The sequence below is a fragment of the Roseovarius sp. M141 genome (genome assembly GCF_024355225.1).
In the GTDB taxonomy this organism is placed as follows: domain Bacteria; phylum Pseudomonadota; class Alphaproteobacteria; order Rhodobacterales; family Rhodobacteraceae; genus Roseovarius.
The window spans coordinates 1,426,373-1,482,816 of the sequence record NZ_VCNH01000008.1 but is presented as its reverse complement, the minus strand read 5'-3'; the positions used below and the strand labels follow the sequence as shown (position 1 = coordinate 1,482,816).

The following is a 56,444-nucleotide window of genomic DNA, read 5'->3' as shown; positions in this document are numbered from 1 at the left end:
ATCGAACATTTTGGCACCGTGCTGGCCGATAACGGCGGCAAACTCGTGGATCACGAGTATTGGGGCGTCAAGACGATGGCCTACAAGATCAACAAGAACCGCAAGGGCCACTACGCCTACCTGCGTTCGGACGCCCCGTCCGAAGCCGTGCAGGAAATGGAGCGCCTGATGCGCCTGCATGACGACGTCATGCGCACGCTGACCATCAAGGTCGACGAGCACAAAGAGCTGCCGTCGGTCCAGATGCAAAAGCGCGACGAGCGTGCCGAGCGCCGCGAGCGCCGTTGATCAACGCCTGAAGAAAAGGACATAAACCATGGCTACAAAACCATTTTTCCGTCGCCGCAAGGTCTGCCCCTTCTCGGGCGATAACGCACCTGCGATCGACTACAAGGACACACGCCTGCTGCAGCGCTACATCAGCGAACGCGGCAAGATCGTCCCCAGCCGTATCACCGCCGTTTCGGCCAAGAAGCAGCGTGAGCTGGCCCGTGCGATCAAGCGCGCCCGCTTCCTCGCCCTGCTGCCCTATGCCGTTAAGTAAGGAGCAATATAATGCAAGTCATCCTTCTTGAGCGCGTCGCAAAGCTGGGCCAGATGGGCGACGTCGTCGACGTCAAGGCCGGTTTCGCACGCAACTATCTGCTGCCCCAGCGCAAGGCGCTGTCGGCCTCGCAGAAAAACATCGACGACTTCAAGACCCGCAAGGCACATCTCGAAGCGCATAACCTGGAAACCCGCAAAGACGCCGAAAAGATGGCCGAAAAGCTGAACGGTCAGCAATTCGTCATCATTCGTCAGGCGGCTGATTCGGGCGCGCTCTACGGTTCGGTCACGACACGCGATGCATCCGACGCCGCCACCGAGAACGGTTTCGAGCTGGACCGCAAGCAGGTCAGCCTCGGCAAACCGATCAAAGAGCTGGGTCTGCACGATGTCTTTATTTCGCTGCACCCCGAGGTCGACGCGACTGTTACGCTGAACGTCGCACGCTCGCCCGAAGAGGCCGAGCTGCAAGCATCCGGCAAGTCGATCCAGGAACTGGCTGCCGAAGAAGAGGCCGCCGCTGATTTCGAGATCGCCGAGCTGTTCGACGATATCGGGTCCGCCGCATCGGACGACGACAACCTGGCCGATGCGGCCGCCGACGCGCGGTCCGAGGACGACGACGCGCAGTAAGTCGCCGGATCAAAGCCTCGCCCCTACATCAAAAAGCCGCGCAGATATCTGCGCGGCTTTGTCGTTTCGCACATCAATACGTTTCAGGCGCCGCGATCCGATACAGACGTCAGACCATGCCCGGCAATCCGCACGCAGAAATACATCCAGGCGGCGGCACCGACGAATTTGAACCCCTCTTCCAACGCTTGGGAGACACCATAGGGAATCGGCAGTATTTCCTGAACCGCATCCACCGCGATCGACCCTGCCAGAAGCCCGCCTGTCATCAGGAACGCAGGTTTGTCTATCGCCCGGATCAGGCTCCAATAGCGCCGCGCCACCACCAGAATGAAAATCGCGTATAGCGGCAGCAGGATGCCTTCGGTGATGTAACGATCATGGATCAGGAAAAAATCATCGACCGCCAGCACCAGCGAAAACCATCCCAGCAGGCGCAGCAGGGTCACATGTGCGCCGCCCCGCCCGGCCACATCAAGGCGTGCACTGAACAAGCATATCGCTGCCGCCGAAACCCACAGCCATGTGCCGATACTGGACAGGAACCCCAGAAAACTGGACTGCCCGGTTTGCTGCGCCAAATCGCGCAGCGCTTCGACAGCGCTAAACCCCGACCCGATCATCACCAAAAGGGATACGACATAGAACAATGCAGCAGGCAGGCAGCACCATATCAGGCAGCGCGCCAGCCGCCCCGTGGACGCCGCCACAAATAAACCGGCGTCAAAATAGTGTTTCTTCATTTGTAAATCCTCGCGGAAGAACCGCACACGCATGCGTACCCTCCGACACGGGGCAATAGAGGCCCCAATCACCCATATCGCGCCGCTTCGTCCAGCGCGCACTCTGCACATGGGCTATATACCCAAAGCCTATTTTATGGAAACATACATACTGACTTTGTCTAAGAATTCAAACATTAACATAGCCTTACGTCACGCTTCCGGGACTTCTTGATCATGCCTATAGCGTAGCGGGCGGCGCGCAGGATTTTTCGGCGAAATCGCTTGCCGACGGACATCGCGACACTCTCCACATTGGATAATCCAGTTAGTCAATTATCGGCAGCGTCTTTCCTACTGTCGTTGCGCAGGTCAAGTTGGCGCACGCTCCAACGCAACACAATCTGCAAAATACTGCATCTGGCCAGTGTCATCCGGCTCTTGAACGAGGCCATGGATATCGGTCTCAAACCCCGGACATTCCCGCGCAAACGCCCTGTTGAACTTGAGATACTCAACGATCTTCTTGTTGAACACCTCACCGGGGATCAGCAGGGGAATTCCCGGAGGATAAGGTGTCACAAGGCTGGTGGTTATCCGCCCCTCAAGATCATCAATCGGCACCCGCTGCGTGGTACGCGCGGCGATATGTGAAAACGCATCCGTGGGCGTCATCAGCGGGGTAAGATCGCTCAGATACATATCTGTCGACAGCACAGCCACACCGTATTTCGCATAGAGCGAATGAACATGCTGGCACAGATCGCGCAGCCCCATGTTTTCATAGCGCGGATGTTGGGCGCAGAATTTCGGCATAGTGCGCCACATCGGCAGGTTCTTGTCGTAATCGTCCTTGAACTGCTGCAATTCGGTCAGCAAAGAGTTCCAGCGGCCCTTGGTGATGCCAATCGTGAACAGGATGAAGAAGCTGTAAAGCCCGGTCTTTTCAACAACCACGCCATGCTCGGACAAATACTTGGTGACGATGGACGCGGGGATACCCGTGTCTTCGAACTGACCATCCAGATTAAGGCCGGGCGTGATCAGCGTGGCTTTGATCGGGTCCAGCATGTTGAATCCCGGCGCCATGTCGCCGAACGCATGCCAGCTGTCTTCGCCGTCTGCTGCCTGCACGCCTTCGGCGTCCGTGCGTTTGAGAACCCAGTTTTTTTGATCGTCCACGCCTTCGTCGTTCAGCGCCTCTGGCCCCCAGACCTGGAACCACCAATCATCGTCGCCGTATTCGTCGTCGACCTTGCGCATGGCGCGGCGGAAATCGAGGGATTCCAGAATGCTTTCCTCGACCAGCGCCCGACCGCCCGGAGGTTCCATCATGGCCGCCGCCACATCGCAACTGGCGATGATGCTGTATTGCGGGCTGGTAGATGTATGCATCAGATACGCTTCGTTGAACAAATGGCGGTCCAATTTGGTGTCATGGCTATCTTGCACCAACACGTGGCTGGCCTGCGAAATGCCTGCCAGCAGTTTATGAATCGACTGGGTTGCGTATGTCACCGAATGACGCGGGCGTTCGCGTTCGCGGCCCATGGAGTGAAAATTGCCGTAAAAGGGATGGAACGACGCGTGCGGCAACCAAGCCTCGTCAAAATGCAGGTTATCGATATAGCCGTCCAGCAGGTCCTTGATGGTTTCGGTGTTGTACAAAACCCCGTCATAGGTGGATTGTGTCAGCGTCATGATGCGCGGCTTGACGGTGTCGGCATCCAAGTGGGCCAACAACGGATTGGCGCGAATTTTCTCCCGGATCGCCTCGATCTCGAACTCGGATTTCTGGATCGGGCCGATGATGCCGTAATGGTTGCGCGTGGGTTTCAGGAACACCGGAATGGCGCCTGTCATGATGATGCTGTGCAGGATGGATTTATGGCAATTGCGGTCCACCACAACGACATCACCGGGGGCGACCGTGTGGTGCCAGACCATCTTGTTGGACGTGCTGGTGCCGTTGGTCACAAAGAAGCAGTGGTCGGCGTTGAAAATGCGCGCGGCGTTGCGCTCGGACGCACCGATTGCGCCGTTGTGATCCAGCAGTTGGCCCAGCTCCTCTACGGCATTGCACACATCCGCGCGCAGCATGTTTTCACCGTAGAACTGATGATACATCTGGCCGACCGGGCTTTTCAGAAATGCCACACCACCGGAATGCCCCGGACAGTGCCACGAATACGACCCGTCGGCCGCATATTCGAGAAGCGCCTTGAAGAACGGCGGCTTTGTTCCCTCAAGATACGCCTTGGCCTCGCGGATGATATGGCGCGCCACGAATTCAGGCGTGTCCTCGAACATGTGAATAAAGCCATGCAATTCGCGCAGGATATCATTTGGTAAATGGCGGCTGGTTTTGGTTTCGCCGTAAATGTAGATCGGCACGTCTTCGTTTTTCCTGCGCACTTCCTGGATGAAATTGCGCAGGTTAAGTACCGCAGGGTCCATATCGGGCCCGGGCGTGAATTCTTCGTCGTCGATGGACAAAACGAACGCAGATGCGCGCGATTGCTGCTGGGCGAACTGCGACAGGTCGCCATAAGTGGTGGTGCCCAGAACTTCGAACCCTTCGCTTTCGATGGCATCGGCGACGGCGCGAATGCCCAGACCGGACGAATTGTCTGAACGGAAATCTTCATCAATGATGACGATAGGAAAGCGGAATTTCATGGAGCACACCCCTAGAGGAAAGTAACAATTGGTCTCTATGGACAGTGCCCTTTGCTGGCAGAGCCTGTGCTGCCCCTGTCATGGTAAATAGACCGCTCTACCTTGTCTCGACTGGCGGCGGAGCCGTCAAGGCCCGACATCGATTCGCCCCGGCCGCGCTCGCCTGTTTCCAGCCCTGCGCCACCATCTGAAACAGCTAAAGCCGAAAAGGCCGCTTCTGTGGCTCCCAGAATGTCACGCGCGATGCGATCAGATATCGCGACGCCGACCGGGATCAGGTCGTCCGCAAAATCATAAGTCACTGAAAACATTGGAGGCGAGTAGGGGAATCGAACCCCTGTGCACGGATTTGCAATCCGCTACGTAACCACTCCGCCAACTCGCCGAAGCCACGGTTTTCTTAGGGTTTTCGGACGTGGGCCGCAAGGGGGTATTATGCGAGTTATCCCAATGGCCGCTACTTTCTTCTTGCATCCACTGTTTGCCGTACCTTCCCGGTAAGGGGGGGCGGTGATGCAGATATATAATTTCCATCAATATCTTAACGCTTTTCGACGATTGCCTTGCCCACGTCCGCTGGCCCGCCTTGCCGATATTCAGGCGGATCATTGCCATGGCCCCATGACAGCTGCATCCGGCGGTCTCATCACCTGGGTCACTGATAAAATCGGAGAGGAAGGCGCAGCTGGCAATATTCTCCAGCGCAAGGCGATCGACGCCGCGCATTCTGAATGCCAGCCGATCAGGTAAATATTCTAAACAATTGCAAAATCGTCCTTGCGAAACAGACAGCGGTCATCGACGATCCGAAAACCCTTGAAGAGCCTGTTTCGGCACCGCAGTCATGGACAAAGTTGAATATATCGTTGTCGGCGCCGGTGTCGTCGGGCTTGCAATTGCGAGGCGGTTGGCCGAATCCGGCAAGGAAGTTCTGATACTCGAGCAGGCGGGCGCGTTCGGCACCGAAACCAGTTCGCGCAATTCAGAGGTCATTCATGCGGGGATCTACTACACTGCGGGCAGCCTGAAGGCGCGTTTATGCGTCGAGGGGCGCGCGCTGCTCTACGATTACGCGCGCACGCGGGCCATTCCGCACAGCCAATGCGGCAAGCTGATCGTCGCCACCGAATCCGCTCAGGTCGCAAGGCTGGGGGAGATCCGTAAACAGGCCGCAGATTGCGGTGTATCCGATTTACACCTGATGGACGCCGCGCAGGTTGCCACGCTGGAACCTGACCTGCGCTGCAAGGCGGCGCTGATGTCGCCGTCGACGGGTATCATCGACAGTCACGCGCTGATGCTGGCATTGCTCGGCGATGCCGAGGCTAAGGGCGCCATGCTCAGCCTCAACACTCAGGTTCTGTCGATACGCGCGACTGGGAAGGGTTTTGAAATCGTCACCAAGGATCGGCAAAGTGGCGAGGTTTTCGAACTCAAGGCAGGCCAGCTTGTCAATGCTGCGGGCCTTTGGGCCAGCGAGGTTGCCAGTCGGATCGACGGGCTGGACCCGCGACATATCCCCGAGACGCATTTCGCCAGAGGCAGCTATTTCACCCTGTCCGGGCGACCGCGATTCTCTCATCTGGTCTATCCGGTCCCGGAACCGGGGGGACTGGGCGTTCACCTGACGCTCGATCTGGCTGGCAGCATGCGGTTTGGGCCGGATGTGGAGTGGATCGACAGACCGGTCTACGCCGTCAATGCCTCAAACCGGGCGGTTTTTGCGCAGAAGATCAAAGCCTATTGGCCCGGCCTTCCAGCGGATGACCTGCACCCCAGCTATTGCGGCATCCGCCCCAAGCTGTCCGGTCCGGGCGCCCCTGCCCGGGACTTCCGCATTGATACGGCAGCGCGCCACTGCATCCCGGGGCTGGTAAACCTATTTGGCATCGAAAGCCCGGGGCTGACATCGTCGCTGGCTATCGCCGATTGGGTGGCCGAAGGACTGTAGAGATCCGGCATCATGCCACAAGTAAGGTGATCAGACGCCGTAGGCGGCGTTCCAGCGCTCGATCAGGGCTTGTTGCAGTTTCTTGGCGCGGCGGTTCCATGCGGCCGCGCCGGGTGGGCGGTCGTCGTTCGAGGTCTCCAGACCGACGCGGCTGCCCGCATCATGGGTGAAGATGGCAAAGGCCAGCGGCCGTCCGGACGGGCCGGTCGCGTAGCCCGCCAGTGCGCTGACGAAATGCAGTGTGCCGGTCTTGGCCTCTACGTTTATGGGGTGGCGGGCGTCGGGCTGGCCATCTGCGTTGCGCATAACAAAGGGTTTCAGCATCGGGAGCAGCGCGGCGTGACGGCTGGACGCGACCAGCATCCGCGCCATCGCGCGCGCACTGACCCGCGAGGCTGATCCCAGCCCCGAATGATCGACCAGCGTCGCCCCCTCCATTCCCAGATCGGCGCGCACCCATGCCGTCATTTCACGCGCCGAGGCGGCCAGCGAATCGGCGCGCCCCACCCGCGCCACGGTCGCAGTCATGCCGACCAGCTCGGCGGTGAGGTTATTGGAGTATTTCAGCATCCCCTTCAGGATAACGGGCAGCGGATCGCTGTGGTGGCTGACGAGCGTCTCGCCCGAAGGCGCGGCGGCTTGCACCTTGGCGCGCTCCAGCGTGATCCCCTGCGCCCGCGCGAGACTGGCAAACACTTCCCCGGCATAGCTGTCGGGATAGCGCACCGGCAGCCACCGCGCGCCCGATTTGCCCAAGGCAGACCGCGCGACCGTCCATTGGTCGTGATCGCCGCCGTCGCTATAGGTATAGATCGGCCCGGAGCGGTCCTCGACCATCATCCGCGCGACCTGCACCGCCGGGCGGAACTTGGCCGAGCGGGCTTCCATCGTTACCGTATAGCCGCTCGACGCGCGCTCCCACCCGAAATGCACCCGGTTGAAATTCAGGTTCAGCCCCGACACTGCCGGGTTATAGCCAACCTGATTGGGTTGCGTTGCGTCGATGAACCGCTCGAACGGCAGCGCGCCGCCGAAAACGCGGAAATCGCCGGTCAGGCCGCGCACGCCTGCCGCCTTCAACTGCTGGGCCATACCGGCCAGCGCATCTGTGTCCAGCACCGGATCGCCGCCACCGACCAGCACCAGATCGCCCTGAATGAAGCCGTCATTGACCGGCCCCGTCGCCACCAACCGCGTGCTGAACCGGTAGGTGGGACCCAGCGCATCCAGCGCATAAAGGGCGGTAATCGCCTTGGTCACGCTGGCGGGCAGCATCCCCGTGGCGCCATTGCGCGCCTCCAGCGTTGCACCGCTGCGCATGTCGATAACCGCATAGCCGACCTTGCCGTCCAGCCGTGCGGCGTCGATCAGATCCTGCGCCTCTGGCGGACGCGGGCGGCCATCCGGCCCGACCAGCCCCTTGGGGCGCAGTTGCGGGCGCAATGATACGGCAGGCGCGCCGGCATGGCCCGCCGCCGCAAGGGCCGACAGCGCGCCGCCCAGGAACAGCCGTCTGGAAAAGGAATACGTCATGGGCGGGATTTAATCCAAGAGGCGCGGCGCCTGCAATCATCATCTGAACGCGCATTGCTCACGTTTTCGCGCCCTACCACGCGCCCGCCTCGCGCAGCCGGGTCGAGGACAGCGCCAGCATCGGCACATTGGCAAAGCACCACGCCGGTGCCTGCATGCGTCCCAACCCGCGCGCATGGCTCGTGGGAACGCGCGCACGCTCGTACATGCGCGCGGCAACCGATGCGCGCGCCTCCAGCCGCGCGCCGGGCCGTGCGAGGATGCCGATCGGGACCGTTTCCATGATCTGACGCCAATCCTGCCAAAGGTGGAACTGCGCCATGTTATCCGCCCCCATCAGCCAGACAAAATTCAGATCCCGCCGCGCCGCGCGCAGCGTCGCCAGTGTCCGGGCAGTGTAGCGCGCGCCAATCTGCGCCTCGAAATCGCTGATATGCACGCGGGGATGCTGCATGATGGCGCGCGATGCCTCCATCCGCCGCGCCAGCGGGGCCGGGCCGCGCTCTTTAAGCGGATTGCCGGGGCTGACCAGCCACCAGACGGCATCCAGCCCGAACCGTTTCAGCGCCTCGCGCGTGATGTGGACATGCCCCGCATGCGGCGGATCGAACGAGCCGCCCAAAAGGCCGATCACATGGCCGCGTCGGCAGGGCGGCAGCACGATGCGCGCATTGGGATGCGTGGCAGGGGCGGACATGGCCGACAAACTCCTAAAATTCGTTGATTTTCCTATCAGAAAGCGGCGCGAAAGCCACCCGATATATCAAGCGCGGTGTCATGGCCTGCCGACTCTGCGCACTGCTGCGGCTTCAGGTGGTTGCCGACGGCATCGCCCCCACGGGCAGCTGGATAGCCTGCGCCGATCGCCAAAGCGATAACTTCATTTGAATTCACCCGTCCGGACGGTTACATGAGCGCTGACCTTGGCCGTCCCGGACGGCCCTCTCAGAACGGAAAGCGCGATCATGGCAGCCAATCAGTACGTCTATCACATGCAAGACGTGTCCAAGGCCTATCCCGGCGGCAAGAAATGCTTTGAGAATATTCATCTCAGCTTTCTTCCCGGCGTGAAGATCGGTGTCGTCGGCGTCAACGGCTCGGGCAAATCGACCCTGCTGAAAATCATGGCCGGCATAGACAAGGATTTCACCGGCGAGGCATGGGCCGCCAAGGACGCGACCGTCGGCTATCTGCCGCAGGAGCCGCAGCTGGATGCATCCATGTCGGTACGCGAGAACGTGATGCTGGGCGTCGCCACCAAACTGGCCAAGCTGGAGCGATTTAACGAAATCGCAATGCAGATCGCCGAGGATTATTCCGACGAGTTGATGGAGGAGATGACGACCCTTCAGGACCAGATCGACGCCGAAAACCTGTGGGATCTGGACAGCCAGATCGACATCTCGATGGGCGCGCTGCGCTGCCCGGCGGATGACGCCGATATCGACAGCCTGTCGGGCGGTGAAAAACGCCGCGTCGCCCTGTGCAAGCTGCTGTTGCAGGCGCCCGACATGCTGCTGCTGGACGAACCGACCAACCACCTGGATGCCGAGACGATCGCCTGGCTGCAACAGCACCTGATGGCCTACAAGGGCACAATCCTGATCGTCACCCATGACCGCTATTTCCTGGACGACATCACCAGCTGGATCCTAGAGATCGACCGCGGTCGCGGCATCCCGTATGAGGGCAATTATTCAGCCTGGCTGGAGCAGAAGGCCAAGCGCCTGATGCAGGAATCGCGCGAAGACAAGTCCAAGCAAAAGACGCTGGAGCGCGAACTGGAATGGATGCGTCAGGGCGCCAAGGCGCGGCAGGCCAAATCCAAGGCGCGCATCAACGCCTACAACGAGATGGCAGGCCAGTCCGAGCGCGAAAAACTGGCCCGCGCCCAGATTGTCATCCCGAACGGTCAGCGCCTCGGGCAGAAGGTGATCGAGGTCGAGGGCCTGCGCAAGGCGATGGGCGACAGGCTGCTGATCGAAAACCTCAGCTTCTCGCTGCCGCCGGGTGGCATCGTCGGGGTGATCGGCCCGAACGGCGCCGGTAAATCGACGCTGTTCAAGATGCTGACCGGACAAGAAGAACCCGACGCCGGGACCATCGAATTCGGCACAACGGTTGATCTGAGCTATGTCGACCAGTCGCGTGACGATCTGAACCCCAACGATAACGTATGGGAGGCAATCGCCGACGGTCAGGATATCATCAAGCTGGGCGACGCCGAAGTGAACGCGCGCGCCTATTGCGGCGCCTTCAACTTCAAGGGCGGCGATCAGCAGAAAAAGGTATCGCTGCTTTCGGGCGGCGAGCGGAACCGCGTTCACATGGCGCGTCTCTTGCGCTCGGGCGGCAACGTGTTGCTGCTGGACGAACCGACCAACGATCTGGACGTCGAAACGCTGCGCGCGCTTGAGGATGCGCTGGTCGATTTCGCCGGCTGCGCCGTGGTGATTTCACACGACCGCTTCTTCCTCGACCGGATCTGCACACATATGCTGGCCTTCGAAGGCGACGCGCATGTCGAGTGGTTCGAGGGCAACTTCGAGGATTACGAGGAAGACAAGAAGCGTCGCCTCGGCGAGGATGCGTTGGAGCCCAAGCGCATGAAGCACAAGAAGTTCGCGCGGTAATTTGCGAGCGCATATCGCTCTGAGCTAGGCCCGCCAGCCTGACATCCGCACTTGACGCGCGCCCCGAAACGGGCGCGCGTTCACCTTGCAGCGGCGCCACTTGTGCCATAGCTGCCCGTGCTGAACCTCCCTTTCACGACGGGCCAAAATCGCCTAAAGCCATATCCATGCCCCGCGCGCCCCAATCCTTCGACGTTCTCATCATCGGCGCCGGTCCTTCAGGCGCTGCCGCCGCCATGACGGCGCGGCGCGCGGGCCTGAGTACCGCGCTGATCGACAAGGCGGCATTTCCGCGCGCCAAACTGTGCGGCGGGCTGGTGACGGGGCGGGCCCGCACGCAATACCGCGAGATCTTCGGCGGCGAACTGGACCCGGACCTTTTTCAACCCCATCGCGAGATTGCCTTCTACGCAGATGGCACGCAGCTCGGCGCGGTCGAGCGAACCCCAACGCTTTATCTGACGATGCGCTGGGACATGGACGCGCATCTATTGGACCTTGCGCTGGCTGAGGGTGTCGCGGATTTCACCGGACGACGCATCGATCAGATCGACACCGAAACGCCTTCGGTCACGCTGGAGGATGGCACCCTCCTGAGCGGTCAAATCCTGATTGGGGCAGACGGGGTGAACAGCGCCGTGGCGCGCGCGCTGTTCGGGCGGGCGTTCGATCCGGCGCGCATAGGCTTCGCACTGGAGATCGAGGCGCCGGCAGGCCCTGCCTCGGACATGATTCGCATCGATTTCGACGCCGCCAGCTGGGGCTACGGCTGGCGCTTTCCCAAGACGCGCAGCACCACCATCGGCGTCGGCGGGCTACAGACGCCGAACCCGGACATTAAGGCGCGGCTGTCCGCCTATCGTGCCGCGCTGGGGAATGATGGCCCCTGCCCGGTCAAGGGCCATTTCCTGCCCTTCGGGGATTTCAGGCGCATGCCGGGCCGGGACCGTGTCCTGCTGGCGGGGGATGCGGCGGGGCTGGTCGATCCGATCACCGGCGAGGGCATCGCGCATGCGCTGCAATCGGGCGCGGCGGCAGGTGCCGCAGCGGCAGCCGCCATTGCAAGCGGTCGTCCACATACCGCCCTGCCCCGTTACCGCCGCGCACTGCGGCCCTTGCACCGCGGCTTGCGCATGGCGGTCTGTCTGCGTCCGCTGATCTTTGCCCCCCGGCTGAATCCGCTATTCTGCCACGCCTTTGCCCGCTCGTCTGTCCTGAAGGGCGCGTATCTGCGTCTTTTGGCCGGCGAGGTTGAATATCCGGGCCTGTGCCTGTTGGTGCTGCGCCGCCTGCCCGGCACTGCGCTGCGCTACCTGAAACACCGGTAAATTGTCACCTCGGCGCGGCGGAATGCTTAGGTCTTGCAGAATCGCTGAATGTGCGCCATATTGCACTTTGCGACGTTACCACTATCGACCATCTGCTCCTTACGGCACAGGCACTCGATCTTGCACTGACTAGCCGGGCTGCCGCACCAACGCGGGCAGCAAATACCAAGGAGTTACGGATATGGCCAATGGCACCGTGAAATGGTTCAACTCAACTAAAGGCTTCGGCTTCATCGCACCCGATGGTGGCGGCAAGGACGTGTTCGTGCACATCTCCGCAGTCGAGCGTGCGGGCCTGACCGGCCTGGCAGACGACCAGAAAGTGACATTCGACATCGAAGCAGGCCGTGACGGTCGCGAATCGGCATCGAACATCGCTCTGGCATAAGCCTGAGTTCGACAAGTGGTAAATCGGGGCCCCGCGGGGCCCCTTTTTCGTGTCTGGACGCTGCGCCTGTCATTCTGCATTTTCAGCGCTGCGCGCGATCAGGTCCTGCACCTGCGGCCCGATATCCTCGACGATCAGGGAAACCCCCTTGGCGTTGGGATGCGTGCCGTCGTTCTGAACATTGGGCACCAGGTCGCCCGTCGCATCGGGCAGCGCGGCAAAGAAATCCAACATCAGCAGCGTGCCGTATTTCTGGGCCAGGTCGGGATAGATCGCGTTGAAGGCCGCGCGATAGTCGGGGCCGTAATTGTTCTTGGCGATCAGGCCGACCAGCAGCACCTCGATATCTTTTTCAGCGGCTTTTGACAGGATCTGTTCCAGATTCGCGCGCGTTTCAGCCGGATCGACACCGCGCAGCAGATCGTTGCCGCCCAACTCGACGATCATCGCATCGGGCGCATCACCCAGCGCCCAGTCTATACGCCGCACGCCGCCCGCCGTGGTGCTGCCAGACACGGACGCATTGATCAGACGCACCGGCACACCGCCCGGCGTGCCGTTCTCGCGTAGCCAGACGCCTAGCTGCGGGACGAACCCATCGTCACGCGCCAGACCATACCCCGCCGTCAGGCTGTCGCCAAAGGCCATGACGCGTATCTCGCCGGGCGCCTGTGCATCATCGGCAGCAGCACCGCCGCAGACCATTGCACCTATCACAAGACCCGCCAACGCCGCCTTGCCCCCGAGGCAAGCAACCCCATATGTGATCCATCCCCTTATCGACAGGCGCATTTCATGACCTCTTCCATCGTGTCGTTACATAATGTTGGACTGACACTTAGATCGGGCACGGGCCAGGTCGAGATCCTCAGGGATATTTCACTGGATATTACCCCCGGCGAGTCGCTGGCACTGGTTGGCCCGTCGGGATCTGGCAAATCGTCACTGCTGATGCTGATGGGCGGGCTGGAGAGGGCAAGCGCCGGGCGCGTCACCACGCTGGGGCAGGATCTGGACAGGCTGGACGAGGACGCGCTGGCACGGCTGCGCCGGGGCGCTATGGGGGTGGTGTTTCAGTCCTTCAACCTAATCCCGACCATGACCGCGCTGGAAAACGTCGCCGTTCCGCTGGAGTTGGCAGGCGTGCCGGATGCCGCAGCCAGCGCCGCCGCGCAGTTGGACGCCGTTGGTCTGTCTGCGCGTGCGGGGCACTACCCCTCGCAGATGTCAGGGGGCGAACAGCAGCGCGTCGCGCTGGCCCGTGCCACGGCGCCCCGGCCCCGGCTGATCTTGGCGGACGAGCCGACCGGGAACCTGGACAGCGCCACCGGCGCGACGATCATCGACCTGCTGTTCGACCTCAGCGCGCAACATGGTGCGACACTTATACTGGTGACGCATGACGCCGAACTGGCAACGCGTTGCAGCCGGATCGTCGCCCTGCGCGACGGACGTATCGAGGCCGCACGCATTGAGGCGGGGCAATCGGCATGAGCCTGCGCGCCGCCGCACGTCTGGCAGGACGTGAGTTGCGCGGGGGGCTTGCCGGGTTCCGCATCCTTCTGGCCTGCATCATTCTGGGCGTTGCGGCCATCGCCGCCGTCGGCACGATCCGCGCCAGTATCGAAGCGGGACTGACCAGCAAGGGCGCCGTTCTGCTGGGCGGCGATGCCGAAATCGGACTGACCTACCGGTTTGCAGACCCCGCAGAGCGGAACTGGATCGACGCGCAAGCCACCCGCGTCTCGGAAATCGTCGATTTCCGGTCCCTTGCGATAGCCCCGGACGGCGACCGCGCGCTAACGCAGGTCAAGGCGGTCGATGCGGCCTATCCGCTGGTTGGCACCACCGGGCTGGACCCGGCGATGCCGCTGGCGACGGCGCTGGATGGGCAAGCAGGCCTGCCCGGCGGCGTCATGGCGCCGCAACTGATGGCACGGCTGGAACTGAAACCGGGCGACATATTCCGCCTTGGCGGTCAGGATTTCGTGCTGATGGCCGCGCTGGTGGACGAGCCGGACGGCGCCGCCGCCGGCTTTGCCCTCGGGCCGCGCAGCATGGTGCGCACGTCGGCGCTGCACGCCTCGGGGCTGCTCACGGCGGGCACGCTGTTCAGCACGCGGTATCGGCTGGATCTGCCCGACGGCGCGGATCTGGCCGCGCTGGAGGCTGCGGCGCAGGCGGAACTGGGCACCAGCGGCATTAAATGGCGCGATGCCCGCAACGGTGCGCCCGGCATCAAGGCCTTTGTTGACCGGCTGGGCGCGTTTCTGGTGCTGGTTGGCCTCAGCGGTCTGGCGGTGGGCGGCGTCGGCATTTCGGCGGCCCTTCGCGCCTATCTGGCAACCAAGACCGCCACCATCGCCACCTTGCGCACGCTGGGCGCCGACCGCGCGACGATCCTTGCCACGTATTTCCTGCAAATCGGCGCGCTGGCGGTACTGGGGCTGATCTTCGGCGTGCTGCTGGGGGCCGGGCTGCCAGTGCTGCTGGCGCCGGTCATCAAGGCGCATCTGCCCGTGCCCGCCGACTTTGCGCTCTACCCGCAGCCCATGGTCGAGGCGTTGATCTATGGCGTTCTGGCGGTGCTGATCTTTACGCTGGCGCCTCTGTCGCGCGTGCAGGATATCCGCGCAGCCAGCCTGTTTCGCGACGGCGGCGCCGACGCGCGCACCCTGCCCCGCTGGCCGTTCCTCGTTGTGATTGCGCTGCTTCTGGCTGCGCTGCTGGGGGCGGCGGTCTGGTTTTCCGGCAATCTGGCGCTGACGCTATGGACGGCGGGCGGCATCATCGGCGCGCTGGCGATCCTTGGGCTGGCGGCAGCCCTTGTGCGGGCGCTGGCCCGGCTGGCGCGGCCATGGGCGCGGGGGCGCCCGGCGCTGCACTGGGCGCTGGCCGCCATCGGCGGGCCGGGCAGTACGGCGGCGCCTGCGATGCTGTCGCTGGGACTTGGGCTGACGGTGCTGGCGGCGGTCGGGCAAATCGACGGCACACTGCGCGGTTCGATCTCAAACGATCTGCCGGGACGCGCGCCGTCATTCTTTTTTATCGACCTGCAAGCGGATCAACTGCCGGGATTCCTGGAGATGACGCAGGGCGATCCGGCAGTTGCCCGCGTCGATAGCGCGCCGATGCTGCGCGGGATCATCACCACGATCAACGGACAGGACGCCGCCGAGATCGCGGGCGATCACTGGGTGCTGAACGGCGACCGGGGCGTAACCTATGCGGCGCAGGCGGCTGGCCCGCTCGAGGCCGGCGAATGGTGGCCCGAAAACTATGATGGCCCGCCGCAAATCAGCTTTGCTGCCGAAGAGGCGCACGAAATGGGGCTGGCCCTGGGCGACGAGATCACCGTCAACATCCTTGGCCGCGACATCACCGCGACCCTGACCAGCCTGCGCGAGGTCGATTTTTCCACCGCCGGTATCGGGTTCATCATGGTGATGAACCCCGCCGCACTGGAGGGGGCGCCGCACAGCGCCATCGCCACCGTCTATGCCGAGGAACAGGCCGAAGCGCGCATCCTGCGCAGCGTCTCGGACGCCTGGCCCAACGTCACCGGCATCTCCGTGCGCAGCGCCATCGACCGGGTCGCCGCCCTGCTGGCCGGACTGGCCGCCGCCACGTCATGGGGTGCATCAGTCACGCTGCTGACCGGATTTCTGGTGCTGATCGGCGCGGCGGCGGCAGATCAGCGGGCGCGGATTTACGAGGCGGCCGTGCTGAAAACGCTGGGCGCGTCGCGCGGCAGGATTATGGCCAGCCTCGCCATACGCGCGATACTGCTTGGCACGGCGGCGGGCATTGTCGCCATCGGGGCCGGCGCCTTGGGCGGTTGGGCGGTCAGCCACTACGTGCTGGAGGTGACATATGCCGTGCTGTGGCGGCCTGCATTGCTGATCGTGGCGGCGGGCGTGCTGGTCACCTTGGTCACGGCACTCATATTTGCTCTAAGGCCGCTCGCCGCGCGTCCTGCGCAGGTATTGCGGTCAAGGGAGTAGGCGACCGAGTCGTTCGCAGATACGAAAAAGCGAGCCGCAAGGCCCGCTTTTCCAGATCAGTTGAGTGCAGCGAAAATGCTACTCTGCCGCTTCGGCATAATCCTCCATCGGCGGGCAGGAACAGATCAGATACCGGTCGCCATAAACGTTATCGACACGGTTCACCGACGGCCAATACTTGTCCACCCGGAACGCACCGGGAGGGAAGCAACCCTGTTCGCGGGTGTAGGGCCGGTCCCAATCGCGGACCAGATCCTCCATCGTGTGCGGCGCGTTCTTCAGCGGGTTGTTTTCGGCGTCGATCTTGCCGTCCTCGATGTCCTGAATTTCAGCGCGGATCGCCAGCATCGCATCGCAGAAACGGTCCAACTCGGCCTTTGTCTCGCTTTCGGTCGGCTCGACCATCAGCGTACCCGAAACCGGGAAGCTCATCGTCGGCGCGTGGAACCCGCAATCGATCAGACGCTTGGCAATATCGTCGACCGTCACATGCGCGCTATCGGCAAAGGGGCGGGTATCGAGGATGCATTCATGCGCAACCATCCCGTTTTCACCCTTGTACAGAACGTCATACGCCCCCTCCAGCCGCTTGGCGATGTAGTTGGCATTCAGGATCGCCACACGCGTAGCCTGAGTCAGCCCCTCGCCGCCCATCAACAGAATATAGGCCCATGAGATCGGCAAGATCGACGGTGAACCATAGGGCGCGGCGGACACCGGCCCCTCGGTTCCGCCGGTATGCGGATGGCCCGGAAGATGCGGGACCAGATGCGATTTGACGCCGATCGGTCCCATGCCGGGGCCGCCCCCGCCATGCGGGATGCAGAAAGTCTTGTGCAGGTTCAGGTGGCTGACATCCCCGCCCAGATCGCCCGGTCGGCTCAGCCCGACCATCGCGTTCATGTTGGCCCCGTCGATATAGACCTGGCCACCATGCTCATGCGTGATCTTGCACACGTCGATCACCGTTTCCTCGAACACGCCATGCGTACTGGGATAGGTGATCATGCAGGCGGCCAGTGTCTCCGAATGTTTCTCGGCCTTGGCGCGGAAATCCTCCATGTCGATATCGCCGCGCGCGTTGCATTTGACCGGCACGACCTTCCAGCCAACCATGTTCGCGCTGGCGGGGTTCGTGCCGTGCGCGTTGGTCGGAATCAGACAGACATTGCGGTCCCCCTGCCCGTTCGCGCGGTGATACGCGGCAATGGATAGCAGCCCGGCATATTCGCCCTGCGCACCCGAGTTGGGCTGCATCGAAATCGCGTCATAGCCGGTGATCAAGCACAGCTTGTCGCTCAGATCGTTGATCAACTCGTGATATCCCTCGGCCTGATTGCGCGGCACAAATGGGTGCATCCGCGAGAATTCGCGCCAGGTAACTGGCATCATTTCCGCCGCCGAGTTCAGCTTCATCGTGCAACTGCCCAGCGGGATCATCGCGCGGTCCAGCGCCAGATCGCGGTCGGCCAGTCGGCGCATGTAGCGCATCATTTCCGTTTCAGCCCGGTTCATATGGAACACGGGGTGCGTCAGAAAATCGGACTTGCGGTGCATGTTTTCGGGCACGCGGTATTCAGGCTTGAAATCGTCATCCTCGTGCTCGATGCCAAAGGCACGCCAGACGCTTTCGATGTTCTTCGTCCGGGTACATTCGTCCAGCGCGATGCCGACACGCGTCTCGCCCACGCGGCGCAGGTTGATGCCCTCATCCAGCGCGGATTTCATCACGGCAGCCTGAAGCGGTCCGACATCGACGGTGATCGTGTCAAAGAACGCCTGCGGGTCCACCTGGAACCCGGCCGCCTCCAATCCCTTGGCCAAACGGACCGTCTTGCGGTGGATACGCTGGGCGATGGCCTTCAGGCCCTTGGGGCCATGGAACACGGCATACATCGACGCCATCACCGCCAGCAGGGCCTGCGCGGTGCACACGTTGCTGGTCGCCTTCTCGCGGCGGATATGCTGCTCGCGCGTCTGAAGCGCGAGGCGATAGGCGCGGTTGCCGTGACTGTCGATGGAAACGCCCACCAGCCGCCCCGGCATCGCGCGTTTATACTCATCCCGGCACGCCATATAGGCCGCGTGCGGGCCGCCATAGCCCAAGGGCACACCAAATCGCTGGGTCGAGCCGACGGCGATATCGGCATCCATCGCGCCCGGCTCCTTGAGCAGGGTCAGCGCCAGCGGATCAGCGGAAACAATGCCGATGGCACCGTGCTTGTGCAGGTCGGCGATGTGATCGGTAAAGTCGCGCACATGGCCGTAGGTGCCGGGGTACTGGAACAGCGCACCGAACACCTTGTCCGCCTCCATCTTGTCCGGATTGCCGACAATTACCTCGATCCCGAGCGGCGCCGCGCGGGTCTGCACCAGCGCGATGTTCTGCGGATGACAATCGCGGTCGACAAAGAACGCCTTGGCCTTGGATTTTGCCACACGCTGCGCGGTGGTCATCGCCTCGGCGCAGGCCGTTGATTCGTCCAGCAGGGATGCGTTGGCGATTTCCAGCCCGGTCAGGTCGCTGATCATCGTCTGGAAGTTCAGCAACGCCTCAAGGCGGCCCTGCGAAATCTCGGGCTGATAGGGCGTATAGGCAGTGTACCACGCAGGGTTTTCAAAGATGTTCCGCTGGATCGCCGGCGGCGTGACCGTGCCGTGATAACCTTGGCCGATCAGCGACACCAGAACCTTGTTCTTGCCCGCCACGCGCCGCATGTGATGCAACAGCTCGCGCTCGGATTTGGCCTTGCCAAACTCCAGCGGCGCCTTTTGCCGGATTGCCTTGGGCACCGTCCGGTCGATCAGTGCATCGAGGCTGTCGGCCCCCAGAACCTTGAGCATCTCGGCCATTTCCTCGGGCGAGGGGCCGATATGGCGCCGGTTAGCGAAATCATAGGGCAGATAGTCGGTGGGCTCGAACGTCATGTCACACTCCATCGGGTTCGGAAAACGGGGCAGGCCGCAAATGCGCCCCACCCAATTTCAATGTTCCAGAAAATACTCCCGCGCGGCGCGCGTCCGCCGGCAGGCCAAAGGCGCCTAGCCGATGAATTTCTTGTAGGCCGCCTCGTCCATCATCTCGTCCAGCTGGCTCATATCGTCGGTCTTGATCTTGAACATCCAGCCTTTGCCGATGGCATCCTCGTTGACGGTGCTGGGCGCGTCTGTCAGCGCATCGTTCACCTCGACGATTTCGCCCTCGATAGGGGCCAGAATGTCGCTGGCGGCCTTGACGCTTTCGATGACGACGACATCGTCATCCTTGACAACTTCGGTGCCGACCTCGGGCAGTTCGACAAAGACGATGTCGCCCAGCTGCTCGGCGGCGTGTTCGGTAATGCCGACGACGACCAGATCATCTTCGACGCGCAGCCATTCGTGTTCTTCGGTAAATTTCATGCCTGGGATCTCCCTTGGATATCAGCGTTTGAAGTTTGCAGGTTTAAAGGGCAGCGCCACCACTTTGGCAGGCAGGCGTTTGCCCCTGACCTCACCGTAAACCACTGTTCCCGGCGCGGCCAGATCGCTGGTGACGTATCCCATCGACATGGGGGCCTCGATGCTGGGGCCAAATGCGCCGGAGGTGACAGTGCCGATGGCGGTTTCCGCAGTCTCGTCCGCGAACAGCGCGGTGCCTGCGCGGATCGGCGCGCGGCCCTCGGGGGACAGCCCGACGCGGCGGCGATCCGCGCCCGAGACCAGCTGCGGCAGGATCACATCGGCGCCGGGGAATCCGCCTGCGCGGTCCCCACCCGACCGGCGCACTTTCTGAATGGCCCAGCCCAGATTCGCCTCGACCGGGGTGGTGCCTGCATCGATGTCGTTTCCATAAAGGCAAAGCCCCGATTCCAGCCGCAGACTGTCGCGGGCGCCCAGACCGATGGGCTCCACGGCGTCATGCGCCAGCAGCGCGCGCGCCAGCTCTTCGGCGCGGCCTTCCTTGACCGAAATCTCATAGCCATCCTCGCCGGTATAGCCCGAGCGGGACAGCCACACGTCGCCATAGTCGGACGGCAACACGGCAATATCCATGAACCGCATCGCAGCGACGCCGGGCACCAGCGCCTCCAGCACGCCTTCGGCGTCCGGACCTTGCAACGCCAGCAACGCGCGATCCGTCACTTCGATCACCTCGCAGTCGGTCATCGCCTCAGTCATGCGCGGGATGTCGGCATCCTTACGGCTTGCATTGACCACGACGAACATCTCGTCCCCGCGCCGCGCGATCATGAAATCGTCTTCGATCCCGCCAGCATCGTTGGTGAACATCGCATAGCGTTGCCGCCCATCGGCAAGGCCGGCCACGTCGACCGGCACCAGCGCCTCCATCGCTGCGGCAATCTCGGCATAGCCGCCGGGCGCGCGGATGATGACCTGACCCATGTGGCTGACATCGAACAGACCCGCATGCGCACGGCAGTGCAGATGTTCCTTCATCACGCCCATCGGGTACTGAACGGGCATGTCATAGCCCGCAAACGGAACCATCTTGGCCCCCATTTCGCGATGCAGCGCGTTCAGCACCGTCACCTTCAGATCGCTCATACCGGCCCTCCTGCCATGGCTGCCGGGTTGACGGTGATCAACGTCGGCATCGCAAAGACGCGAATGCCCGAAACAGGCCGCGCCACGATGCCCCCTCTGTCCTGCCTGCCTGAGATCGCTATCCCTTCGGCGGCCCCGCTGCCGGGACACTCTCCAGAGTCTGATGATTGCAAAGGTCCGTGCGCCTGAGAGTTTCCGGGGCGGTTGCTCCTTCGGCACCGGCAGCTGCCGGTTCTCCCTATCCAATCAATGTAGACGATAGTATGCCGCGCTGACAGCGGCAAGGGAAATTGCACGCCGCGCGGCACCCCTTGAAATCGGGCGCATTCTGCGCGACTCCTTGGGCTGGCCAACAGGAAGGTTTCAGCCCCATGAACGCCCCCGCACATGCCTATTTCTTTGGTTATGGCAGCCTGGTGAACCGCGACACCCACACCTTCAAGGAGGCGCATCCGGCGCGCCTGAACGGCTGGCGGCGTACATGGCGACCCACAAACCTGCGCGAGGTGGCGTTTTTGTCAGTGTCGCGGCAAACGGGCGGCTGGATCGACGGCCTCATCGCCCCGGTTCCTGACGCCGATTGGCACGCGCTGGATATCCGCGAGGGCGCGTACGACCGCGTCCCGGCTGAACATATGGTGGACCATCCCCTGCCCCACCGGCCACAGATCGCCGTCTACTCCGTGCCGGACGACCACCATCATGCGGCCAGTGACGGCCATCATCTGCTGCTCAGCTATATCGATGTGGTCGTGCAGGGATACCTGCGCGAATTCGGCGCGGGCGGGGCACAGCACTTTTTCGACACGACCGATGGGTGGGATGCGCCTGTGCTGGATGATCGCGCCGATCCCCATTACCCGCGCGCCTGCCGCCTGAGCGGCGAGGAGCGCGACACCGTCGATGCCGCGCTCACCCGTCTCGCCGTGAAGATGCGCCGCGCCTAACCGCGCGCGCGGATCACTTGCAGCAGCGGCAGAACCTGCGCCATCTCCGGCCCATGCGCCTGCCCGGTCAGCGCCTTGCGCAGCGGCATGAACAGGGCCTTGCCCTTGCGGCCGGTCTCTTCCTTGACGGCGGTGGTCCACGCGCTCCAGCTGGTCTCGTCCAGCTTGCCCTCGGGCAGCAACGTCATTGCCTCAGCGATGAACTCGGCATCCTCGTCCTCGATCACCGGCTCGGCGCCGTCGCGGAACATGGCCCACCAAGCGTCCAGATCGCCCAAGGTGGTAATGTTGTCGCGCGTCACCGCCCAGAATTGCGGCGCCAGATCGTCCGGCACGCCCAGCGCGGCGATGCGCGGCTTGACCGTGGCGTAATCCAGCCCTTGCAGGTAATGCGCCGTCAGAGGGAACAGGTCCGCCACGTCGAATTTCGTCGGCGCCGCGCCAAAGCGCGAGATGTCGAAGCCCTCGATCAGCGCATCCATGTCGGTGCGCAACTCGACCGGATCGGCAGAGCCGAGACGCGCCATCAGGCTCAGCAGCGCCGCAGGCTCGACACCTTGGGCGCGCAGGTCGCGCAGGGACAGCGTGCCAAGGCGTTTGGACAGCGATTCGCCCTGCGGGCCGGTCAGCAGCGAGTGATGTGCGAATTGCGGGACTGAACCACCCAGCGCTTCGATGATCTGTATCTGGGTGGCGGTGTTGGTCACATGGTCCGACCCGCGCACGACATGGGTCACGCCCATTTCCGTGTCGTCGACAACCGAGGCCAGCGTATAGAGCACCTGCCCGTCCCCCCGGATCAGCACCGGATCGCTGACGGACGCGGCATCGATGATGATATCGCCCAGCACGCCATCGTCCCATTCGATCCGCTGCTGGTCCAGCTTGAACCGCCAGACGCCCGGCCCACGCTCGGCGCGCAGCTTGTCGCGCGCGGCGTCGTCCAAAGCCAGGGCGGCGCGGTCATAGACCGGCGGGCGGCCCATGTTCAGCTGCTTCTTGCGCTTCAGGTCCAGTTCGGTCGGGGTCTCGAATGCTTCGTAGAACCGGCCCATTTCGCGCAGCCTGTCGGCGGCGTCGTGGTAGCGGTCCAGCCGCTCGGACTGGCGCTCGACCCGGTCCCAGTGCAAGCCCAGCCAATCGAGGTCTTCCTTCAGCGCATCGACGTATTCTTCCTTGCTGCGGACAGGATCGGTATCGTCAATACGCAGGATGAACGTGCCACCCGCCTTGCGCGCGATGAGAAAGTTCATCAGCGCGGTGCGCAGGTTTCCGACATGGATATAGCCGGTGGGCGATGGTGCAAAACGGGTGATGGTCATTTGGGCGGCTCCTCGTGTCGCGCCGATGTGTCACAGGGCGCGCGTGTTGTCCAGATTGGGGGGGGGGGTCAGTCCATCCGCCGGACCATCAGCTGATTGCCCTCGCGGCGCGTCTCCAGCACCTTGATCGCGGCGATCAGATCGCTCAGCTTCTTGTGGCCATAGCTGCGGGTGTCAAAATCAGGGTTGGCAGCCGTCATCTGCTGGCCAAGACGGCCCAGCGCGTACCAATCGCTGTCCTGATCGATGCTGTCCATCGCCTTGAACAGCAGATCGCGGGCCTCGGTCAGGTTCTGACCGGTGGGTTTGGAGGGGGTATCCTCGGGGGCGCCTCCGAGGTTTTCCAGATAGATGAACCGCTTGCAGGCCTGACGGAACGCCTCGGGCGTCTTTTTCGCACCGATGCCAAAGACGTCCAGCCCCTGTTCGCGGATGCGGGACGCCAGCCGGGTGAAATCGCTGTCGGACGACACCAGCACGAACCCGTCAAAGCGGCCCGAATGCATCAGGTCCATCGCGTCGATCACCAGCGCGATGTCGCTGGCGTTCTTGCCCACCGTGTTCGCAGGCTGGTGATGCGGGACAAGGCCGAATTCGGCCTGCACCTTGTTCCAGCCGCTCATCTGCTGGGACGAAAAGTCGCCGTAGCAGCGACGCACCGACGCCTCGCCAATGCCGGCGATCTCCTCAAAGATCGCCTTGGTCCATTTGGGCGAGGTATTATCGGCGTCGATAAGGACGGCCAAAAGGGGGGTGCGATCGCGGTCTGCCATTGGGCGGCTCCTTTTTCGCCCTTCATGCCCTATCGCGGCCCGGGGCGAAAGCCGCCCGCGCGTGTTTCAGGCGTGACGCGCAGGAGTATTTTTGGAACGATGAAAGACGAGCGCGGGGCTGGTCTCGGACGGGCGGCGCGATTAGAACGTGGCGCAAAGGCGGATGGCAGGGGCTGGCATGAGCACGAGACGGGCGATACTTCTGGGCGCGGGCGCGACCGCGCTGTTGGCAGGCTGCGGCGGGGCACCGACAGGGCCTGCGGGCGCGAGCGACGTGGCGCGGCTGGAGGCGGCGCTGCTGGCGCTGGGGCCGAATGTGGACCGCGCCGAGGCCGCGCGGGCGGCACAACTGGCCTATTCCGTCGCGGCCGATCTGAAACGGGAATATGAGATCACCGATCCGCCGCTGGTCCATAACGCCAAGGTGAACCTGGGGATCAAGCAGCGCGGCCTGTGCTATCACTGGGCGCGCGACGTTCAGACGCGCATGACGCATGCGCGCTTTGCCACGCTGCAATTCAACCGGCTGGTGGCCAATGCCGAAAATCCGTTTCTTCTGGAACATTCGACCGCCGTTGTGTTTGCGCGCGGCGATTCGTGGAAGAACGGGATTGTACTGGACCCGTGGCGCACCGGTGGAACGCTGCACTGGGACCACGTGAGCGAGGACACCAGATACAACTGGAAGCTGCGCACCGATATACCGATCCGCCCCCGCGGCACAGGCGTTTCCGGCGCGCGCGCCGGTCTGTAGGGGCAGTCCGGGATCAGACTGTCAGCCGACCTGATCCCGAAGCACCGCGCGGCTATGCGCCGCCGATCTTGTCCTGCGTCCGGGTGTCGAAATCCGACGCTGCGTGGCGTTCAAACAGCTGGGTTTCCGGCTCGCCGGACTTGCGATTCACCATGCGGCCACGCTGAACTGCCGGGCGCGCGGCGATCGCCTTGGCCCAGCGCTGTAAGTTCTTGTAGCTGCCAACATCCAGAAACGTGCCCGCATCGCCGTAGGCATCGCCCAGCGCCAGCTGACCATACCACGGCCAGATCGCCATGTCGGCGATGCTGTAGTCCTCGCCCGCGATGTAGGTGCGCTCGGCCAGCGCCCGGTCCAGCACGTCGAGCTGACGTTTGACCTCCATCGCAAAACGGTTGATCGGGTATTCGTAGTTTTCGGGCGCATAGGCGTAGAAATGGCCGAATCCGCCGCCCAGATAGGGCGCGCTGCCCATCTGCCAAAACAGCCAGTTGAGCGTTTCGGTGCGCTGGGGCCCTGACGCGGGCAGGAAGGCGCCGTATTTTTCCGCAAGATGCAGTAGGATCGAGCCGGACTCGAACACGCGCACGGGCGTGTTGCGCGACCGGTCAAGCAGCGCCGGGATCTTGGAATTGGGGTTGATGTCGACAAACCCGCTGCCGAACTGGTCCCCTTCCCCGATGTCGATCAGCCAGGCATCGTATTCGGCATCGTGGCCTGCGGCCAGCAATTCCTCGAACATCACCGTGACCTTCACGCCGTTGGGGGTGGCCAGCGAATAGAGCTGGAAGGGATGCTTGCCCACGGGCAGCTCCTTGTCGTGGGTCGCACCTGCGATGGGGCGGTTGGTACTGGCGAACGTGCCGCCATTCTCGGCGTCCCATGTCCAGACCTCGGGCGGGGTGTAGGCTGTGTCGGCCATTTCGGTGGCTCCTTTTCGGATGTGCGTTGGCGGTGAACCTATGCAGCGCAGCGCAAGGCGCAAGGGGGGAGGAGGCACAGGCACAAGGCGGACGAAAAAGAGCGGCCCCAGCGGGCCGCTCCAGGTTTCGCCTGAAATTCAGGCTGGCTCAGTAAACCACGACGCTGCGGATCGACTCGCCCGCATGCATCATGTCAAAGCCCTTGTTGATCTCGTCCAGCTTCAGGATATGCGTGATCATCGGGTCGATCTCAATCTTGCCGTCCATGTACCAGTCGACGATCTTGGGCACATCGGTGCGCCCGCGTGCGCCGCCAAAGGCCGTGCCCTTCCATGTGCGCCCCGTGACCAGCTGGAACGGGCGCGTCGCGATCTCGGCGCCTGCGGGTGCCACGCCGATGATGACGCTTTCGCCCCAGCCCTTGTGCGATGCCTCCAGCGCGGTGCGCATGACGCCCACGTTACCGGTCGCATCAAATGTATAGTCGCCGCCACCGCGCGTCAGCTCGACCAGATGGCCGACCAGATCGCCCTTGACCTCATTGGGGTTGACGAAATCGGTCATGCCGAAACGCGTGGCCATTTCCACCTTGCCGGGGTCGATATCGACGCCGACGATCTGGTTGGCCCCCGCAAGGCGCAGGCCCTGAATGACGTTCAGGCCGATGCCGCCGAGACCAAAGACGATGGCGCGGCTGCCGATTTCCACCTTGGCGGTGTTGATAACCGCGCCGATGCCGGTGGTCACACCACAGCCGATATAGCAGATCTTGTCAAAGGGGGCGTCCTTGCGCACCTTGGCCAGCGCGATTTCGGGCAGGACGGTGTGATTGGCAAAGGTCGAGCAGCCCATGTAGTGTAGGATCGGCGTGCCATCCAGCATCGAAAACCGGCTGGTCCCGTCGGGCATCACGCCTTTGCCCTGCGTCGTGCGGATCGACTGGCACAGGTTCGTTTTCGGGTTGAGACAATACTCGCATTCGCGACATTCAGGCGTATAGAGTGGGATGACGTGATCGCCCACTTCCAGCGATGTCACGCCCTCGCCCACCTCAATCACGACTCCCGCGCCCTCATGGCCCAGAATGGTCGGGAACGCACCTTCGGGATCGGCACCCGACAGGGTGAACGCGTCTGTGTGGCACAGGCCGGTCGCCTTGATCTCTACCAGAACCTCGCCCTTGCGGGGGCCGTCCAGATTGACCTCCATGATTTCCATCGGCTTGCCGGCCTCGAGGGCCACCGCTGCTGTCGTGCGCATGATAGGATCCTTTATTTTCTTGTCATATGCCGCAGAAGACTTTGGGCGAAATGCAGGGCAGTTTCAACAAGACAAAGGTATGCGGGTTGAAAGCTGCGCATTTTAGGGCATTCTAAGGAGTAAAAAATATGGAGTTTCCAATGTCACGTTTATCCCGCATCGCCTGCCTGATCGTTCCCGCCGCGCTGGCGCTGGCCGCCTGCCAGCCGAGTTCGGCAAAAAATCCCGCCGCGAACCGCGCCGATCGCGACGCCTGCGGCGCGTCCGCCTATTGGGATCGAGTGGGCAAGGACCACACGCAATACGATTTCAGCGCCCCGGACCGCCCTGTGCGCATCCTCGGGCCGAATACACCAATGACGATGGATTACCGGATCGACCGGCTGAACGTCGATACCGACCGGAAGGGCAAGATCACGCGCATCTGGTGCGGCTGAGGCGCCTTGCCGCTCAGCGCGGCACCAGTTGGGTGGGAGTCGGCCCGTCATGCCGCAGGCCGGCCGACTGCTTCGGCGCGCCTTGGGTTTGCCGTAGCAGACAGGCGCCTGCCCGGGGTTCGCCGGCCGGCTGCGGGCCCGCAGCGCACCCTGCCCGCTCTCTGCCTCTTATCGCCGGATGCATAAGAGCTTGATTTCAGGCCGCATCGGCGCAACTCTGGCAGCATGAGTTTTCAATCGCCCTCCCCCGGCTTTGCGCAACCCGCTCAGGTCGCGTTTCACCGCACCGAACTGGGCGTGATCCTGTCGCTATACGGGCGCATGGTGGCGGCGGGCGAATGGCGCGATTATGGCATTTCCAGCCTGCGCGAAGTCGCCATCTTTTCGGTGTTTCGCCGCACCGCCGAATACCCGCTCTACCGGATTGAGAAGCGCCCCAAGCTGCGCGGCAAGCAGGGCCAGTACGCGGTGATCGCCATGAACGGGCAGATCCTGAAGCGCGGCGCCGACCTGCGCCAGGTGCTGCGCGTGCTGGAGCGCAAGCTGATCCGCGCCATCGACTAAGGGCGCCCCGAAGGAGCAATACCATGTCCGCCGAGACCTATCTGCTCTATCTCGCTGCCGTTGGCGTGTTTTTCGCGACGCCCCCCGATACCAGCCAGCTGCTGATCATCTCGAACGCTATTCGCCACGGGCTGCGCCGTAGCCTCTGGACGGTCCTGGGCGACCTCACGGCCAACGCGATCCAGATGACCGCCGCCGCGTTCGGGCTGGCCGCGATCATCGCCACCTCGGCCACGGGTTTTGCACTGATCAAATGGCTTGGCGTCGCCTATCTGGCGTGGATCGGCCTGCAACTGATCCTGTCCAAGCCCGATACAGAGCGCGCGCAACCCACGGCGAACGGCGCCGCGCGCCTGTTTCGACAAGGGTTTTTCACCTCGATGGCAAACCCCTATGCCGTGGTTTTCTTTGGCGCGCTATTCCCGCAATTCATCACCCCCGCCGCGCCGGTCCTGCCGCAACTGGCCATCCTCGGCGTAACCTACATCATGGTCGACGGCGCGATCCTGATCCTCTGGGGCTGGCTGGGCACCCGCGCGGCAGGCGCGCTGCGCGGATCGCGTTTCGGGCTGATGAACAAGATTTGCGGTGGGCTGATGATGGCCGGGGCCGCGCTGCTGGCGATGAAGGACATGCGCCCGCAGAGTTAAGGCACACCGACCGCTGCGCGCGCGATTTTTCGCGAAAAATCTCAGTAGATCTGCCAATAGGCCTGCGCGGGCAATCAGTGCCGCGCAGGCCACGCCGTCTAGACGACGTCCTTGTAGCTGACTTCGGGCGTATCCTTGCCCGACCTCTCGCGCCGCACGATCAGGCGGCTGAGGGCGTGAACATAGGCCTTGGCCGACGCAACGACCGTGTCGGTATCCGCCGACTGGCCGGTCACGATGCGCCCACCCTCTTCCATCTTCACGGTGACGGTGGCCTGCGCGTCCGTGCCTTCGGTCACGGCATGCACCTGATAAAGCTGCAACCGCGCGTCGTGCGGAAAGAGGTTCTTCACCGCGTTGAAACACGCATCGACCGGACCATCGCCTGTCGCCTCGGTGCTGTGCGCCGTGCCGTCGATCTCCAGCGTCAGGGCCGCTGTCTGCGGACCTTCGGTGCCGCAAACCACGCGCAGCGATTTGACGATGATACGATTTTCATCCTCGGCGGCGTCCGTGCTGGCCAGCGCGATGAGGTCTTCGTCATAGATCTCCTTCTTGCGGTCGGCCAGTTCCTTGAACCGCACGAACACATCGTTCAGCTGGTTGTCGGCCAATTCATAACCCAGTTCCTTGAGCTTGGAGCGCAGCGCGGCACGGCCCGAATGTTTGCCCATCACCAGATTCGTCTCGGTCAGGCCCACATCCTCGGGGCGCATGATCTCGAACGTTTCGGCGTTCTTCAGCATGCCGTCCTGATGGATGCCCGATTCGTGGGCAAAGGCATTCTTGCCCACGATCGCCTTGTTGAACTGCACGGCAAAGCCGCTAACCGTGGCAACGCGGCGCGACAGGTTCATGATCTTGGTCGTGTCGATACGGGTGCCGTAGGGCATGATGTCGCCGCGCACCTTCATCGCCATCACCACCTCTTCCAGCGCGGTGTTGCCTGCACGCTCGCCCAGACCATTGATCGTGCATTCGATCTGGCGCGCCCCGCCATCCACCGCAGCGAGGGAGTTGGCCGTCGCCATGCCCAGATCGTTATGACAATGCGTGGCAAAGATGATCTCGTCCGCGCCTGGCACTTCATTGATCAGGCGGCGGATGAGGTCGGCGGATTCCACCGGCGCGGTGTAGCCCACGGTGTCGGGGATGTTGACGGTGGTCGCGCCGGCCTTGATGGCAATCTCGACCGTGCGCGCCAGATAATCCCATTCGGTGCGCGTGGCATCCATTGGCGACCACTGCACGTTATCGCACAGGTTGCGGGCGTGGCTGACCGTCTGGTGAATACGCTCGGCCATCTCGTCCTGCGTCAGGTTGGGAATGGCGCGGTGCAGCGGGGATGTGCCGATAAAGGTGTGGATACGCGGCTGGCGCGCATGTTTCACGGCCTCCCAGCAGCGGTCGATGTCGCGCAGATTCGCGCGGGCCAGCCCGCAGATCACCGCATCCTTGGACCGCTTGGAGATCTCGGTCACGGCGCGAAAATCGCCCTCGGAGGCGATGGGAAATCCCGCCTCGATGATATCGACACCCATTTCGTCCAGCAGCTGCGCAATCTCCAGCTTTTCGGCGTGGGTCATGGTGGCGCCCGGCGACTGTTCGCCGTCGCGCAGCGTGGTGTCAAAGATATAGACGCGGTCTTTGCTAGTGTCGGTCATTGTCACTTATCCGTCTGAAAGTATTGCTGGATCGCGGCCATGCGAAGGCTTGATATCCAATGTCATGGCGTCGTCCTGATGCTGGTTCCGGTGTATTATCCGGCGCGCGATGGCACATCCCCTGAGCGTTCGCGCCGGACCGGCACGCTCAGAGGCGGCTTAGCAGCAGGAGGGCAGCACGCAGCGCACGGGCCGGGCCGTGTACGTCAAAGGCGATATGCTGCGTCATTGTCATGCGCGCCACGTTACGCAAAGTGCGCCGCGATGAAAAGCCGCTTTTTTATCCGCTAGGCGTTGAAGCGGCGGCTGCGCCCCCTACCCTTTGCCACATGACACATAGATCCCTCATCATCGGCGCCTCGGGCGGTATCGGCAGTGCGATAGCCGCGAAACTACAGCAAGACGGCAGCGAGGTGACGGCGCTTTCGCGCAGCGTAGATGGTCTGGACATCACCAACGAGGCCAGCGTCAAAAATGCGCTGGACCGGCTGGAGGGCGAGTTTCAGCTGATTTTCGTCGCCACCGGCACGCTTGAGCTGAACGGCACCGGTCCCGAGAAGGCGCTGAGGGATCTGGGCGCACAGGCCATGGCAAACCAGTTCGCCATCAATTGCATCGGTCCCTCACTGGTGATGAAACACGCGCTGCGCCGCCTGCCGCGCAAAGGCCCCAGCTGTTTTGCAGCCCTGTCCGCGCGGGTCGGATCCATCGGCGATAACAGGGCGGGCGGCTGGTATTCCTACCGCACCGCCAAGGCCGCGCTGAACCAGATGATCCATTCCGCCGCGATCGAGCTGAAGCGCACCCACCGCGAGGCGATCTGCGTGGCACTGCATCCCGGCACCGTCGCAACCGATTTGACTGCGAAATTTGCAGGTAACCACCCGACGGTGGCACCTGATGAAGCTGCGCAAAACCTTTTGTCGGTGCTGGATGGGCTGAAACCCAATGACAGCGGCCAGTTCTTCGACTGGCAGGGGAAGCGCGTGGAGTGGTGACACCGCGCCGGGCGCGGGTTCTGGCGACCAACTGAGCCACGCTTCAGCGCGCCAGCCAGTCGGCGGCCGCCCGCCCGGCATGCAGGCCGGTGGCAAGGCAGGCGGTGATCAGGTAGCCGCCGGTCGGGGCCTCCCAATCCAGCATTTCACCGGCGGCGAACGTGCCGGGGCGGTCCGTCAGCATCAGCTGCGCATCCAACGCATCAAGGCGCAGACCGCCTGCGGTCGAGATCGCCTGATCCATCGGCAACGGGCCTTGATGCGATATGGGCAGCGCCTTGATCAGCGGCGCCAGATCATCCGGCAGGGGGCGCGCGAATTCCATCAGCAGGGCCTGTTTTTCCGGCGCCCATTTCAGCGATTTGCGCAGGTGGTTCGCCAGACTTGCCTTGCCGCGCGGCCGGGTCAGCCGCGCGGCAACGGCCTCCAGCGTCAGATCCGGCATCAGGTCCAGCAGCAGCGGCGCGCCCTGACGCATGGCGCGCGACACCTCGTAGATGCCGCCCCCCTCGATCCCGGCGCGCGAAATCACAATTTCCCCGCGCGAGGTCTGTTCCCCGGCGCGCAGCGCGATCCCCTTGACTGGTGCGCCCAAGTGCCGCTGCATATGCGGCGACCAGTCCACCGCGAAACCGACATTCGCAGGCTGGAACGGCGCCACCCGCCCCGGCAGATGCGCCGCCCACGCGCCATCGGACCCCAGCCGCGCCCATGATGCGCCCCCGCAGGCCAGCACGGTGGCGCGCGGCGCAAGGCGGCGCAGGCCCTGCGGCGTATCCATCAAAACGCTGCCATCCTCCCAACCCTGCCAGCGCCAGCGCCGCTCGATGCGCACGCCCAGACCCTCCAGCCGCGCCAGCCAGGCGCGCAGCAACGGCGAGGCTTTCATTGCCACCGGAAAGACGCGGCCCGTCGACCCGGTAAACAGCGGCTGGCCCAGCCCGGTCGCCCAGCCTTGCACCACCTCGGGCCCAAAGGCCCGCAGGATCGGAAATAGCGGTTCCGCCCCCGCGCCATAGGCCGCCAGAAAGGCATCCATCCCCTCTGCCTTGGTCAGGTTCAGCCCGGATTTTCCCGCCATCAGGAACTTGCGCGCTGGCGACGGTTTGGCTTCGGCAACAGTCACGGCGTGGCCCGCCATGGCCAGTGCTTCGGCAGCCATCAACCCTGCGGGGCCGGCGCCGATCACCAATGCGCCTTGGTCATGTTCGCTTAGAAGGTTTTCCATGCCGCGCCTACGCGCTGCGAACAGTGTCGATCATCAATTGCACGTTGTCCGGGTCCGCGTCAGGCGTGATGCCGTGCCCAAGGTTAAAGATGTGCGGGCCGCCGCGCAGCGCGCGCACGATACGGCGTGTTTCGGTCACCAGCGCCTCGCCGCCCGTCACCATGTGAGGCGACGCCAGATTGCCCTGCACGCAACCATCGGGCTGGACATGCTGCGCAACCCACTCGGCGGTGACGGAATTGTCCACGGCAACGCAATCAGCGCCGGTCGCCTTGGCGAAACCGATGTAATTGTCCCCCGCCTGACGGGGAAACGCGATGATGGGCGTATCCGGGTGCCGCTTTTTCAGCGCGGCGATGATCTGCCGTGTTGGCTCCAGCGCGTAGCGCTGGAAATCCGGGCCTTGCAGCGACCCGGCCCAGCTGTCGAACAGCTTGATCACTTCGGCGCCCGCCTCGATCTGAGCGGACAGATATTCGATCGTCGCCTCGGTCAGTCGCGCGATCAGCGCGTCGAAAACGGCAGGGTGCGTGCCTTTCAGCGCGTGCGCCGGGCCTTGATCCGGCGTGCCGCGCCCGGCGATCATGTAGGTGGCGACCGTCCATGGTGACCCGGCAAAACCGATCAGCGTGGTTTCCTTGGGCAGTTCCTGCCGCAGGTTGCGCACGGTCTGATAGATCGGGGACAGCGTCTCGTGAATATCCTCGACGCCGCGCAGTTTGGCAAAATCCGCTTCGCCGCTGATGGTGGACAGGCGCGGCCCCTCCCCCGTAACGAACCATAGATCCGCGCCCAGCGCCTGCGGCACCAGAAGGATGTCGGCAAAGAGGATCGCGGCATCGAAACCAAAGCGGCGGATGGGTTGAAGCGTGACCTCGGTCGCCAGCTCGGGATTGTAGCACAGCGACAGGAAATCGCCGGCCTTGGCCCGCGTCGCCTTGTATTCCGGCAGGTAGCGGCCGGCCTGACGCATCATCCAGATAGGGGGCGTCGGCAATGCCTCGCCCGCCAGAGCGCGCAGGATTGTCTTGTCGGATGTCTGAGTGGCCATGATGCGTCCTTTCGTTTGCAGCGGTGGTCGCGCCCGCCGCGCAGGAAGTCAAGCGCGGGCTCTCTTGCCCTGCCGCCTCGTCACAACTAAACCACCGGCATGACATTGCAATTGCCCACCCCCATGGCCCCGTTGAAACTGGGCACGCGCGGATCGCCCCTGGCCCTTGCCCAGGCGAACGAGACGCGCGCGCGCCTTGCTGCTGCGTTCGACCTGCCCTTTGAGGCGTTCCAGATCGTCGTGATCAAGACCACCGGCGACCGGATCATCGACCGCCCCCTGAAGGAGATCGGCGGCAAGGGCCTGTTCACCCGCGAGATCGAGGACGCGCTGCTGTCGGGCGGGATCGACATCGCCGTTCATTCGATGAAGGACATGCCGACGCTCCAGCCCGCCGGTCTGCTGCTGGACACCTACCTGCCGCGCGAGGATGTGCGCGACGGGTTCGTGTCGCCCCATTATGCGCAGCTGGCGGACCTGCCCGAGGGGGCGAAGGTCGGCACCTCCTCCTTGCGCCGTCGGGCGCAGGTTCTGGTCGCCTATCCGCATCTGGAGGTGGTCGAATTTCGCGGCAACGTGCAGACACGGTTGAAAAAGCTGGACGATGGCGTCGCCGCATGCACCTTCCTCGCCATGGCGGGGTTGAACCGGCTGGACCGCGCCGATGTGGCACAAAGCGCGCTGGACCCGTCCGAAATGCTGCCCGCCATCGCGCAGGGCGCCATCGGGATCGAGCGGCGCGAGGGTGACAGCCGCGCCGCCGAAATGCTGAGCGCGATCCATCACGCCGAGACAGGCCAAAGGCTGGCGGCCGAGCGGGCATTTCTGGCTGCACTCGATGGGTCGTGCGAGACGCCGATTGCGGGGCTGGCCGAACTGGACGGCACCACGCTGCATCTGCGCGGCGAGGTGCTGCGGCCAGATGGGTCGCACACCATCAAGGATGCGCGCAGCGCGCCCATCGCGGACGGTGCGAACCTGGGCCGCGCCATGGCGCGCGACATGCTGCAAGAGGCCGGGCCGGGGTTCTTCGACTGGCGGTAGCAGGGCGTCCCGCCTTCAGACGACGATCATGTACATCTTGCGCAGCTTTTCGGTGATCTCCCACACCACATACTGGCCCTTGGCGATGTAAAATGTGTCGCCGGGGCCAAAGCTTTCGCTGCGCCCGTCCTTGTGGGTCAGCGTCACCGCGCCTGCGGCGACCGTCATCATCTCATGCACCGGCCACGAGTCGACCACCTCGCGGCAGGGGTCGCAGTCCCATGTGCCGACGGAAATGCCTTCGTCATCCCTCTCAAAGTGTGCGTGATTACCCTCGCCTGTGGCGGCGGTGGTGAAGGCATCCCTGCCGGTCAGGGCTGACGGCGCCATCACCGGGTTCGGGTCCATGCGGAAATCCGGATAGCTCATGTATCCTGGTCCTTTGGCGTCATATTCGCATCCTCCGCCCAGTCCCAAGGGCGGGTAAACTGGCCCAGCGCAGTGGCGACGCGGTCATCCCCGACCTTGCCCCGGGGATCGATCAGCGCAACGAGGCCGCGTTTCTTATCGTCCACCACCTTGGACACGCGCGCGTCCACGCCCGCCGCTTCAAGCGCGGCGTCATAGATTCGGGCGATGGCGCGCTTGCGCAGATCGGGTTTGAACACCTTGCCGACGGCGGTTTTGGGCAACTCGTCCAGCACCTCGATATATTTCGGCACGGCGGCGCGCTCGCGCACGCGCTGGCGGCAGTGCTCCAGCAGCGCATCTGCCGTGACCTCAGCCCCCGCGACCAATTCGACATAGGCGCAAGGCAGCTCGCCCGCATGGGCATCGGGCTGGCCGATGGCACCGGCAACGGCGACGGCAGGGTGCGCCATCAGCGCCTCTTCGATATCGGCGGGGTCGATATTGTGGCCGCCGCGAATGATCAGATCCTTGGCGCGGCCCGTGATCCACAGATAGCCGTCCGGGTCGATCCGGCCCAGATCGCCGGTGCGCAGGTGATCGCCGTAGAACAGATCGCGGTTGCGCGCGGGGTCGGTATAGGTGTTGCCGAGGTAGACGCCGGGATTGCTGATGCAGATCTCGCCCACCTCGTCGGGGGCGCATTCGGCCGGGCCATCCTCGGTGCTGCGCAGGATTTTCACATCCGTATACGGCAGCGGAACCCCGACCGAGCCGACCTTCTTGGCGCCCGCAGGCGGGTTGCAGGACACCAGACAGGTGGCTTCGGTCAGGCCGTATCCCTCGATCACGGACATGCCGGTGGCGGATTCGAACCGCTTGAACAGTTCCAGCGGCATTGGGGCGCTGCCGGAAAAGGCATTTTTCACGCGGCTGATATCGGCATCGACCTTGCGCTGCATCAGCGCAGCAACCGCGGTGGGTACGGTGATGACAAAGGTCACGCCCCAGCGTTCGCACAGCTTCCAGAAATTGGCGATGACACCGTCGCCGCGATAGCCCGCAGGCGTCGGCAGGATGACATGCGCGCCGGATTTCAGCGCAGACATCAGCACCACATGGCAGGCGAAAACGTGAAACAGCGGCAGCGGACACATCAGCACGTCGGTCTCATCGAACAGCAGACGGTCGCCCAGCCAGCCGTTATAGACCATGCCCGCATAGCGGTGTTGCGCCATTTTGGGCATGCCGGTGGTGCCGCCGGTATGGAAATAGGCGGCGACGCGGTCGCGCCCGCCGTCGTCGAATGTCAGCGTATCGGGCTGGCGGGCCACCTCGCGCCGGTAGCACAGCACGTCGGCGCGGTGAACGCCGGTATCCTTGGGGCGCAGGAACGGCACGATCCAGCTTTTGGGCGGGCGCAGGTAGCGGTTCAGATCGATCTCCAGCACGGTGCGCACTTTTGGCGCGTGGCGCACGGCTTCGGCCGTCTTGGCGGCGATGTCGGTCTTGGGGAAGGCCTTCAATGTGACGACAACCCGCGCGCCCGTCTCGCGCAACAAGGCGGCGATCTGTTCGGGCTCCAGCAGCGGATTGATCGGGGCGACGATGCCCGCGATCATCGCGCCCAGCGTGACGCTGGCCGTCTCCAGGCAATTGGGCAGCACCAGCGCAACCGCGTCCTGCTCGCTAATCCGCAGGCTGCGAAAGAGGTTTGCCGCCCGGCACACATCGGCGTGAAACTGTTCCCATGTCAGGGTCTGTGCCGGGTCGCGTGCGCCGGAGGTCAGCTGATAGCTGATCGCCGGCCGCGTTGGATGCGCGCGGGCGGTGGCGCGCAGCATGGCATAGACCGTTTCGGGACGCTCGCGCGCCTGCCACGGCATTTCGTTCTGAATGTCCAGCACATCCTGCCGTACCGCAAATGTCATGGGATCGTCCTCTGCCTCGTCCACCCTTGCCCACGCCGGGCGCAGCGTGGCCTTTCGCCGCACAGAATGAGCGTGATCGGCAAGCGACGCAAGGTAAAGCAGGGCGCGCGCGGGATCATGAGAAAAGTTGCTTGACTAGTTTTATCAGAAAAGGGAGACATACCTAATAGATTTTGTCGGATACTGTTAGGATCCCTTTATGCTACGCACCCTCACCGCACGCCTCGTCGCAGCGACCAGCCTGATCGCCCTCTCAAGCGCGGCCATGGCCGCCGAGGTAAACGTCTATTCCTCGCGCCATTATGACAGCGACGATGCCCTCTATGAGGCGTTCACCAAGGACACCGGCATCACCGTCAACCGCATCGAGGGCAAGGCCGACGAATTGATCGCCCGGCTGGAAGCCGAGGGCGAAAACAGCCCGGCGGACGTGTTCATCACCGTCGATGCCGGCCGTATGGCCCGTGCCGAAGAGGCCGGCGTGCTTCAGCCCTACAAGGGCGACGTGATCGATGACGCCGTGCCGGTGCACCTGCGCCACCCGGACGATCTGTGGTTCGGCGTCAGCCAGCGCGCGCGCATCATCTTCTACGCCAAGGACCGCGTCGATAACCCGCCGCGCACCTACGAGGCGCTGGCAGATCCCGAATACAAGGGTCAGATCTGCATCCGGTCCTCCTCCAACGTCTATAACCAGTCGCTGCTGGCCTCCATCATCGAGGCAGATGGCCCCGGGGCCGCCAAGACATGGGCGCAGGGCGTCGTCGACAACATGGCGCGCGCGCCGCAGGGCGGCGACACCGACCAGCTGCGCGGCATCGTGTCGGGCGAATGCGATATCGCCGTCGCCAACCATTATTATTTCCTGCGCGGTTATGATTCGGACGTTGAAGGCCTTAGCAAGGACATCGACGGCATCGGCTGGGTCTGGCCCAACCAAAGCGGACGCGGCGCGCACCTGAATCTGACTGCCGCCGCGATGGCCAAATCGGCCCCGCATCCCGAAGAGGCGCAGGCGCTGCTGGATTTCCTGACAGGCGAGTATGCACAGCAGCACTTCGCCAACCAGAACAACGAATATCCCGCCGTGCCGGGTGTCGGCCTGGACGAAGATACAGCACGGCTGGGCTTCTTCATACCTGACACAGCAACGCCGACCGCTGCCTTCTCGGCCAATGCCAAAGAGGCGCAAGAGATCTTCAACGCGGTCAACTGGCAGTAAGCCCAGCTTGCATCGGTAGAGTTCACAAGCAGGCCTTCGGGCCTGCTTTTTCCTGGGCGCTGCGCTCAGCCCCTCAAGACAGCTCCGGGATTCATGATGCCCTTCGGGTCCAGCGCCGCCTTGATCGCCCGCATCGCCGCCAGCTTGGCCGGGTCGCCATAGCGTTCCAGATCACCGACTTTCAGCCGCCCTATCCCATGCTCGGCACTGATCGAGCCGCCCATCGCGTGCACCAGATCGTGCACCGCCCGCTTGATCGCGTCGCGCTGGTCCTCGTGATCGGACCGCGTGCGGCCGGGTACGGGGAAAACATTGTAATGCAGGTTGCCATCGCCCAGATGCCCGAAACAATTGATCCGGAAATCATCCATCGCACCGATCACCTCGGCACCTTTTCCGATGAACTCGGCCACTGCGCCCAGTGGCAACGACACGTCATGCGAGCTGACGGCGCCAATATGCCGGTTCGCCTCCGGCACCGATTCGCGCACATTCCAGAACTCGGTGCGCTGCCCCTCTGACTGCGCGATCAAGCCGTCGTTGACCAACCCTGCTTCAACGGCGTCACCAAACAACGCCTCCAGCGCGGTCGCCGGGTCCAGCCCGCGGGCAAGGCCGACATCGATCAGCACAAACCATTCAGGACGGTCCGCAAAAGGCAGCCGCACCTGCGGCATCGTCTCGGCCAGAAAATCCAGACATTGGCGGTGCATCAGCTCGAACGCGCTGACGCCTTCGCCCATGTGGTCGCGCGCCAGCGCCAGCAGCTTCAGCGCGGCGGCAGGGCTTTCCACCACCATCAGCGCGGTCCCCTCGCCCGCCGGGCGCGGCGCCAGCTTCAGCGTGGCGGCGGTGATCAGGCCCAGCGTCCCTTCCGAGCCGATCAGTAGGTTGCGCAGATCATATCCGGTGTTGTCCTTGCGCAGCCGTTTCAGCCCGTTCCAGATGCTGCCGTCCGGCATCACCACCTCAAGCCCCAGACACAGATCGCGCGCATTTCCGTAGCGCAGCACATTGACGCCGCCCGCATTGGTCGCCAGCAACCCGCCGATGCGCGCACTGCCCTTGGCCGCGATGCTGAGCGGGAAAAGCCGATCCGCGCGGTGGGCAGCGTCATGCACATCCGACAGGATCGCGCCGGCCTCGACCACCATCACGTTCTCATCTGGATAGATCGCACGTATCTGTGTCATCCGCTCCAGAGAGATCAGCAGCGGCGCGGGACCGCCATCGGCCACCTGCCCGCCGACCAGCCCGGTGCCACCGCCATAAGGCACCACCGGCACGCCTGCATTTGCAGCAAGGCGCAGCGCTGTCGCCGCCTCCTCTACCGATTCAGGGGCGACGACGGCGCAGGCGTGGCCCGTCCAACGGCCGCGCGGCTCTTCCAGATAGTGGGGCGCGATATCGCGCAGCGCGGCGGGGGGCAGCGCGGTTTTCAGGTCATTGAGAAAGACGGTATTCGGCGCATCATGTGTCATGGCGCGACCTTAGCGCCGTTGGGTTCGCGCGTGAACGGACAAAACGGCGCGTCTGGAAATTCGCAAAATTTTCGCAGCCTACAGACCTGTTTCAGACAGGCCCGCATCACTGCGCCCGCGCCTGTCATGGCGCAGAGCGGCATATAGAACATGCGTGCGCCAGCGCCCGTCGATTTGCAGATAGCTTTGCGCGACGCCCTCGTATTTGAACCCGCATTTTTCCAACAGACCGCGCGATGCGACGTTGGACGGCAGGCACGCGGCCTCGATCCGGCTGATATCCATCCGGTCGAACGCGTAATGCGCGACGGCCTGAATCGCCTCGCGCATGTAACCCTGCCGCGCGTGGTTTTCGCCGATCCAATAGCCCAACGTACCAGACTGGCTGGGCCCGCGCCGCACATTGTCCAGCGTGATCGCGCCCAGCAGGCGGTCATCCTCGCGCCGGATCAGGAACAGCGGCAGCGCCGTGCCACCATTGATGCTGCGCTGCGCCCAATAGACGCGGTTGGTAAACCCCTTGCGCGACAGGTGGTCGGTGGCCCAGCTGGGCTCCCACGGGGTCAGAAACTCTGTGCTGGTACGGCGCAGATGCGCCCAGTCGCGAAAATCGGGCATGGCAGGCTGGCGCAGGGTCAGCCGTTCGGTTTCGATACGGACCTTGCGGCGCGGCAGGAACATCAGGCCGCGCGCCGTGTCTGGAGGGCCTCCAGCGTCGGTGCATCCTGAACCGGCCCATAAAGCGCCAGTGCAGCCGGCGCATCCTGAGCGGTCTTTTCGGCGAGGGTCCGCACATCGGCCAGCGTGACCGCGTCGATTTTCTCGACCACCTCCTCCAGACCGGGTACACGGCCCCAGATCTGGATCATCCGCGCCAGACGCTCGGCCCGGTTGCTGGGGCTCTCCAACCCCATCAGCAGGCCGGCCTTCATCTGGGCGCGGGCGCGCTCCACCTCGTCGGGGCGCATGTCGTCGGCGGCGCGCTTCATCTCGTCAATGGTGATCTCGGCAAGGCCCGCCATGCTGCCCTCGGACGTGCCGGCATAGATCGTCATCATTCCGGTATCGGCATAGGCCCCGGCCTGCGCGTAGATCGTGTAGCACAGCCCCCGCTTTTCGCGAATTTCCTGAAACAGGCGTGACGACATGCTGCCACCCAAGGCCGTGGCATAGATCTGCGCGGTGTGAATGTCCGCATCGCCATAGGCCGGCGATTCGAAGGCCAGCGCCATATGCGCCTGCTCCAGCGTCTTGACCTTGCGGCTTTCGCCGCCCTGGAACCGGGCCAGTGGCGCGACCGGTGCAGCGCCCGGCGCCATGTCGCCGAACATCGCCTCGGCCGCCTTGACCAGCGCGTCGTGATCGACGGCGCCCGCCGCCGACAGCACCATCTGGCCAGGGCGATAGTGCTGGTCGACAAAGCCGGTCAGATCCGCACGGCCAAACCGCCCGACCCCCTCCTGCTGACCCAGAATGGCGCGGCCCAGCGGATGATCGGGATAGGCCTGCTCTTGCAACCAATCGAAAATAATATCGTCCGGCGTATCCAGCGCCTGCCCGATCTCTTGCAGGATCACGCCGCGCTCGACCTCAACCTCCTTGGGATCGAAGGTCGAGTTGCGCAGGATGTCGCCCACCACATCCAGCGCCAACGGCACGTCATCTTTCAACACACGGGCGTAATATGCGGTGACTTCGCGGCTGGTATAGGCGTTGATGTAGCCGCCTACATCCTCGATCGCCTCGGCGATCTGCAAGGCGCTGCGGCGCTCTGTGCCCTTGAAGGCCATATGCTCAAGGAAATGCGCGATGCCGTTCTGCTCGGTCTGCTCGTTGCGCGCACCGGCCAGCACCCAGACGCCGATGGCAGCAGATTGCAGGCCCGGCATTGCCTCGGTCACGATGCGAAAGCCGTTGGAAAGTGTGGTCAGGTTTACCGTCAACGCGCGATCCTGTCTTTGATGAGGGTCTCGATGGCCCCAAGGTCATTCTCGACCTCGGTAATCCGTTCGTCCCGCTCATACAGGTCTGTCATATGCGGGGGCAAGGGGGGGTGCTGACCGCTGGCCTCTTCGACCGCTGCCGGGAATTTGGCGGGATGCGCCGTGGCGAGCGTGATCATCGGAACGTCCGGTGTCAGATGCCGTTCGGCGACATGCACGCCAATGGCACCATGCGGGCACAGCAATTCGCCCGTTTCGTCCCACGTCCGGCGGATCGCGGCGCGGGTCTGATCCTCGTCGCAGCGGCCCGAATCGAACGTCTCGCGCAGCGCCTCAAGCGCGCCCTGGCTGACGGTGAACCCGCCCGCCTTCAGCTCGTCCATCAGCTGCGCGGTGGCGGGGGCGTCGCGGCCATATGCCTCGAACAGGGCGCGCTCGAAATTGGACGACACCTGAATGTCCATCGATGGGCTGATCGACGGAATAACGCCATCAGGTGTGTAATCGCCACCGCTCAGGCAGCGATGCAGAATGTCGTTCTGATTGGTCGCCACCACCAGCCGATCAATGGGAAGGCCCATACGCTTGGCAATATAGCCCGCGAAAATGTCACCGAAATTGCCCGTCGGCACGGTAAAGCTGACCTTGCGGTGCGGCGCGCCCAAGCTAACCGCAGAAGTGAAGTAATAGACGACCTGCGCCAGCACGCGCGCCCAGTTGATGCTGTTGACCCCGGCAAGGCCGACCTCATCACGAAACGCGAAATCGTTGAACATATCCTTAACGCGGGCCTGACAATCGTCGAAATGGCCGGTCATCGCCAGCGCATGCACGTTATCCTCGCCCGGTGTGCTCATCTGACGACGCTGCACTTCGGACACGCGCCCATTGGGGTAGAGGATGAACACATCCACCATCTCAAGCCCGCGAAATGCGTCAATCGCCGCCGAGCCCGTGTCGCCGCTGGTCGCGCCCACGATACAGACACGGCTGCCGCTGCGCTTGAGTGACGCCTCGAACAGCTGGCCGATCAGCTGCATCGCGAAATCCTTGAACGCGAGCGTCGGGCCGTGGAACAGCTCCAGCAAGTGATGCCCCGGCGCCAGCTGCACCAAGGGCGCGCGCGCGGCATGGGCGAACCCGGCATACGCGCGCGCGATGATGTCCTGAAATTCAGCATCGGTGAACGTGTCGCCGATATAAGGGCGCATCACGCGAAACGCGACCTCCTCATAGCTGAGGCCCGCCAGCGCCGCGATCTCGGCCGGTGCCATCTGCGGAATACTCTCTGGCAGGTAAAGACCGCCATCGCGGGCAAGGCCGGTCAGCATCGCCTCTTCAAAGCTCAGGATCGGGGCTTGTCCCCGGGTGGAGATATATTTCATGTCTCAGACCTCACATCATTTTCCCTGCCGGGACGCCGCATGCGCCATAGCAGATACCCTGTCATCACCAGCCAGATAAAGGCCAGCGAGAACCAGGTGATCGCGTATTGCAGATGATCGTTGGAAATACCCGCGCTACCGACCGGTAAGGGCGTGATGCCCGCAGGCGCGCCGCCCTCCTGCCGACGGACGACCAGCAGCACCGGCTCGGTTCCCAATGCGGCGGCCATGGCAGGCACGTCGCGGGCAAACCAGATGCCTTTTTCCACGTCGGGCGATGGGGTGTAGCCGTCCACTTCCTGCGGCCAATGCAGATTGCCGATCAGGCGCACCGGGCCCAGGCTGCGCGGCCTGTCCTTGGCGTTCAGGGGGATAAAGCCCCGATCGACCATGATTCGCCGCGTGCCGATCTCAACCGGCTGGATCAGACGGTATCCGGCACCCAGATCCTTGGCGCCGACAAGGACGTGCAGCTCGGGCGCGGCCAGATTGCCGACGACGGCAACGGGGGCGTATTTGTCACGCTCAGGGTCGATCCGGACAGGCAGGGCATTCGATGTGCCTGCGATTCGCAGCTCGATATCGGCCAGAATCGCCTGTTTCCAGGCGAGGCGCTGCATCTGCCAGACGCCCAGCGATACCAAGACCGCCGCCCCCAGCAGACCAAACAGCAATGGGACCGCAACCCGCCGCATCAACCCTCATCCTTCCAAGCAAAAATGCGGAAGGCTCCCCCTCCCGCATTTTCTTCTTGCTGAAAATATCCTCCGCGAAGCGGCAAGATTTTTCGCGAAAAATCTTCATCTACCCCAGATGTAAATGGAGGCGAACAGGAACAGCCAGACCACATCGACGAAATGCCAGTACCACGCTGCCGCCTCAAACCCGATATGGTTATCGGGGGTGAAGTGGCCACGCATCGTGCGCAGCAGGCAGATGAACAGGAAGATTGTGCCGATAAACACGTGGAAGCCGTGAAACCCGGTCGCCATGAAGAAATTCGCGCCGTAAATATTGCCAGAGAACCCAAAGGCTGCGTGGCTGTATTCGTAAAGTTGGAAGGCGGTAAACAGAACGCCGAGGACAACAGCGATCGCCAAACCCTTCTTCATATCTTCGCGGTTGTTTTCATGCACCAGCGCGTGGTGCGCCCATGTCGCGGCGGCGCCCGAGCATAGCAGGATCAACGTATTGATCAGCGGCAGGTGCCACGGATCGAACGTCTCGATACCCACGGGCGGCCAGACGCCGTCGATGGCCGGGGATTGTGGCCCCATCGGATACATCGCATTCTTGAAAAAGCTCCAGAACCACGCGGCAAAGAACATGACCTCGGACATGATGAACATGATGTAGCCGTAGCGCAGCCCGATCCGCACCACCGGAGTATGATCCCCTGCATGATTCTCGGCCACGGTTTCCGACCACCAGCCAAACATGGTGTAGAGAACGCCCGTCAATCCCAGCAGGAACACCCAGGGCTGGTTGTTTTCGACCTGCGGTGACATCCACAGGACCGCGCCAAACAGCATTACAAACCCTGCGACCGCTCCCAAGAAGGGCCAAAGAGACGGGGATAGGATGTGATAATCGTGGTTCTTTTCGTGTGCCATCTAGTGTTCCCTCGTGGACGGGCCTCGAACATATCGCGCAGAACCTTACGAACGGCTAAACGCGGAATGCTGTGCAACGCTCTTTTGTTTCGCTGCGTCCGGGGGTGGCCCTGGCTTTGGAACACCCTCGAACGCGTCAGTTTACGTTTCTACCGGTTTCGACGTCTTGCGCAAGTGTCGCCTGCCTTTCGGGCAGATCGATCTCGTAGAATGTATAGGATAATGTGATGACCTTGGTGTATTTCGCATCGCGGTCGTTTACGATGGCAGGATCGACAAAGAACGTCACGGGCATATCCATCCGCTCGCCCGGTTGCAGCACTTGTTCGGTAAAGCAAAAGCACTCGATCTTTTCGAAAAAACCGCCCGCTTCATACGGCGTGACGTTATACGCGGCCTGCCCGGCAATGGGGCGATCGGTGGGGTTGTACGCCTCGAAGAAGGCCAGCCCGGTTTCGCCGATGCGCAGCTCCATCTCGCGCACTTCGGGCTTGAACTCCCACGGCATGTCGCGCGAGAGGCTGCCGTCGAAACGCACCTTGATCGTCTGGTCCAGAATGACGTCCGACCCGGCCTCGGCCACGCCGGTGATACCGCCAAAGCCTGTAACACGGCAAAACCAGTTATAGAACGGCACCGACGCCCAGGCCAGCGCGCCCATGATCACCACGACGCCAACAAGCGTCAGGGCCGTGCGCCGTGTCGCGTCAGTCCTGGCCATATCCCGCCCCCTTTATCGTGTCTGGGACCGTAAACCCATCCTGGCTCACCTTTGCCAAGGTGAGGCCGAAAACCAATGCGACAAATGCAGCCAACACCAGACCCAACCCAAGATTGCGGCTGAAACGGCGGGCGTGGATTTCGTGCTGTTTGCGAAAGGACATCACAGCCCCCACGAGGCGAAGGGCGCGATGTCCATGCCGCGCAGCGTGGCGTCGACCAGAATCGCAACGAAAAGCCCGAACAGATAGTAAAGCGAGTGTTTGAACACTTTTTTCTCGGTGGCATAGCCATCGGCCTCGGCGGTGGCCTCATCGCGGCGCCAGATCGTCCAGGCTCCGCGCAGGAAAAGTGCGTTCAGCAGGACGGCGGCAACGATGTAGGCAGGCCCGCCAATCGAGGTGAAGCCCAGCGCGAATGACACCGGCACCAGAAGGATGGTGTAGGCCAGAATGTGATTGCGCGTGACGCGGCGCCCGTGGGTTGAGGTCAGCATTGGCACGCCGGCCTCGTCATAGTCGGACTTCATAAACAGGGCCAACGCCCAGAAATGCGGTGGCGTCCACATAAAGATCAGCGTGAACATCAACACCGATTCGATCGATACGCCGCCCGTCGCCGCCGCCCAGCCGATCATCGGAGGGAACGCGCCCGCGGCGCCACCGATGACGATGTTTTGCGGTGTCCACCGCTTGAGCCACATGGAGTAGACCACCACGTAGAAAAAGATGGTGAAGGCCAGCAGCCCCGCCGCGACGAAATTCGTCGCGAGGCCCAGCATGATGACAGAAATCCCAGACAACGCGATGCCAAATCCAAAGGCCTCGCCCTCGGTAATGCGACCGGCGGGGATGGGGCGGCCTTTGGTGCGCTTCATGATGCGGTCGATATCGGCATCCCACCACATGTTCAGCGCACCTGACGCGCCGCCACCGATGGCGATGAACAGGATCGCGGCAAAGCCGACGATGGGGTGCACCGAAACCGGTGCCGCCAGCAGGCCGACCAGCGCGGTAAAGACGACCAGTGACATCACCCGTGGTTTGAGCAGCGCAAAGAAATCGCCAAAACCGGCATCCTGTGGCCGGGCGTCCGGGGTCTGGGCCGTGCTGGCGTTCAGGCTTGCATCGCTCATGTCTCACTCCGCTTGCGGGCGCATGCCCTTGTCAGCTGGTCGATCTGGATCGCCTCAAACCGAATGCCGGTTTGGGACGGTTCATCACCTGTCCCCCGCCGCAATGGCGCACCTCCAACATGTGCAAAGGGGCGTGCCTCGGTTGCGGCAAACTTATTGCGCGGCAGCCACCTTGTAGCTTTGCGGCGCTTCCAGCCCGGCATATTCGTCCTTGGCCTCCTGAAGCCAGATGTCATACGCCTCTTGGCTGACGACCTTGACCGTGATCGGCATATAGGCGTGATCCTTGCCGCACAGCTCGCTGCACTGGCCGAAATAGACGCCTTCACGCTCGGCTTTGAACCATAGCTGCGCCAGACGGCCGGGCACCGCGTCCTGCTTCACGCCGAAGGCGGGAATGGTCCAGCTGTGGATCACGTCCGCGCCGGTTACTTGCATGACGACGGTCTTGCCGATCGGCACGACGACGGCGGTGTCGGTCGCCAGCTTGAATTCTTCGCGGCTATACCCCGCCTCTTCCAGCTCGGCGATGACTTCGTCATTCAGAACCTTGCCTTCGCCAATCATGAAGGATTCAAAGCCGAAATCCTCATCTGTGTACTCGTATCCCCAGTACCACTGGTATCCGGTTACCTTGATGTTGATGTCGCCTTCGGGAATTTCCTGTTGCTTGAACAGCACCGGCAGTGAAAACGCGCCGATAAAGACCAGAATCACGATAGGCACGATCGTCCACGCCACTTCGACGGGTGAATTGTGGGTAAATTTCGCCGGTGTCGGGTTCGCCTTCCGGTTAAAGCGGAGCATGGCGTAGATCAGCAGGACCGTCACGAAAAGAGTGATGGCCGTGATGATCACCAGCACCATACCGTCCAGCCAGAACAGATCGCTGGCCAGTTCTGTGGCCGCAGGCTGAAAACCCAAGCCGCCCGGAGTCGGCGTGCCAACGATTTCAAGATTGTCCTGCGCCATCGCGGGCACGGCGGTAAGCGCGGTCATCGCCGCCAGCAGTTTGGATTTGTATCGCATAAGGCACCCTGATCGGTTGAAGCGGATATATCGTCGTCAGGGTGCTCGCCTCCCTTTAGGCAGACTCCCCCGTTGTATCTGTGGCCGTTAAAACCATATTCTTAGCCTACAGACAAGAATGACGGTTGTGACAATGTCATCTTTGCCCTGATTTAGATCAAAAACCGGGGCGGCATAGTGCCACTCCGGCAAAAAAGTGACCGGCGCACCCCGGTGTCGCCCCAAATCCCAGAAGCAGGATTCCGCATGCCCGACGCCCCCTTTCGCCCGTTCGAGGATAATCTGGACAAGGATGCCGCATTGACCCAGCTGCGCCATGCGACCGGCGGCGCCGATGACGGCGAGCTGTTTCTGGAGCGCACCCGCAGCGAGGCGCTGGTGTTCGACGACGGGCGCATCAAGACGGCCAGCTATGACGCGGGCGAAGGGTTTGGCCTGCGCGCCGTGCGCGGCGAGGCGGTGGGCTATGCCCACAGCTCTGACATATCAGAGGCGGCACTGACGCGTGCCGTGGATACCGCGCGACTGGCCGTCGGGGATGGCGGCGGCACCATGGCGCCGACTCCGCAGGCGACCAACCGGCGGCTTTATACCGATGAAGACCCTATCGCGGGCGCCAGTTTTCCGGTCAAGATCGAGACGCTGCGCCAGATTGACGCCTTTGCCCGCGATCTGGATCCGCGCGTGGTGCAGGTGTCTGCGGTGATCTCTGCCTCGCTCCAGGAGGTCGAGATCCTGCGCCCCGACGGCACCCACCTGCGCGACGTGCGGCCGATGACGCGCGTCAACGTGTCTGTCATTGTCGAAGAGGAGGGCCGCCGCGAACAGGGCACCGCCGGCGGCGGCGGGCGCGTGGGGCTCGACGGGCTCATTGATCCTTCGGACTGGCAGAGCAAAGCGCGCGAGGCGCTCCGCGTCGCTGTCGTCAACCTCGGCGCCGTCCCTGCCCCGGCGGGCGTGATGGATGTTGTGCTCGGCCCCGGCTGGCCCGGCATCCTGCTGCACGAAGCGATCGGTCACGGGCTGGAGGGCGATTTCAACCGCAAGGGCGCGTCGGCCTTCGCAGGGCTGATGGGGCAGAGAATCGCCGCGAAGGGTGTGACGGTGCTGGACGATGGCACACTCGCGGACCGGCGCGGCAGCATCACCATCGACGACGAAGGCACGCCATCGCGCCGCAACGTCTTGATCGAGGACGGAATTCTGGTCGGCCTCATGCAGGACCGCCAGAACGCCCGCCTGATGGGCGTCGAAGCGACAGGCAATGGCCGCCGCGAAAGCCACGCCCACGTGCCGATGCCGCGCATGACCAACACCTACATGCTGGGCGGTGACGCCGCGCCGGGCGATATCGTCGCGGACCTCAAGGACGGCATCTACGCCGTCGGATTCGGCGGCGGTCAGGTCGATATCACCAACGGCAAGTTCGTGTTTTCCTGCACCGAGGCGTACCGCGTGCAAAACGGCGAGGTCGGCGCCCCGGTCAAGGGCGCCACGCTGATCGGCGACGGCGCGACCGCGCTTCAGCAGATACGCGCCCTCGGCAATGACATGGCGCTCGATCCCGGCATGGGCAATTGCGGCAAGGCGGGCCAGTGGGTGCCGGTCGGTGTGGGCCAGCCGACGGTGATGATCGGCGGGCTGACGGTGGGCGGCTCGGCAGGCTGATCGGGCGTAAGCGCTGCCCGAGGGTCAGGGATTCGGGTATTTGAACCAAGAAAAAAACACCGGGCGCGCAAATGGCAGCGGTCTGTATCTGCTATATCTCGGTGTCAGCCCAGCCGATCCCGACGTCGCCCGGCCGAAGCGACTAAGCGGTCCCGGTTGCCCCGGAATTTGGCGCCCAATTCGATCTGGTCGGCGACATTTTCGCAATGGGCGGCCAGATCACGGGCCGCACATACTGGTTGGCACCGCATCCTGAGAGGTCGGACATTTTGCGGATCTGAGTAAGGTTTACCGCCTGTTAACCAGACATGCGCTACATCTGATTCTGCAAGACGACGGAGCCATGATGCCTGAGGAAACACATCCTTCCACTCACCCCCCACTCCCACCCACCACGGAAGATGATCGGGTATCATGGCTTCGTCTTTTGCGTTCGCGGCGCGTTGGCGTCGCGACCTTTTACCGTCTGCTGGCCGAACATGGCACGGCGCAGGCCGCGCTGACCGCCCTGCCCGAAGTAGCCAAGGCCGCAGGTATCGATGACTACGCCGTCTGCCCCGAAGGCGTCGTTCTGGCTGAAATGCGGGCCGCGCGCACGGCCCGGGCGCAGATGCTCTGCGTGACCGATCCACTTTATCCCGTCGCGCTACGCGACATTCCCGATCCACCCCCTATCCTGTGGGCCATGGGTGATATCGGGGCGTTGGCCCGGCCCAAGATCGCCATGGTTGGCGCGCGCAATGCATCCTCGCTGGGCACACGCATGGCGCGGGCGCTGGCAGGCGAATTGTCGAAGGCTGGATATGTCATCGTGTCCGGCCTTGCCCGCGGCGTCGACACGGCTGCACATGCTGCAACAGTAGATGGCGGAACGATCGCGGTGATGGCCGGCGGCGTCGATGTCCTCTATCCCGCTGAGAACGCGAAACTGGCGGGCGAGATCCTGCGCTGCGGCGTGCGCCTGTCCGAGATGCCGATGGGTACCCAACCGCAGGCGCGTCATTTCCCACGCCGCAACCGGATCATCAGCGGCCTGGCCGGCGCCGTTGTCGTGGTCGAGGCGGCGGCGAAGTCGGGGTCGCTGATCACGGCGCGCAACGCTCTGGATCAGGGGCGCGAAGTGCTGGCTGTGCCCGGCCACCCCTTCGATGCGCGCGCTGCCGGATGTAACATGCTGATCCGTGACGGCGCGCGGCTGATCCGCAGCGCCGCCGACGTGATCGAGGCCTTGCCGGCGACCCAGACAGCTCAGCCCGACTTGCCACTATTGCCCGAACCCATCACCCCCGATCCGCCCGAATGTCACAGCCTGCGTGACGCCTCCGATCTGCACGCACGCATCCTCAGCCGTCTCGGCCCTTCGCCTCTGGCCGAGGATCAGCTGATCCGCGATCTGGGCACACCTGCCCGCACCGTCGCCCCCGCGCTGATTGATCTGGAACTGGACGGGCGCATTCGCAGGCAGGCGGGCGGGATGCTGTCCCTGGCGGACTGATCAGACCTGCCGCACGGCAAAAGAGGGTGTCCACGGCGCCGCATTGACAATCCCTCTTGCGCCCCCACATGGTGCGCCGCCATAAGAGCCGCCCCGAGTGGAGAGGAATTTCATGCCCGTCGTCGTCGTCGAATCCCCGGCCAAGGCCAAGACAATCAACAAGTATCTCGGCCCGGATTACACGGTGCTGGCATCCTACGGTCACGTGCGCGACCTGCCGCCCAAGGATGGCTCGGTCGATCCCGATAACGGATTTGACATGAAGTGGGAGATCGGCACCGACAGCCGCAAACACGTCAAGGCAATCGCCGATGCGCTGGCAAACGACAACGCCCTGATCCTCGCGACCGACCCCGACCGCGAGGGCGAGGCGATCAGCTGGCATCTGGAAGAGGCGCTGCGAAAGCGCAAGGCCATCAAGAAGGACACGCCGGTCAGCCGCGTCGTCTTCAACGCAATCACCAAGGCCGCCGTGACCGAGGCGATGGCCAATCCCCGTCAAGTCGACGCGCCGCTGGTCGAGGCTTATCTGGCCCGCCGCGCGCTGGATTATCTGGTGGGTTTCAACCTCAGCCCGGTCCTCTGGCGCAAGCTGCCCGGCGCGAAATCGGCCGGGCGCGTGCAATCCGTCTGCCTGCGCCTGATCGTCGAGCGCGAGATGGAGATCGAGGCGTTCAACGCCCGCGAATACTGGTCCGTCAAGGCGCTGCTGGCCACGCCTCGCGGTCAGGAATACGAGGCACGCCTGACGACCTTGGCGGGCAAAAAGCTGGACAAGTTCGATCTGGCGAACGCCACGCAGGCGGAAATGGCCGTTCAGGCGGTCTCCAGCCGAGCGCTGAGCGTGACCTCGGTCGAGGCGAAACCGGCCAGCCGAAACCCGTCGGCCCCGTTCATGACCTCCACCCTTCAGCAGGAGGCCAGCCGCAAATTCGGCATGGGCGCACGCCAGACGATGAGCGCGGCGCAGCGCCTGTATGAGGCCGGGCATATCACTTATATGCGAACCGACGGCATCGACATGGCCCCCGAGGCCGTGACTGCCGCCCGCGACGCGATTGCCGACCGGTACGGCAAGGAATACGTGCCGCCCTCGCCGCGTATCTACAAGAACAAGGCGAAGAACGCGCAGGAAGCGCATGAATGTATCCGCCCTACGGAAATGACCCGCGACGCGGCGGCGCTAAAGATCACTGACCGCGATCAGGCCCGGCTCTATGATCTGATTTGGAAGCGGACGCTCGCCTGCCAGATGGAGGGCGCCCGGCTGGAGCGCACCACGGTCGAGATCGGCAGCGATGACGGCCAGATCGGGCTGCGCGCGACTGGTCAGGTCGTGCTGTTCGACGGGTTCCTGCGCGTTTACGAGGAAGGCCGCGACGATGTGGCGGACGAAGGCGATGATGCCCGCCTGCCGCAGATTGCCGAGGGCGACAAGGCTGCGTTTGGTAAATCCGGGCTGAAGGCGCAGTTCGCCAAGGCCGACAAATCCGACAGCATCATCGAAGACAGCGCGCCGGGCATGGCCCGTCATGACGCTGCCATCCTGTCTGAAAATGCCGCTGTTCTGGGTCTGCAATCGCACACCCAGCCACCGCCGCGCTATACCGAGGCAACCCTGGTCAAGCGCATGGAGGAGTTGGGCATCGGACGCCCCTCGACCTATGCCAGCATCGTGACCACGATTCAGGACCGCGAATATGTCCGCAAGGACGGCAACCGCCTGATCCCCGAGGACAAGGGGCGGATCGTCACGATCTTCCTGCTCAACTTCTTCAAGCAGTATGTCGGGTACGAGTTCACCGCCAATCTTGAGGAAGAGCTGGATCATGTCAGCGCAGGCGAGGCCGACTGGAAGGATATCCTGACCCGATTCTGGCGCGATTTCTCTGCTGCCATCGCCGAGACGACCGAACTGCGCATTTCCGAGGTGTTGGATGTGCTGGACGACGCGCTTGCGCCCACACTCTATCCGCCGCGCGAGGACGGGAGTGATCCACGCGTCTGCCCGCTCTGCGGTGAGGGCAAGCTGCATCTCAAGACGTCTAAATCTGGCGGTTTCGTCGGCTGCGGACGCTATCCGGAATGCCGCTATACGCGTCCTATCGGCGCGGATGCCGCCGAATCCGGCGACCGCGTGCTGGGCGAGGATCAGGGGGATGAGATCAGCCTGCGCTCGGGCCGCTTTGGCCCATATGTCCAGCGCGGTGAAGCGACAGAAGAGAACAAGAAGCCGCCGCGCGCGTCCCTGCCAAAGGGCTGGACGCCCGACGCGATGGATCTGGAAAAGGCGCTGACTCTGCTCAGCCTGCCGCGCGAAGTAGGCGCGCATCCCGATGATGGTGAGTTGATCGAGGCCGGGATCGGGCGGTACGGGCCGTTCGTCAAGCACGGCAAACTTTACGCCAACCTCAAGGAAGTGGACGAGGTCTTCACCATCGGCATGAACCGCGCGGTCGAGGTTCTGGCGCAAAAACTGGCCAGCCGGGGCGCGGGCCGGGCGGCGGCCAAGCCATTGAAAGAGTTGGGAGAGCATCCCGAAAGCGGCGGTGCAATCAACGTGATGGAAGGGCGCTATGGCCCCTACGTCAAGTGGGAGAAGGTTAACGCAACCTTGCCCAAAGGGACCGAACCGGAGGATGTAACCGTCGCCATGGCAGTGGATCTGATCGCCGAAAAAGCCGCGAAAGCGGGCAAAGGCGGCGCCAAGAAAAAGGCCCCCGCAAAAAAGGCCCCCGCAAAAAAAACCACAGCCAAAAAACCATCCGTCAAAAAAGCGGCGCCAAAGAAGGCTGCCGCTGAAAAAACAACTGCGAAAAAGACGGCGACCAAGAAGCCCGCAACCAAGAAAAAGGCCGACGAAGAATGACGCGGGCCACTCTACAGGCGTCGCTCCGGGGCGCTACACGGTTTTGTTATTGGAACCCATCTCGCGCGATCATCATTTTCACTATAAGGGTGTAACGTTGCGCCCGCCAGAATGAGAGGATTCGCGCCATGACCGATACCAAATTCAACCGCCGCGCCGCATTGGCCGGGGGCGCTGCCGCATTCGTCACACTGGCCACGCCCGGCATCCTGCGTGCCCAAGCCGACGGAGCACGTCGTAACGTCTCCAGCTTCGTCACCCAGAACTGGCAGGATCACTTCGATACGCTGGGATCGGGCGCAATCGTTTGCGATACGACGTCGCGCGCCTTGCACTACTGGAATTCGGACGCGACCGATTACCGCGTCTACCCCACATCCGTGCCCATGACCGACGATCTGACACGCACCGGCTATACCAAGATCGTGCGCAAGAAGGTCGGGCCCGATTGGACGCCGACATCGAACATGAAAGCAGCTAACCCAGATCTGCCCGATTACATGCCGCCCGGTCCCGGCAACCCTTTGGGTACGCATGCAATGTATCTGACATGGCCCGCCTATCTGATCCACGGCACGCATGACACCCGCAAGATCGGGCGCAAATCGTCGTCTGGCTGCATCGGCCTGTACAACGCCAAGATCGAAGAGCTGTTCGCGGTGACCCCGATCGGCACGCAAGTCCGCATCATTTGACGCCCCTCCGCCGCGATAGGTAGTAACCCCTAAACAGGCCGGTTGCGGCGGCGGCGGCATTGACTTTTGCGGCCCCCCTGCCCCACAACCGTTGCAACCGTGCCATATTAGGGGTTTTTCAATGAAGAAAGTATATCCTGACGCCGCCGCTGCGCTGGATGGGGTGCTGTTCGACGGCATGACCATCGCCGCCGGCGGCTTTGGTCTGTGCGGCATCCCAGAGCTGCTGCTACAGGCCATCAAGGACGCAGGAACGAAGGATCTGACCTTCGCCAGCAACAATGCGGGTGTCGACGATTTTGGCATCGGCATCCTGCTGCAAACGCGGCAGGTGAAGAAAATGCTCAGCTCCTATGTGGGCGAAAATGCCGAATTCATGCGCCAATATCTGGCGGGCGAGCTTGAGATCGAATTCAACCCCCAAGGCACCCTGGCCGAACGGATGCGTGCCGGCGGCGCGGGCATTCCCGGCTTTTACACTAAAACCGGCGTCGGCACGCAGGTGGCCGAAGGCAAGGAACACAAGGATTTCGACGGCGAGACCTATATCCTTGAACGTGGCATCGTCGCGGATCTGGCGATCGTCAAGGCGTGGAAGGCCGACGACACCGGCAACCTGATTTTCCGCAAGACCGCGCGCAACTTCAACCCGCCTGCCGCGATGTGCGGCAAGATCTGCGTTGCCGAGGTCGAGGAAATCGTGCCACGCGGATCGCTGGACCCCGACAACATCCACCTGCCCGGCATCTATGTGCACCGCCTGATCCAAGGCGATCATGAGAAACGGATCGAACAGCGCACCACGCGCAAAAGGGAGGACGTGTAATGCCCTGGGACCGTAACCAAATGGCCGAACGCGCCGCGCAAGAGCTGGAAGACGGCATGTATGTCAACCTTGGCATCGGCATCCCGACGCTGGTGGCCAACTATGTCGGCGACAAGGAGATCACCCTGCAATCCGAAAACGGCATGCTGGGCATGGGCGCCTTTCCCTACGAGGGCGACGAAGACCCCGACCTGATCAACGCAGGCAAGCAGACGATTACCGAACTCAACCGCACGTCCTATTTCGACAGCGCGACCAGCTTCGGCATGATTCGCGGGGGCAAGATCGCGGCGGCGATCCTTGGCGCGATGGAGGTCGCGGAAAATGGCGATCTGGCGAACTGGATGATTCCCGGCAAGCTGGTCAAGGGTATGGGCGGCGCGATGGATCTGGTCGCCGGCGTCGGCAAGGTTATCGTCGTGATGGACCACACCAGCAAGCATGGCGACAGCAAATTGCTGAAGAAGTGCACCCTGCCGCTGACCGGCACAGGTGTCGTGAATCGCATCATCACGAACCTGGGCGTTCTGGACGTGGTCGAAGGCGGCCTGAAGATTGTCGAGACCGCCGATGGCGTCACCGAGGATGAAATGCGCGCCGCAACCGGGGCGACCATCGTCTAAACGCGAAACGGCTTGTACAAGACCACAAGAAAATACGGGCGGTGCCATGCGGCGCCGCCCTCGATTTTCCGCGCGCCCTATTCGCTGACCGCACGACCACGCCCGCCCGGTTCCAACGCGAGCAAACGCTGGCGCCACACCCGACCCGATTATCGCGATGGTGCAGACCGTCGTGGTCGACGGCAGTCTGGATTCGATCCAAAAGTTCAAAAAAGACAATCGGGGTATCGACGATCTGGCTAAATATGGCGCCTTCATCGAAGAAATAGCAGCTTATCTGCAAGCCACCGTGGCCTGCCGGTTGGACGTCATCGTCTCGGGCGGCTCCCGTTCGGGTGAAACGACAACGCTGAACGCGCTGACCTCGTCAATTGATGCGCAACGGGCGTAGTCGACTCAGACGTCCTGAATCGATTCCAGATAGGCCAAGAGCGCGGCCAGAGGGCGCGGTGTCGGAGTCATCACACCATCGCCGGTCTGAACCGGAACGGTATCACCCTCCAGCAATGCGCCAAATTCCGGCATCTGCTCGCCGGGGATCTGCGCCCGGTGATAGCCGTCGATGGTCGAGAGCACCCGCGCGCGCGGGAATTTGCCCTGGCTGGACAGCTGCGTCAGGTCTGTCGGCTTGGGCGACAGGCGCTTGGCCAGCGGCCCATCGCCCTTGCCCGAAGGGCCATGACATTGCACGCAATTCTCGACATATAGCCTGCGGCCCTCATCGGCCTCGGGCATGGAACTGGTCTGCATGCAGGCCGCCAGAACGCCAAGCCCGCCCAGCCCGACCGCCATCACTGCGTATTTCATTGCCGTCTCCTTTGCCTCAGATGGTCACTGACGGTCTGCGCCGCCTTTGATCAGATGAACTTGCCAGCCAATGC

The 56,444-nt window shown here is 63.1% G+C and carries 52 protein-coding genes, 1 tRNA gene, 1 pseudogene and 1 riboswitch (2 of these 55 running past the window's edge); of the genes and pseudogenes, 25 read left to right on the top strand and 29 right to left on the bottom strand.

All coding sequences use genetic code 11. The features are described 5' to 3' along the window. The 3 genes in view from rpsF to rplI are tightly spaced (at most 28 nt apart) and all read left to right on the top strand, a layout consistent with a single transcriptional unit that may run on beyond the window. Window positions 1-288: the 3' portion of a 30S ribosomal protein S6 gene (gene rpsF / locus FGD77_RS11255; protein WP_255009622.1), read on the top strand. 66 nt of this gene lie to the left of the window's left edge; only the last 288 of its 354 coding nucleotides appear in the window; its start codon lies beyond the left edge, outside the window; it ends in the stop codon at window positions 286-288. A gap of 28 nt (window positions 289-316) precedes the next feature. Then, window positions 317-544: a 30S ribosomal protein S18 gene (rpsR, locus tag FGD77_RS11250; protein ID WP_025061827.1), complete on the top strand. Its 228-nt coding sequence runs from the start codon at window positions 317-319 to the stop codon at window positions 542-544. Window positions 545-555: 11 nt separating this feature from the next. Further along, the gene (gene rplI, locus FGD77_RS11245) at window positions 556-1,179 is read left to right on the top strand and encodes a 50S ribosomal protein L9 (RefSeq protein WP_255009610.1); all 624 of its coding nucleotides are present in this window, start codon (window positions 556-558) and stop codon (window positions 1,177-1,179) included. A gap of 83 nt (window positions 1,180-1,262) precedes the next feature. Here rplI and FGD77_RS11240 read toward each other — a convergent pair whose 3' ends face one another. The 3 genes from FGD77_RS11240 to FGD77_RS11230 form a co-directional block, all read right to left on the bottom strand. Then, window positions 1,263-1,922, bottom strand: a complete 660-nt coding sequence (locus FGD77_RS11240) for a hypothetical protein (protein WP_255009608.1) — start codon at window positions 1,920-1,922, stop codon at window positions 1,263-1,265. 351 nt (window positions 1,923-2,273) lie between these two features. Further along, window positions 2,274-4,580 (bottom strand): arginine/lysine/ornithine decarboxylase, encoded by a 2,307-nt coding sequence (locus FGD77_RS11235; protein WP_255009606.1) that lies wholly within the window; start codon window positions 4,578-4,580, stop codon window positions 2,274-2,276. A 311-nt stretch (window positions 4,581-4,891) separates the two neighbouring features. Next, window positions 4,892-4,965: transfer RNA gene (locus FGD77_RS11230), tRNA-Cys, on the bottom strand. Window positions 4,966-5,093: 128 nt separating this feature from the next. Between FGD77_RS11230 and FGD77_RS11225 the strand changes: the two genes are divergently transcribed. Next, window positions 5,094-5,330, top strand: a complete 237-nt coding sequence (locus FGD77_RS11225) for a hypothetical protein (RefSeq protein ID WP_255009603.1) — start codon at window positions 5,094-5,096, stop codon at window positions 5,328-5,330. A 94-nt stretch (window positions 5,331-5,424) separates the two neighbouring features. After that, a complete protein-coding gene (locus FGD77_RS11220; RefSeq protein ID WP_255009601.1) occupies window positions 5,425-6,531 on the top strand; it encodes an NAD(P)/FAD-dependent oxidoreductase in 1,107 nt (368 codons plus the stop codon). A 30-nt stretch (window positions 6,532-6,561) separates the two neighbouring features. Here FGD77_RS11220 and dacB read toward each other — a convergent pair whose 3' ends face one another. Next, window positions 6,562-8,064 (bottom strand): D-alanyl-D-alanine carboxypeptidase/D-alanyl-D-alanine-endopeptidase, encoded by a 1,503-nt coding sequence (gene dacB / locus FGD77_RS11215; RefSeq protein WP_255009599.1) that lies wholly within the window; start codon window positions 8,062-8,064, stop codon window positions 6,562-6,564. 73 nt (window positions 8,065-8,137) lie between these two features. Beyond that, window positions 8,138-8,761 (bottom strand): nicotinate-nucleotide adenylyltransferase, encoded by a 624-nt coding sequence (locus tag FGD77_RS11210; RefSeq protein ID WP_255009596.1) that lies wholly within the window; start codon window positions 8,759-8,761, stop codon window positions 8,138-8,140. Window positions 8,762-9,029: 268 nt separating this feature from the next. Between FGD77_RS11210 and ettA the strand changes: the two genes are divergently transcribed. The 3 genes from ettA (at window position 9,030) to FGD77_RS11195 (ending at window position 12,413) form a co-directional block, all read left to right on the top strand. Next, entirely contained in the window at window positions 9,030-10,697 is a 1,668-nt protein-coding gene (gene ettA, locus FGD77_RS11205) for an energy-dependent translational throttle protein EttA (protein WP_255009594.1), read from the top strand. A 167-nt stretch (window positions 10,698-10,864) separates the two neighbouring features. Then, window positions 10,865-12,025 carry a geranylgeranyl reductase family protein gene (locus FGD77_RS11200; RefSeq protein WP_255009593.1) on the top strand — a complete coding sequence of 387 codons (1,161 nt, stop codon included), beginning with the start codon at window positions 10,865-10,867 and terminating at the stop codon, window positions 12,023-12,025. A gap of 181 nt (window positions 12,026-12,206) precedes the next feature. Then, a complete protein-coding gene (locus tag FGD77_RS11195; RefSeq protein ID WP_138935166.1) occupies window positions 12,207-12,413 on the top strand; it encodes a cold-shock protein in 207 nt (68 codons plus the stop codon). 69 nt (window positions 12,414-12,482) lie between these two features. Here the strand turns inward: FGD77_RS11195 and FGD77_RS11190 are convergent, their stop codons facing one another. Next, window positions 12,483-13,130 carry an arylesterase gene (locus tag FGD77_RS11190; RefSeq protein WP_255009588.1) on the bottom strand — a complete coding sequence of 216 codons (648 nt, stop codon included), beginning with the start codon at window positions 13,128-13,130 and terminating at the stop codon, window positions 12,483-12,485. Window positions 13,131-13,208: 78 nt separating this feature from the next. Here FGD77_RS11190 and FGD77_RS11185 point away from each other — a divergent pair, with 78 nt between their 5' ends. Both FGD77_RS11185 and FGD77_RS11180 read left to right on the top strand, forming a co-directional pair. Further along, window positions 13,209-13,907 carry an ABC transporter ATP-binding protein gene (locus FGD77_RS11185; protein ID WP_255009586.1) on the top strand — a complete coding sequence of 233 codons (699 nt, stop codon included), beginning with the start codon at window positions 13,209-13,211 and terminating at the stop codon, window positions 13,905-13,907. Continuing rightward, entirely contained in the window at window positions 13,904-16,417 is a 2,514-nt protein-coding gene (locus FGD77_RS11180) for an ABC transporter permease (RefSeq protein ID WP_255009584.1), read from the top strand. The genes FGD77_RS11185 and FGD77_RS11180 overlap by 4 nt, the downstream gene beginning before the upstream one ends. Window positions 16,418-16,495: 78 nt before the next feature. On the opposite strand, the gene gcvP is transcribed toward FGD77_RS11180, so the two are convergent. The 3 genes from gcvP to gcvT form a co-directional block, all read right to left on the bottom strand. Continuing rightward, entirely contained in the window at window positions 16,496-19,345 is a 2,850-nt protein-coding gene (gene gcvP / locus FGD77_RS11175; protein ID WP_255009583.1) for an aminomethyl-transferring glycine dehydrogenase, read from the bottom strand. Window positions 19,346-19,459: 114 nt separating this feature from the next. Continuing rightward, complete coding sequence (gene gcvH, locus FGD77_RS11170; RefSeq protein WP_255009582.1) at window positions 19,460-19,819, bottom strand: glycine cleavage system protein GcvH; 360 nt, start codon at window positions 19,817-19,819, stop codon at window positions 19,460-19,462. Window positions 19,820-19,840: 21 nt separating this feature from the next. Continuing rightward, window positions 19,841-20,965 carry a glycine cleavage system aminomethyltransferase GcvT gene (gene gcvT, locus FGD77_RS11165; protein ID WP_255009581.1) on the bottom strand — a complete coding sequence of 375 codons (1,125 nt, stop codon included), beginning with the start codon at window positions 20,963-20,965 and terminating at the stop codon, window positions 19,841-19,843. Between the two features lie 163 nt (window positions 20,966-21,128). Continuing rightward, window positions 21,129-21,215: riboswitch (glycine riboswitch) on the bottom strand. A gap of 121 nt (window positions 21,216-21,336) precedes the next feature. Here gcvT and FGD77_RS11160 point away from each other — a divergent pair. Next, window positions 21,337-21,912, top strand: a complete 576-nt coding sequence (locus FGD77_RS11160; RefSeq protein ID WP_255009580.1) for a gamma-glutamylcyclotransferase family protein — start codon at window positions 21,337-21,339, stop codon at window positions 21,910-21,912. Here the strand turns inward: FGD77_RS11160 and gltX are convergent. Next, a complete protein-coding gene (gltX, locus tag FGD77_RS11155; protein WP_255009579.1) occupies window positions 21,909-23,234 on the bottom strand; it encodes a glutamate--tRNA ligase in 1,326 nt (441 codons plus the stop codon). The two genes, FGD77_RS11160 and gltX, sit on opposite strands and share 4 nt — an antisense overlap. Before the next feature lie 68 nt (window positions 23,235-23,302). After that, the gene (locus tag FGD77_RS11150) at window positions 23,303-24,007 is read right to left on the bottom strand and encodes an NYN domain-containing protein (protein WP_255009578.1); all 705 of its coding nucleotides are present in this window, start codon (window positions 24,005-24,007) and stop codon (window positions 23,303-23,305) included. 178 nt (window positions 24,008-24,185) lie between these two features. On the opposite strand from FGD77_RS11150, the gene FGD77_RS11145 reads away from it, so the two are divergent. Beyond that, on the top strand, window positions 24,186-24,761 hold the full coding sequence (locus FGD77_RS11145) for a hypothetical protein (RefSeq protein ID WP_255009576.1): 576 nt from the start codon (window positions 24,186-24,188) through the stop codon (window positions 24,759-24,761). 52 nt (window positions 24,762-24,813) lie between these two features. Here the strand turns inward: FGD77_RS11145 and yghU are convergent, their stop codons facing one another. Continuing rightward, on the bottom strand, window positions 24,814-25,683 hold the full coding sequence (yghU, locus tag FGD77_RS11140; protein WP_255009574.1) for a glutathione-dependent disulfide-bond oxidoreductase: 870 nt from the start codon (window positions 25,681-25,683) through the stop codon (window positions 24,814-24,816). 148 nt (window positions 25,684-25,831) lie between these two features. After that, the gene (locus FGD77_RS11135; RefSeq protein WP_255009572.1) at window positions 25,832-26,944 is read right to left on the bottom strand and encodes an S-(hydroxymethyl)glutathione dehydrogenase/class III alcohol dehydrogenase; all 1,113 of its coding nucleotides are present in this window, start codon (window positions 26,942-26,944) and stop codon (window positions 25,832-25,834) included. Window positions 26,945-27,084: 140 nt separating this feature from the next. Between FGD77_RS11135 and FGD77_RS11130 the strand changes: the two genes are divergently transcribed. The 3 genes from FGD77_RS11130 (at window position 27,085) to FGD77_RS11120 (ending at window position 28,595) form a co-directional block, all read left to right on the top strand. Then, window positions 27,085-27,381: an I78 family peptidase inhibitor gene (locus FGD77_RS11130; protein ID WP_255009570.1), complete on the top strand. Its 297-nt coding sequence runs from the start codon at window positions 27,085-27,087 to the stop codon at window positions 27,379-27,381. A 225-nt stretch (window positions 27,382-27,606) separates the two neighbouring features. Next, on the top strand, window positions 27,607-27,945 hold the full coding sequence (locus tag FGD77_RS11125) for a DUF2794 domain-containing protein (RefSeq protein WP_255009568.1): 339 nt from the start codon (window positions 27,607-27,609) through the stop codon (window positions 27,943-27,945). Between the two features lie 23 nt (window positions 27,946-27,968). Continuing rightward, window positions 27,969-28,595, top strand: a complete 627-nt coding sequence (locus FGD77_RS11120; protein WP_255009566.1) for a LysE family translocator — start codon at window positions 27,969-27,971, stop codon at window positions 28,593-28,595. A gap of 98 nt (window positions 28,596-28,693) precedes the next feature. Here the strand turns inward: FGD77_RS11120 and FGD77_RS11115 are convergent, their stop codons facing one another. Next, window positions 28,694-30,259, bottom strand: a complete 1,566-nt coding sequence (locus FGD77_RS11115) for a 2-isopropylmalate synthase (RefSeq protein WP_255009564.1) — start codon at window positions 30,257-30,259, stop codon at window positions 28,694-28,696. A 329-nt stretch (window positions 30,260-30,588) separates the two neighbouring features. Between FGD77_RS11115 and FGD77_RS11110 the strand changes: the two genes are divergently transcribed. Then, window positions 30,589-31,257, top strand: a complete 669-nt coding sequence (locus FGD77_RS11110; protein ID WP_255009562.1) for an SDR family NAD(P)-dependent oxidoreductase — start codon at window positions 30,589-30,591, stop codon at window positions 31,255-31,257. A gap of 43 nt (window positions 31,258-31,300) precedes the next feature. Here FGD77_RS11110 and FGD77_RS11105 read toward each other — a convergent pair whose 3' ends face one another. Both FGD77_RS11105 and hemE read right to left on the bottom strand, forming a co-directional pair. After that, on the bottom strand, window positions 31,301-32,485 hold the full coding sequence (locus FGD77_RS11105; protein ID WP_255009560.1) for a TIGR03862 family flavoprotein: 1,185 nt from the start codon (window positions 32,483-32,485) through the stop codon (window positions 31,301-31,303). A 7-nt stretch (window positions 32,486-32,492) separates the two neighbouring features. Next, entirely contained in the window at window positions 32,493-33,536 is a 1,044-nt protein-coding gene (gene hemE / locus FGD77_RS11100) for a uroporphyrinogen decarboxylase (RefSeq protein WP_255009558.1), read from the bottom strand. A gap of 99 nt (window positions 33,537-33,635) precedes the next feature. Here hemE and hemC point away from each other — a divergent pair, with 99 nt between their 5' ends. Continuing rightward, window positions 33,636-34,580: a hydroxymethylbilane synthase gene (gene hemC / locus FGD77_RS11095; RefSeq protein WP_255009556.1), complete on the top strand. Its 945-nt coding sequence runs from the start codon at window positions 33,636-33,638 to the stop codon at window positions 34,578-34,580. 15 nt (window positions 34,581-34,595) lie between these two features. Here the strand turns inward: hemC and FGD77_RS11090 are convergent, their stop codons facing one another. Further along, complete coding sequence (locus FGD77_RS11090) at window positions 34,596-34,949, bottom strand: cupin domain-containing protein (RefSeq protein WP_255009554.1); 354 nt, start codon at window positions 34,947-34,949, stop codon at window positions 34,596-34,598. Beyond that, on the bottom strand, window positions 34,946-36,859 hold the full coding sequence (locus FGD77_RS11085; protein ID WP_255009552.1) for an acyl-CoA synthetase: 1,914 nt from the start codon (window positions 36,857-36,859) through the stop codon (window positions 34,946-34,948). The genes FGD77_RS11090 and FGD77_RS11085 overlap by 4 nt, the downstream gene beginning before the upstream one ends. 199 nt (window positions 36,860-37,058) lie before the next feature. On the opposite strand from FGD77_RS11085, the gene FGD77_RS11080 reads away from it, so the two are divergent. Continuing rightward, entirely contained in the window at window positions 37,059-38,081 is a 1,023-nt protein-coding gene (locus FGD77_RS11080) for an extracellular solute-binding protein (protein ID WP_255009551.1), read from the top strand. Window positions 38,082-38,146: 65 nt separating this feature from the next. Here the strand turns inward: FGD77_RS11080 and FGD77_RS11075 are convergent, their stop codons facing one another. From FGD77_RS11075 to coxB, 9 genes are all read right to left on the bottom strand, one after another. Further along, window positions 38,147-39,562 carry an FAD-binding oxidoreductase gene (locus FGD77_RS11075; RefSeq protein ID WP_255009550.1) on the bottom strand — a complete coding sequence of 472 codons (1,416 nt, stop codon included), beginning with the start codon at window positions 39,560-39,562 and terminating at the stop codon, window positions 38,147-38,149. 78 nt (window positions 39,563-39,640) lie between these two features. Continuing rightward, entirely contained in the window at window positions 39,641-40,243 is a 603-nt protein-coding gene (locus FGD77_RS11070) for a GNAT family N-acetyltransferase (protein ID WP_255009549.1), read from the bottom strand. Further along, on the bottom strand, window positions 40,243-41,505 hold the full coding sequence (locus tag FGD77_RS11065; protein WP_255009548.1) for a pitrilysin family protein: 1,263 nt from the start codon (window positions 41,503-41,505) through the stop codon (window positions 40,243-40,245). Before FGD77_RS11065 ends, FGD77_RS11070 begins: the two co-directional genes overlap by 1 nt. Beyond that, window positions 41,502-42,890 carry a threonine synthase gene (gene thrC, locus FGD77_RS11060; RefSeq protein ID WP_255009547.1) on the bottom strand — a complete coding sequence of 463 codons (1,389 nt, stop codon included), beginning with the start codon at window positions 42,888-42,890 and terminating at the stop codon, window positions 41,502-41,504. The genes FGD77_RS11065 and thrC overlap by 4 nt, the downstream gene beginning before the upstream one ends. Beyond that, a complete protein-coding gene (locus FGD77_RS11055; RefSeq protein ID WP_255009546.1) occupies window positions 42,887-43,585 on the bottom strand; it encodes an SURF1 family protein in 699 nt (232 codons plus the stop codon). Before FGD77_RS11055 ends, thrC begins: the two co-directional genes overlap by 4 nt. A 105-nt stretch (window positions 43,586-43,690) precedes the next feature. Continuing rightward, the gene (locus FGD77_RS11050) at window positions 43,691-44,503 is read right to left on the bottom strand and encodes a cytochrome c oxidase subunit 3 (protein ID WP_255009544.1); all 813 of its coding nucleotides are present in this window, start codon (window positions 44,501-44,503) and stop codon (window positions 43,691-43,693) included. Between the two features lie 136 nt (window positions 44,504-44,639). Next, complete coding sequence (locus FGD77_RS11045; RefSeq protein WP_255009542.1) at window positions 44,640-45,224, bottom strand: cytochrome c oxidase assembly protein; 585 nt, start codon at window positions 45,222-45,224, stop codon at window positions 44,640-44,642. A gap of 162 nt (window positions 45,225-45,386) precedes the next feature. Then, entirely contained in the window at window positions 45,387-46,358 is a 972-nt protein-coding gene (cyoE, locus tag FGD77_RS11040) for a heme o synthase (protein ID WP_255009539.1), read from the bottom strand. 153 nt (window positions 46,359-46,511) lie between these two features. Then, window positions 46,512-47,387, bottom strand: coding sequence for a cytochrome c oxidase subunit II (gene coxB / locus FGD77_RS11035; protein WP_255009536.1), 876 nt, complete (start codon window positions 47,385-47,387; stop codon window positions 46,512-46,514). 246 nt (window positions 47,388-47,633) lie between these two features. On the opposite strand from coxB, the gene tldD reads away from it, so the two are divergent. From tldD to FGD77_RS11000, 7 genes and pseudogenes are all read left to right on the top strand, one after another. Then, on the top strand, window positions 47,634-49,055 hold the full coding sequence (gene tldD / locus FGD77_RS11030) for a metalloprotease TldD (RefSeq protein ID WP_255009534.1): 1,422 nt from the start codon (window positions 47,634-47,636) through the stop codon (window positions 49,053-49,055). A gap of 346 nt (window positions 49,056-49,401) precedes the next feature. After that, entirely contained in the window at window positions 49,402-50,550 is a 1,149-nt protein-coding gene (dprA, locus tag FGD77_RS11025; RefSeq protein ID WP_255009532.1) for a DNA-processing protein DprA, read from the top strand. A gap of 112 nt (window positions 50,551-50,662) precedes the next feature. Next, window positions 50,663-53,419 carry a type I DNA topoisomerase gene (topA, locus tag FGD77_RS11020; protein ID WP_255009530.1) on the top strand — a complete coding sequence of 919 codons (2,757 nt, stop codon included), beginning with the start codon at window positions 50,663-50,665 and terminating at the stop codon, window positions 53,417-53,419. 128 nt (window positions 53,420-53,547) lie between these two features. Next, entirely contained in the window at window positions 53,548-54,114 is a 567-nt protein-coding gene (locus FGD77_RS11015) for a L,D-transpeptidase (RefSeq protein WP_255009528.1), read from the top strand. Between the two features lie 121 nt (window positions 54,115-54,235). Then, the gene (locus FGD77_RS11010; RefSeq protein WP_255009526.1) at window positions 54,236-54,940 is read left to right on the top strand and encodes a CoA transferase subunit A; all 705 of its coding nucleotides are present in this window, start codon (window positions 54,236-54,238) and stop codon (window positions 54,938-54,940) included. Then, the gene (locus tag FGD77_RS11005; RefSeq protein ID WP_255009523.1) at window positions 54,940-55,563 is read left to right on the top strand and encodes a 3-oxoacid CoA-transferase subunit B; all 624 of its coding nucleotides are present in this window, start codon (window positions 54,940-54,942) and stop codon (window positions 55,561-55,563) included. Before FGD77_RS11010 ends, FGD77_RS11005 begins: the two co-directional genes overlap by 1 nt. A 154-nt stretch (window positions 55,564-55,717) precedes the next feature. After that, window positions 55,718-55,939: pseudogene (locus FGD77_RS11000) on the top strand (CpaF family protein); the annotation flags it as partial. 20 nt (window positions 55,940-55,959) lie between these two features. Here the strand turns inward: FGD77_RS11000 and FGD77_RS10995 are convergent. Then, entirely contained in the window at window positions 55,960-56,370 is a 411-nt protein-coding gene (locus FGD77_RS10995) for a cytochrome c (protein WP_255009521.1), read from the bottom strand. A 50-nt stretch (window positions 56,371-56,420) separates the two neighbouring features. Beyond that, window positions 56,421-56,444 carry the final stretch of a lysine--tRNA ligase gene (locus FGD77_RS10990; protein WP_255009518.1) on the bottom strand. Its footprint extends 1,551 nt past the window's final position, so only the last 24 of its 1,575 coding nucleotides appear in the window; its start codon lies beyond the right edge, outside the window — the gene reads right to left on this strand; its stop codon occupies window positions 56,421-56,423.

Excerpts from the sequence above, each read along its gene's own strand:
- rpsR (WP_025061827.1), top strand. The coding sequence starts at position 317 with ATGGCTACAAAACCATTTTTCCGTCGCCGCAAGGTCTGCCCCTTCTCG.
- rplI (WP_255009610.1), top strand. The coding sequence starts at position 556 with ATGCAAGTCATCCTTCTTGAGCGCGTCGCAAAGCTGGGCCAGATGGGC.
- FGD77_RS11240 (WP_255009608.1), bottom strand. The coding sequence starts at position 1,922 with ATGAAGAAACACTATTTTGACGCCGGTTTATTTGTGGCGGCGTCCACG.
- FGD77_RS11235 (WP_255009606.1), bottom strand. The coding sequence starts at position 4,580 with ATGAAATTCCGCTTTCCTATCGTCATCATTGATGAAGATTTCCGTTCA.
- FGD77_RS11225 (WP_255009603.1), top strand. The coding sequence starts at position 5,094 with ATGCAGATATATAATTTCCATCAATATCTTAACGCTTTTCGACGATTG.
- FGD77_RS11220 (WP_255009601.1), top strand. The coding sequence starts at position 5,425 with ATGGACAAAGTTGAATATATCGTTGTCGGCGCCGGTGTCGTCGGGCTT.
- dacB (WP_255009599.1), bottom strand. The coding sequence starts at position 8,064 with ATGACGTATTCCTTTTCCAGACGGCTGTTCCTGGGCGGCGCGCTGTCG.
- FGD77_RS11210 (WP_255009596.1), bottom strand. The coding sequence starts at position 8,761 with ATGTCCGCCCCTGCCACGCATCCCAATGCGCGCATCGTGCTGCCGCCC.
- ettA (WP_255009594.1), top strand. The coding sequence starts at position 9,030 with ATGGCAGCCAATCAGTACGTCTATCACATGCAAGACGTGTCCAAGGCC.
- FGD77_RS11200 (WP_255009593.1), top strand. The coding sequence starts at position 10,865 with ATGCCCCGCGCGCCCCAATCCTTCGACGTTCTCATCATCGGCGCCGGT.
- FGD77_RS11195 (WP_138935166.1), top strand. The coding sequence starts at position 12,207 with ATGGCCAATGGCACCGTGAAATGGTTCAACTCAACTAAAGGCTTCGGC.
- FGD77_RS11185 (WP_255009586.1), top strand. The coding sequence starts at position 13,209 with ATGACCTCTTCCATCGTGTCGTTACATAATGTTGGACTGACACTTAGA.
- FGD77_RS11180 (WP_255009584.1), top strand. The coding sequence starts at position 13,904 with ATGAGCCTGCGCGCCGCCGCACGTCTGGCAGGACGTGAGTTGCGCGGG.
- gcvP (WP_255009583.1), bottom strand. The coding sequence starts at position 19,345 with ATGACGTTCGAGCCCACCGACTATCTGCCCTATGATTTCGCTAACCGG.
- gcvH (WP_255009582.1), bottom strand. The coding sequence starts at position 19,819 with ATGAAATTTACCGAAGAACACGAATGGCTGCGCGTCGAAGATGATCTG.
- gcvT (WP_255009581.1), bottom strand. The coding sequence starts at position 20,965 with ATGAGCGATCTGAAGGTGACGGTGCTGAACGCGCTGCATCGCGAAATG.
- FGD77_RS11160 (WP_255009580.1), top strand. The coding sequence starts at position 21,337 with ATGAACGCCCCCGCACATGCCTATTTCTTTGGTTATGGCAGCCTGGTG.
- gltX (WP_255009579.1), bottom strand. The coding sequence starts at position 23,234 with ATGACCATCACCCGTTTTGCACCATCGCCCACCGGCTATATCCATGTC.
- FGD77_RS11150 (WP_255009578.1), bottom strand. The coding sequence starts at position 24,007 with ATGGCAGACCGCGATCGCACCCCCCTTTTGGCCGTCCTTATCGACGCC.
- FGD77_RS11145 (WP_255009576.1), top strand. The coding sequence starts at position 24,186 with ATGAGCACGAGACGGGCGATACTTCTGGGCGCGGGCGCGACCGCGCTG.
- yghU (WP_255009574.1), bottom strand. The coding sequence starts at position 25,683 with ATGGCCGACACAGCCTACACCCCGCCCGAGGTCTGGACATGGGACGCC.
- FGD77_RS11135 (WP_255009572.1), bottom strand. The coding sequence starts at position 26,944 with ATGCGCACGACAGCAGCGGTGGCCCTCGAGGCCGGCAAGCCGATGGAA.
- FGD77_RS11130 (WP_255009570.1), top strand. The coding sequence starts at position 27,085 with ATGTCACGTTTATCCCGCATCGCCTGCCTGATCGTTCCCGCCGCGCTG.
- FGD77_RS11125 (WP_255009568.1), top strand. The coding sequence starts at position 27,607 with ATGAGTTTTCAATCGCCCTCCCCCGGCTTTGCGCAACCCGCTCAGGTC.
- FGD77_RS11120 (WP_255009566.1), top strand. The coding sequence starts at position 27,969 with ATGTCCGCCGAGACCTATCTGCTCTATCTCGCTGCCGTTGGCGTGTTT.
- FGD77_RS11115 (WP_255009564.1), bottom strand. The coding sequence starts at position 30,259 with ATGACCGACACTAGCAAAGACCGCGTCTATATCTTTGACACCACGCTG.
- FGD77_RS11110 (WP_255009562.1), top strand. The coding sequence starts at position 30,589 with ATGACACATAGATCCCTCATCATCGGCGCCTCGGGCGGTATCGGCAGT.
- FGD77_RS11105 (WP_255009560.1), bottom strand. The coding sequence starts at position 32,485 with ATGGAAAACCTTCTAAGCGAACATGACCAAGGCGCATTGGTGATCGGC.
- hemE (WP_255009558.1), bottom strand. The coding sequence starts at position 33,536 with ATGGCCACTCAGACATCCGACAAGACAATCCTGCGCGCTCTGGCGGGC.
- hemC (WP_255009556.1), top strand. The coding sequence starts at position 33,636 with ATGACATTGCAATTGCCCACCCCCATGGCCCCGTTGAAACTGGGCACG.
- FGD77_RS11090 (WP_255009554.1), bottom strand. The coding sequence starts at position 34,949 with ATGAGCTATCCGGATTTCCGCATGGACCCGAACCCGGTGATGGCGCCG.
- FGD77_RS11085 (WP_255009552.1), bottom strand. The coding sequence starts at position 36,859 with ATGACATTTGCGGTACGGCAGGATGTGCTGGACATTCAGAACGAAATG.
- FGD77_RS11080 (WP_255009551.1), top strand. The coding sequence starts at position 37,059 with ATGCTACGCACCCTCACCGCACGCCTCGTCGCAGCGACCAGCCTGATC.
- FGD77_RS11075 (WP_255009550.1), bottom strand. The coding sequence starts at position 39,562 with ATGACACATGATGCGCCGAATACCGTCTTTCTCAATGACCTGAAAACC.
- FGD77_RS11070 (WP_255009549.1), bottom strand. The coding sequence starts at position 40,243 with ATGTTCCTGCCGCGCCGCAAGGTCCGTATCGAAACCGAACGGCTGACC.
- thrC (WP_255009547.1), bottom strand. The coding sequence starts at position 42,890 with ATGAAATATATCTCCACCCGGGGACAAGCCCCGATCCTGAGCTTTGAA.
- FGD77_RS11055 (WP_255009546.1), bottom strand. The coding sequence starts at position 43,585 with ATGCGGCGGGTTGCGGTCCCATTGCTGTTTGGTCTGCTGGGGGCGGCG.
- FGD77_RS11050 (WP_255009544.1), bottom strand. The coding sequence starts at position 44,503 with ATGGCACACGAAAAGAACCACGATTATCACATCCTATCCCCGTCTCTT.
- FGD77_RS11045 (WP_255009542.1), bottom strand. The coding sequence starts at position 45,224 with ATGGCCAGGACTGACGCGACACGGCGCACGGCCCTGACGCTTGTTGGC.
- cyoE (WP_255009539.1), bottom strand. The coding sequence starts at position 46,358 with ATGAGCGATGCAAGCCTGAACGCCAGCACGGCCCAGACCCCGGACGCC.
- coxB (WP_255009536.1), bottom strand. The coding sequence starts at position 47,387 with ATGCGATACAAATCCAAACTGCTGGCGGCGATGACCGCGCTTACCGCC.
- tldD (WP_255009534.1), top strand. The coding sequence starts at position 47,634 with ATGCCCGACGCCCCCTTTCGCCCGTTCGAGGATAATCTGGACAAGGAT.
- dprA (WP_255009532.1), top strand. The coding sequence starts at position 49,402 with ATGCCTGAGGAAACACATCCTTCCACTCACCCCCCACTCCCACCCACC.
- topA (WP_255009530.1), top strand. The coding sequence starts at position 50,663 with ATGCCCGTCGTCGTCGTCGAATCCCCGGCCAAGGCCAAGACAATCAAC.
- FGD77_RS11015 (WP_255009528.1), top strand. The coding sequence starts at position 53,548 with ATGACCGATACCAAATTCAACCGCCGCGCCGCATTGGCCGGGGGCGCT.
- FGD77_RS11010 (WP_255009526.1), top strand. The coding sequence starts at position 54,236 with ATGAAGAAAGTATATCCTGACGCCGCCGCTGCGCTGGATGGGGTGCTG.
- FGD77_RS11005 (WP_255009523.1), top strand. The coding sequence starts at position 54,940 with ATGCCCTGGGACCGTAACCAAATGGCCGAACGCGCCGCGCAAGAGCTG.
- FGD77_RS10995 (WP_255009521.1), bottom strand. The coding sequence starts at position 56,370 with ATGAAATACGCAGTGATGGCGGTCGGGCTGGGCGGGCTTGGCGTTCTG.